The 56,973-nt window shown below is 73.3% G+C and carries 45 protein-coding genes (2 of these 45 running past the window's edge); 20 read left to right on the top strand and 25 right to left on the bottom strand.

What is annotated here, in order from left to right; all coding sequences use genetic code 11:
* Together ACH4FH_RS10145 and ACH4FH_RS10140 are read right to left on the bottom strand one after the other, a co-directional pair.
* A protein-coding gene (locus tag ACH4FH_RS10145; protein ID WP_398555314.1) for a hypothetical protein crosses the window boundary here: on the bottom strand, positions 1-1,904 show its 5' portion. It extends 22 nt beyond the left edge of the window; only the first 1,904 of its 1,926 coding nucleotides appear in the window; the start codon lies at positions 1,902-1,904; its stop codon lies off the left edge, out of view.
* Between the two features lie 198 nt (positions 1,905-2,102).
* Positions 2,103-3,497 carry a transcriptional regulator gene (locus ACH4FH_RS10140; RefSeq protein WP_398555313.1) on the bottom strand — a complete coding sequence of 465 codons (1,395 nt, stop codon included), beginning with the start codon at positions 3,495-3,497 and terminating at the stop codon, positions 2,103-2,105.
* Between the two features lie 471 nt (positions 3,498-3,968).
* On the opposite strand from ACH4FH_RS10140, the gene ACH4FH_RS10135 reads away from it, so the two are divergent.
* The 3 genes from ACH4FH_RS10135 (at position 3,969) to ACH4FH_RS10125 (ending at position 7,305) form a co-directional block, all read left to right on the top strand.
* Positions 3,969-4,640 carry a bifunctional DNA primase/polymerase gene (locus ACH4FH_RS10135; RefSeq protein WP_398555312.1) on the top strand — a complete coding sequence of 224 codons (672 nt, stop codon included), beginning with the start codon at positions 3,969-3,971 and terminating at the stop codon, positions 4,638-4,640.
* Positions 4,641-4,798: 158 nt separating this feature from the next.
* Complete coding sequence (locus ACH4FH_RS10130) at positions 4,799-5,674, top strand: ABC transporter ATP-binding protein (RefSeq protein WP_398555311.1); 876 nt, start codon at positions 4,799-4,801, stop codon at positions 5,672-5,674.
* A complete protein-coding gene (locus tag ACH4FH_RS10125; RefSeq protein ID WP_398555310.1) occupies positions 5,671-7,305 on the top strand; it encodes a transporter in 1,635 nt (544 codons plus the stop codon). The genes ACH4FH_RS10130 and ACH4FH_RS10125 overlap by 4 nt, the downstream gene beginning before the upstream one ends.
* A 127-nt stretch (positions 7,306-7,432) precedes the next feature.
* Here the strand turns inward: ACH4FH_RS10125 and ACH4FH_RS10120 are convergent, their stop codons facing one another.
* On the bottom strand, positions 7,433-8,305 hold the full coding sequence (locus ACH4FH_RS10120) for an alpha/beta fold hydrolase (RefSeq protein ID WP_398555309.1): 873 nt from the start codon (positions 8,303-8,305) through the stop codon (positions 7,433-7,435).
* A gap of 763 nt (positions 8,306-9,068) precedes the next feature.
* Positions 9,069-9,761 (bottom strand): metal-dependent transcriptional regulator, encoded by a 693-nt coding sequence (locus ACH4FH_RS10115; RefSeq protein ID WP_393894718.1) that lies wholly within the window; start codon positions 9,759-9,761, stop codon positions 9,069-9,071.
* Between the two features lie 265 nt (positions 9,762-10,026).
* Here ACH4FH_RS10115 and ACH4FH_RS10110 point away from each other — a divergent pair, with 265 nt between their 5' ends.
* Positions 10,027-10,794 carry an SIS domain-containing protein gene (locus ACH4FH_RS10110; RefSeq protein WP_398555308.1) on the top strand — a complete coding sequence of 256 codons (768 nt, stop codon included), beginning with the start codon at positions 10,027-10,029 and terminating at the stop codon, positions 10,792-10,794.
* A 72-nt stretch (positions 10,795-10,866) separates the two neighbouring features.
* On the opposite strand, the gene ACH4FH_RS10105 is transcribed toward ACH4FH_RS10110, so the two are convergent.
* Together ACH4FH_RS10105 and pdxH are read right to left on the bottom strand one after the other, a co-directional pair.
* Positions 10,867-12,426, bottom strand: coding sequence for a PAS domain-containing protein (locus ACH4FH_RS10105; RefSeq protein ID WP_398555307.1), 1,560 nt, complete (start codon positions 12,424-12,426; stop codon positions 10,867-10,869).
* A gap of 460 nt (positions 12,427-12,886) precedes the next feature.
* Positions 12,887-13,594 (bottom strand): pyridoxamine 5'-phosphate oxidase, encoded by a 708-nt coding sequence (gene pdxH, locus ACH4FH_RS10100; RefSeq protein ID WP_398555306.1) that lies wholly within the window; start codon positions 13,592-13,594, stop codon positions 12,887-12,889.
* Between the two features lie 499 nt (positions 13,595-14,093).
* On the opposite strand from pdxH, the gene ACH4FH_RS10095 reads away from it, so the two are divergent.
* Positions 14,094-15,194 carry a citrate synthase 2 gene (locus ACH4FH_RS10095; RefSeq protein WP_398555305.1) on the top strand — a complete coding sequence of 367 codons (1,101 nt, stop codon included), beginning with the start codon at positions 14,094-14,096 and terminating at the stop codon, positions 15,192-15,194.
* Between the two features lie 67 nt (positions 15,195-15,261).
* Here the strand turns inward: ACH4FH_RS10095 and ACH4FH_RS10090 are convergent, their stop codons facing one another.
* From ACH4FH_RS10090 to ACH4FH_RS10055, 8 genes are all read right to left on the bottom strand, one after another.
* A complete protein-coding gene (locus tag ACH4FH_RS10090) occupies positions 15,262-15,891 on the bottom strand; it encodes a TetR/AcrR family transcriptional regulator (RefSeq protein ID WP_398555304.1) in 630 nt (209 codons plus the stop codon).
* Positions 15,879-16,682, bottom strand: coding sequence for an enoyl-CoA hydratase family protein (locus tag ACH4FH_RS10085; RefSeq protein ID WP_398555303.1), 804 nt, complete (start codon positions 16,680-16,682; stop codon positions 15,879-15,881). Before ACH4FH_RS10085 ends, ACH4FH_RS10090 begins: the two co-directional genes overlap by 13 nt.
* Complete coding sequence (locus ACH4FH_RS10080; RefSeq protein ID WP_398555302.1) at positions 16,682-18,268, bottom strand: 4-coumarate--CoA ligase family protein; 1,587 nt, start codon at positions 18,266-18,268, stop codon at positions 16,682-16,684. Before ACH4FH_RS10080 ends, ACH4FH_RS10085 begins: the two co-directional genes overlap by 1 nt.
* Before the next feature lie 80 nt (positions 18,269-18,348).
* Positions 18,349-19,512, bottom strand: a complete 1,164-nt coding sequence (locus ACH4FH_RS10075) for an acyl-CoA dehydrogenase family protein (RefSeq protein ID WP_398555301.1) — start codon at positions 19,510-19,512, stop codon at positions 18,349-18,351.
* A 65-nt stretch (positions 19,513-19,577) separates the two neighbouring features.
* A complete protein-coding gene (locus ACH4FH_RS10070) occupies positions 19,578-21,488 on the bottom strand; it encodes an acetyl/propionyl/methylcrotonyl-CoA carboxylase subunit alpha (protein WP_398555300.1) in 1,911 nt (636 codons plus the stop codon).
* Between the two features lie 7 nt (positions 21,489-21,495).
* The gene (locus ACH4FH_RS10065) at positions 21,496-23,094 is read right to left on the bottom strand and encodes an acyl-CoA carboxylase subunit beta (RefSeq protein WP_398555299.1); all 1,599 of its coding nucleotides are present in this window, start codon (positions 23,092-23,094) and stop codon (positions 21,496-21,498) included.
* Positions 23,091-24,854: an acyclic terpene utilization AtuA family protein gene (locus ACH4FH_RS10060; protein ID WP_398555298.1), complete on the bottom strand. Its 1,764-nt coding sequence runs from the start codon at positions 24,852-24,854 to the stop codon at positions 23,091-23,093. Before ACH4FH_RS10060 ends, ACH4FH_RS10065 begins: the two co-directional genes overlap by 4 nt.
* Positions 24,851-25,672, bottom strand: a complete 822-nt coding sequence (locus ACH4FH_RS10055; RefSeq protein WP_398555297.1) for a TIGR03084 family metal-binding protein — start codon at positions 25,670-25,672, stop codon at positions 24,851-24,853. The genes ACH4FH_RS10060 and ACH4FH_RS10055 overlap by 4 nt, the downstream gene beginning before the upstream one ends.
* 384 nt (positions 25,673-26,056) lie before the next feature.
* Between ACH4FH_RS10055 and ACH4FH_RS10050 the strand changes: the two genes are divergently transcribed.
* On the top strand, positions 26,057-26,545 hold the full coding sequence (locus ACH4FH_RS10050; protein WP_398555296.1) for a hypothetical protein: 489 nt from the start codon (positions 26,057-26,059) through the stop codon (positions 26,543-26,545).
* A 206-nt stretch (positions 26,546-26,751) separates the two neighbouring features.
* Positions 26,752-28,113, top strand: coding sequence for a cytochrome P450 (locus ACH4FH_RS10045; protein WP_398555295.1), 1,362 nt, complete (start codon positions 26,752-26,754; stop codon positions 28,111-28,113).
* Between the two features lie 45 nt (positions 28,114-28,158).
* On the opposite strand, the gene ACH4FH_RS10040 is transcribed toward ACH4FH_RS10045, so the two are convergent.
* Positions 28,159-29,049, bottom strand: coding sequence for an EamA family transporter (locus ACH4FH_RS10040; RefSeq protein WP_398555633.1), 891 nt, complete (start codon positions 29,047-29,049; stop codon positions 28,159-28,161).
* Positions 29,050-29,301: 252 nt separating this feature from the next.
* On the opposite strand from ACH4FH_RS10040, the gene ACH4FH_RS10035 reads away from it, so the two are divergent.
* Complete coding sequence (locus ACH4FH_RS10035) at positions 29,302-30,165, top strand: LysR family transcriptional regulator (protein WP_398555294.1); 864 nt, start codon at positions 29,302-29,304, stop codon at positions 30,163-30,165.
* A gap of 35 nt (positions 30,166-30,200) precedes the next feature.
* On the opposite strand, the gene ACH4FH_RS10030 is transcribed toward ACH4FH_RS10035, so the two are convergent.
* Positions 30,201-33,122 (bottom strand): FAD-binding and (Fe-S)-binding domain-containing protein, encoded by a 2,922-nt coding sequence (locus ACH4FH_RS10030; RefSeq protein WP_398555293.1) that lies wholly within the window; start codon positions 33,120-33,122, stop codon positions 30,201-30,203.
* A gap of 27 nt (positions 33,123-33,149) precedes the next feature.
* On the bottom strand, positions 33,150-34,691 hold the full coding sequence (locus ACH4FH_RS10025) for an FAD-binding oxidoreductase (protein WP_398555292.1): 1,542 nt from the start codon (positions 34,689-34,691) through the stop codon (positions 33,150-33,152).
* A gap of 54 nt (positions 34,692-34,745) precedes the next feature.
* Here ACH4FH_RS10025 and ACH4FH_RS10020 point away from each other — a divergent pair, with 54 nt between their 5' ends.
* From ACH4FH_RS10020 to ACH4FH_RS10010, 3 genes are all read left to right on the top strand, one after another.
* Complete coding sequence (locus ACH4FH_RS10020) at positions 34,746-35,795, top strand: helix-turn-helix transcriptional regulator (protein ID WP_398555291.1); 1,050 nt, start codon at positions 34,746-34,748, stop codon at positions 35,793-35,795.
* Between the two features lie 86 nt (positions 35,796-35,881).
* Positions 35,882-37,000, top strand: a complete 1,119-nt coding sequence (serC, locus tag ACH4FH_RS10015) for a phosphoserine transaminase (protein WP_398555290.1) — start codon at positions 35,882-35,884, stop codon at positions 36,998-37,000.
* Positions 37,001-37,148: 148 nt separating this feature from the next.
* Positions 37,149-37,604, top strand: a complete 456-nt coding sequence (locus tag ACH4FH_RS10010; RefSeq protein WP_398555289.1) for a PPOX class F420-dependent oxidoreductase — start codon at positions 37,149-37,151, stop codon at positions 37,602-37,604.
* Between the two features lie 28 nt (positions 37,605-37,632).
* Here ACH4FH_RS10010 and ACH4FH_RS10005 read toward each other — a convergent pair whose 3' ends face one another.
* Entirely contained in the window at positions 37,633-38,631 is a 999-nt protein-coding gene (locus ACH4FH_RS10005) for a hypothetical protein (RefSeq protein ID WP_398555288.1), read from the bottom strand.
* Between the two features lie 89 nt (positions 38,632-38,720).
* On the opposite strand from ACH4FH_RS10005, the gene ACH4FH_RS10000 reads away from it, so the two are divergent.
* Complete coding sequence (locus ACH4FH_RS10000) at positions 38,721-39,455, top strand: GDSL-type esterase/lipase family protein (RefSeq protein ID WP_398555287.1); 735 nt, start codon at positions 38,721-38,723, stop codon at positions 39,453-39,455.
* Between the two features lie 93 nt (positions 39,456-39,548).
* Positions 39,549-40,547, top strand: coding sequence for an aldo/keto reductase (locus tag ACH4FH_RS09995; RefSeq protein WP_398555286.1), 999 nt, complete (start codon positions 39,549-39,551; stop codon positions 40,545-40,547).
* A 211-nt stretch (positions 40,548-40,758) separates the two neighbouring features.
* Here ACH4FH_RS09995 and thpR read toward each other — a convergent pair whose 3' ends face one another.
* The 4 genes from thpR to ACH4FH_RS09975 all read right to left on the bottom strand — a co-directional run bounded on the left by thpR (position 40,759) and on the right by ACH4FH_RS09975 (position 44,091).
* Positions 40,759-41,325 carry an RNA 2',3'-cyclic phosphodiesterase gene (gene thpR, locus ACH4FH_RS09990; RefSeq protein WP_398555285.1) on the bottom strand — a complete coding sequence of 189 codons (567 nt, stop codon included), beginning with the start codon at positions 41,323-41,325 and terminating at the stop codon, positions 40,759-40,761.
* 120 nt (positions 41,326-41,445) lie between these two features.
* Positions 41,446-42,012, bottom strand: a complete 567-nt coding sequence (locus ACH4FH_RS09985) for a GNAT family N-acetyltransferase (RefSeq protein WP_398555284.1) — start codon at positions 42,010-42,012, stop codon at positions 41,446-41,448.
* A 188-nt stretch (positions 42,013-42,200) separates the two neighbouring features.
* Positions 42,201-43,625, bottom strand: coding sequence for an MFS transporter (locus tag ACH4FH_RS09980; protein ID WP_398555283.1), 1,425 nt, complete (start codon positions 43,623-43,625; stop codon positions 42,201-42,203).
* A 28-nt stretch (positions 43,626-43,653) separates the two neighbouring features.
* Positions 43,654-44,091 (bottom strand): MarR family winged helix-turn-helix transcriptional regulator, encoded by a 438-nt coding sequence (locus tag ACH4FH_RS09975; protein ID WP_398555282.1) that lies wholly within the window; start codon positions 44,089-44,091, stop codon positions 43,654-43,656.
* A gap of 130 nt (positions 44,092-44,221) precedes the next feature.
* Here ACH4FH_RS09975 and ACH4FH_RS09970 point away from each other — a divergent pair, with 130 nt between their 5' ends.
* The gene (locus ACH4FH_RS09970) at positions 44,222-44,458 is read left to right on the top strand and encodes a hypothetical protein (RefSeq protein ID WP_398555281.1); all 237 of its coding nucleotides are present in this window, start codon (positions 44,222-44,224) and stop codon (positions 44,456-44,458) included.
* Here the strand turns inward: ACH4FH_RS09970 and ACH4FH_RS09965 are convergent.
* Positions 44,451-45,920, bottom strand: a complete 1,470-nt coding sequence (locus ACH4FH_RS09965; protein WP_398555280.1) for an NCS2 family permease — start codon at positions 45,918-45,920, stop codon at positions 44,451-44,453. The genes ACH4FH_RS09970 and ACH4FH_RS09965 overlap by 8 nt on opposite strands.
* Before the next feature lie 251 nt (positions 45,921-46,171).
* On the opposite strand from ACH4FH_RS09965, the gene ACH4FH_RS09960 reads away from it, so the two are divergent.
* The 3 genes from ACH4FH_RS09960 to ACH4FH_RS09950 all read left to right on the top strand — a co-directional run bounded on the left by ACH4FH_RS09960 (position 46,172) and on the right by ACH4FH_RS09950 (position 49,265).
* Positions 46,172-46,432: a DUF2530 domain-containing protein gene (locus tag ACH4FH_RS09960; protein WP_398555279.1), complete on the top strand. Its 261-nt coding sequence runs from the start codon at positions 46,172-46,174 to the stop codon at positions 46,430-46,432.
* A gap of 100 nt (positions 46,433-46,532) precedes the next feature.
* Positions 46,533-48,995, top strand: a complete 2,463-nt coding sequence (locus ACH4FH_RS09955; RefSeq protein WP_398555278.1) for an HAD-IC family P-type ATPase — start codon at positions 46,533-46,535, stop codon at positions 48,993-48,995.
* 84 nt (positions 48,996-49,079) lie between these two features.
* Positions 49,080-49,265 carry a hypothetical protein gene (locus ACH4FH_RS09950; protein WP_398555277.1) on the top strand — a complete coding sequence of 62 codons (186 nt, stop codon included), beginning with the start codon at positions 49,080-49,082 and terminating at the stop codon, positions 49,263-49,265.
* Between the two features lie 58 nt (positions 49,266-49,323).
* Here ACH4FH_RS09950 and ACH4FH_RS09945 read toward each other — a convergent pair whose 3' ends face one another.
* Together ACH4FH_RS09945 and ACH4FH_RS09940 are read right to left on the bottom strand one after the other, a co-directional pair.
* The gene (locus tag ACH4FH_RS09945; protein ID WP_398555632.1) at positions 49,324-52,590 is read right to left on the bottom strand and encodes a sacsin N-terminal ATP-binding-like domain-containing protein; all 3,267 of its coding nucleotides are present in this window, start codon (positions 52,588-52,590) and stop codon (positions 49,324-49,326) included.
* 402 nt (positions 52,591-52,992) lie between these two features.
* Complete coding sequence (locus tag ACH4FH_RS09940; RefSeq protein WP_398555276.1) at positions 52,993-53,910, bottom strand: DUF3027 domain-containing protein; 918 nt, start codon at positions 53,908-53,910, stop codon at positions 52,993-52,995.
* Positions 53,911-54,301: 391 nt separating this feature from the next.
* Between ACH4FH_RS09940 and ACH4FH_RS09935 the strand changes: the two genes are divergently transcribed.
* The 3 genes in view from ACH4FH_RS09935 to ACH4FH_RS09925 are tightly spaced (at most 58 nt apart) and all read left to right on the top strand, a layout consistent with a single transcriptional unit that may run on beyond the window.
* Positions 54,302-55,705: an MFS transporter gene (locus ACH4FH_RS09935; protein ID WP_398555275.1), complete on the top strand. Its 1,404-nt coding sequence runs from the start codon at positions 54,302-54,304 to the stop codon at positions 55,703-55,705.
* 58 nt (positions 55,706-55,763) lie between these two features.
* On the top strand, positions 55,764-56,267 hold the full coding sequence (locus ACH4FH_RS09930; RefSeq protein ID WP_398555274.1) for a hypothetical protein: 504 nt from the start codon (positions 55,764-55,766) through the stop codon (positions 56,265-56,267).
* Positions 56,268-56,310: 43 nt separating this feature from the next.
* Positions 56,311-56,973, top strand: the 5' portion of a protein-coding gene (locus ACH4FH_RS09925; RefSeq protein WP_398555273.1) for a futalosine hydrolase. It continues 99 nt past the right edge of the window; 663 of the gene's 762 nt are visible here — the first part of the coding sequence; it begins with the start codon at positions 56,311-56,313; its stop codon lies beyond the right edge, outside the window.

Genomic DNA, 56,973 nt, shown 5'->3' with positions numbered 1-56,973 from the left:
TCCGTCAGGCTGTACTTCTGAGCGAGCGGGTTCCAGATCTTCGCCGCCTGCTGCTTGGCCCGCGTCGCCTCACCGCTGGCCACATTGCCCTCGGCGGCCTGCCCGGTGCCGCGGGCCTTGCCCTTGTGGCAGCCCTTCTTGCCGGCGACCTGGCCCGCCCAGGCGGCGTAGTGGTTGTCCGCCGAGGCGGAGGACTGCCATGCCTTGGTCAGCGCCGCGGTCAGCACGGCGTTGTCGGGGATCTTGTCGACGGGCAGCTGCCGCAGCCGCTGCACGAGGGCGTTGCGCTGCCCGGCCGCGGCCCGCAGGTCCTTGGCCGCTTTCCCCAGGTTGTCGCAGGACTTGATGCTGTTGACCGCGTTGATCACGGACGAGCGGCTGTTGTTGCTGTCCCCGAGCAGCGAGTCCAGCCCCTTGGCCTGCGCCTCGGCGGGGTCGGTGGAGGGCTCCGCGGAAGACTTCTCCTTCGCCGGCTTCCCCGCACTGCTGCCGGGGGACGGCTTCTTCGCGTCGTCGTCGCTGCCGCCGCTCAGGGCCCAGCCGACGCCGAGGCCGGCGCCCGCAAGCGCGACGACTACGACGCCGACGATGATGGCCGGGGCCAGCCGCCGCCGCTCGCCGTGGCCGTCGTCGTAGGGCCGGCGGTCGGGGCCGCCGCCCTGCGGCGGGAACTGCCCGTGGCCCGGCCCGCCGTAGGGCGGTCGGCCCGGGTCCTCGAAGCGCGGCAGCTGCGCGGTGGCATCCGGCGCGGCGGCCGCTCCCGGCGTGCCGGAGTCGTTACGGAAGAGCCCGTCGAACTCGGCGGGCGTCGGACGGTCGCCGGGCGCACCGGGACGTATCCCGTACGGCGCGCGGGGCGGCGGAGCGGGCACACCGGCGCCCACCGGGGGGATCAGCTGCGTGGCGTCGGAATCCGCGGGTCCGGCGCCGGGCATCGGCTGGGACTGCTGCGGCAGCGGCTGCGACTGGCGGGCCGCGCCCCCGTCCTGCGGCTTCACGCGGCGCAGCATCTGGGTGGACTCACCGGGCGTCTCGGGCCGCGAGGCCGCCTCGGGCGGCAGCGGCGCGACGCCGGGGCCGCCCTGCTGCGCGCCGACCGGCGGGATCAGCGCGGTCGCCTCCGCGTCTCCCGCGGCGGGCGGCAGCGGCGCCGCGGCCTGCGGGGACGCGGGGACGAGCTGCCCGGACGTGGCCTGCGGCTGCTGGTGCTGCTGCTGGGAAGGCTGCTGCGCGCCGTACTGCTCCTGCTGCTGCGGGCCGCCGTACTGCTGGGGCTGCTGAGGTTGCTGGGGCTGCGGGGACTGCTGCTGCCCGTACTGCTGCGGAGGCTGCTGGTCGTACGCCTGTTGCTGGGGCTGCTGAGGGGCGTGCCCGCCGTAGCCCTGCTGCTGACCGTCGCCGTACGCCGACCCCTCGGGCGGCAGCGCGCCACCCTGCGCGCCGTACGGCGGCATGTACGCCGTCGCCTGGGCGTCCGGGGCGGGCGGCAGCTGCGCGGGCTGCTGCTGCGGCATCGACGGGGGCAGGGGCGGCACCGGCGGCTGCCCCTGGGGCGGCGCCGGGTACCCCTCGCCCTGGGGCGGTAGTGCCTGCTGCGGCGCAGGGGCCTGCTGCCCGTACGCCGACTGCTGGGACTGGCCGTAGCCCTGCTGCGGGGCGGGCGGCTGGTCCTGTCCGTACGCCTGCTGCGCGGCGGGGGCCTGCCCCTGGGCGGGTGCCTGCCCGTACGCCTGCTGGCCGGCCTGCTGGTCGGGCCCCCAGGGCTGGCCCCACGGCTGCCCGGCCGGCGGTGCGGCCTGCTGGTCGGGGACCCACGGCTCACCGTTAGCGGGCAGCACAATGCCCTCTCGCGCGGGACCGGCCGCAGAATCCTGCGGGTCGTGACCCTGTCCGCTCTGCGTCACCGGGGGCTCCTACCATCGTGCAGACCTACGGAATCGTCGGCTCACGCTACCGGTTCGCAGCAACGTTCGACCACGTCCCCTGGTCACCCCGCCCGCCGGCCGGCGGGCGGGGTGACCGCGGGCCCCCGACGCACCGGGCGGACCGGAATCCCCGGCCCGCCCGGCGTCCCACGAAGCGCCCGTGCTCGCCGCCGCCCCTTACGCCGCCACGGTCCGCAGCTCCATCCGTGCGCTGAACTCCCGAACGACCGGTTCGTCCCGATACGGCCCCAAACGCAGCTGCAAGTCCTCCAGATACTCGGCGCCGCGGTTCGAGCGCAGCGTGCTCAGCAGTTCCACCGCCTGGGACCCCGTGTGGCACGCCTGCTCGATCTCGCGCTGCTGCACCTGGGCACCGGCCAGCAGCACCAGCCCGATGGCGCGGCGCCGCGCCCGGCTCTCCGGATGCTTGTCCAGCGCCTCCCTCGCCCGCTCCTCGGCCGGCCCCGGCTGCCCCAGGTCACGGTGGCAGTGGGCCAGCTCGTCGGCGAGGTACGCCTCGTCGAAGTGGCCGATCCAGACCGGGTCGTCGCCCGCGTCGGCGGCGGCCTCGGCGCGCTCCATCGCGGCGAGCGCCCGGCCCGCCACGGCCGAGAAGGACCGGCCGTCTCCCATCAGGGCGTGCCCGCGCGCCTCCGCCGCGCAGAACATCGCCTCCGCCCGCGGCGTGACATGCCCCCGGGCCCCCTCCTGCGCGGCCCGGGCCAGCTGGGCGATCTCCCGCGGGTTGCCCAGCGAGGCGGCGAGGTGACTCATGCTGGCGGCCAGTACGTAGCCGCCGTAGCCGCGGTCACCGGCCGCCTGGGCCAGGCGCAGCGCCTGGATGTAGTAGCGCTGCGCGAGCCCCGGCTGACCGGTGTCGACGGCCATGTAGCCGCCCAGCTCCGTCAGCCGGGCGACCGCCGCGAACAGCTCACGCCCGACGGATTCGCGGTAGGAGCCGGCGAGCAGCCCCGAGACGACGCTGTTGAGGTAGTGCACGACGACCGGCCGGACATGGCCGGCGCCGAACCGGTGGTCGAGGTCGCTCAGCGCCGAGGTCATGGCACGGACGGCTTCGACGTCCGCCATGCCGACCCGGGAGCCGGCGCTCCGGGCGACCTGGGTGTCCGCGCCGGTGATCAGCCAGTCCCTGCTGGGCTCCACCAGCGCCGACGCCGCCACCGTCGAGCCGCTGAGGAAATCTCGCCGCCCCACGTCACTGCGCCACAGCTCGCAGACCTGCTCGATCGCCCCGAGGACGGTCGGGGAGAACTGGAGCCCCACCCCTGACGCGAGGTTCTTGCCGTCGGCCATCCCGATCTCGTCGATGGTGACCGTGCGCCCCAGCTTCCGGCCGAGCGCCTCCGCGATGACGGCCGGTGCGCGGCCCCGCGGCTGCTGGCCACGCAGCCATCGGGCCACCGAGGTCTTGTCGTACCGCAGGTCGAGACCGTGTTCCGCGCCGCACATGTTGACGCGGCGGGCCAGCCCCGCGTTGGAGCAGGCGGCTTCCTGGATCAGCGCTTGCAGCCGTTCGTTGGGCTGCCGCGCGACGAGTGGCCTTGCGGCCATGCTGTACCCCCAGTTGCTGCTGCGCGTTCACCGTCGAACGCCGTTCCCCGCGATCAATTCCCCAGGAATATGCCGGATATCCGAGACTTCCGGGATACGAGCGATACACCTCTTCGGCACTTTGCGGCAGATGCGTTGAATACGGGCTTCCGGTCGTTGCCCGTGGCGCCGTCGTGCGAAGCGTGACCGCCGGGCCCTGGTGCGGCCCGGGAGTTGACCTGCGAGAAGAACTGACGCGCGGTGCCCACACTCGGATCACGGCGCCGCTGTGCCCGGGCTCCCCCTCCTGCGCACCACGGCCGCCGCCGGGCGGCCTCTCCGCCCGTCAGGCAGGTGGCTACCCGCTCCCCGGGCCCCGGCCCCACACGCGCCCCCGCCGATGCACCCATGCGCCCCGCGTGCCAGAACGATGCGCCGGGGTGCGCCGCGTGTCGGCCGTAACCCTTGGTGACAAGGGAAGTTGTCCTCTGCGTGGAAGAGACCATCAAAGTCACAGGAGCCTCGCAGATCCCCAAGCAGCGCGGCGAGCAGCTGCTCGACACTGCGGTGCGTTACGCGGAAGAACGGCATTGGGACGTGTTCCCCGGCGCATGGCTGGAGCACGACGGCGAGACACCGCGCTGCTCGTGCGGCGCCGCCGACTGCCCCGCGCCCGGCGCGCACCCCACCGCTCCCGGCTGGGCCGGCCAGGCCAGCGGCAGCGCGACGGCCGTCCGCCGCATGTGGACCAAGCAGCCGCAGGCCTCGATCCTGCTCCCGACGGGCCGGACGTTCGAGGCACTCGACGTGCCCGAGACCGCGGGCTGCCTGGCACTGGCCCGTATGGAGCGGATGGAACTGCCGCTCGGCCCGGTGACCCGCACCCCGGACCGCCGGATGCTCTTCCTCGTCCTCCCCGGAGCCGCGGTGAAGGTCCCGGCCCTCGTACGCAGCCTGGGCTGGCCGCCTGCCGCCCTGGACCTGGTGTGCCGCGGCGAGGGCGAGTACATCGCCGCGCCGCCGACCCGGGTGGGGGCCCACGGCTCGGTGCAGTGGGCGCGCCGGCCCACGGCCAGCAACCGCTGGCTGCCGGACGCGGAGGAGCTGATCAGCCCGCTGGCGTACGCCTGCGGCCGCGACGCGGCGGCGGCCCGGGGCCACTGAGACCCGGCCCCACGCCCCCGTCGGCCCCCGGGCCCGCCCCTCCGCACCGGTTGCCGCTGCGCCCGTCTCTGAACCTCCCGCGGAGCCCACCCGCCCGTATCGTGGGGCGCCGACGGGGGCAGGACCGGCCCCTGCGGGGACGTCGAAGGGCAGGACCGGTGGCCAACGAACCGGAACACACCAAGGAGCGGGCCGCAGCGGCCCCGCAGCAGACCGCACCGGGCGCCGCATCCGGCGGGCCGACCGCGCCGGGTGACGCGGCGGCGCCCGCCGTACGCATCCAGGGCCTGTGGAAGCGCTTCGGAGAGCAAGTCGCCGTCTCCGGCATCGACTTGACGCTGCCGGCGGGCCGCTTCATCGGACTCGTCGGGCCCAACGGCGCGGGCAAGACCACCACGCTGTCCATGGTGACGGGCCTGCTACGGCCGGACTCCGGACAGGTCGAGATCGGCGGCCACGACGTGTGGCAGGACCCGGTGTCCGTGAAGTCCCGGATCGGCGTCCTGCCCGAGGGGCTGCGGCTCTTCGAGCGGCTGTCCGGCCGTGAACTCCTCGGCTACATCGGCCGGTTGCGCGGACTGCCCGGCGACGAGGTCGACAAGCGGGCCGGTCAGCTGCTGGACGTCCTGGACCTCTCCGGCTCCCAGCACAAACTCGTCGTGGACTACTCGACCGGCATGCGCAAGAAGATCGGGCTGGCCGCGGCGCTGCTGCACAACCCCGAGATCCTCTTCCTCGACGAACCCTTCGAGGGCGTCGACCCGGTGTCCGCGCAGACCATCCGCGGCGTCCTGGAGCGCTACACCGCCTCCGGCGCCACCGTGATCTTCTCCAGCCACGTCATGGAACTCGTCGAGTCGCTGTGCGACTGGGTCGCCGTGATCGCCGCCGGGCGGATCCGCGCGGACGGCCCGATCGCGCAGGTGCGCGGCGCGGCACCCTCCCTGCAGGACGCCTTCCTCGAACTCGTCGGCGCAGGTGATCGTGGGGCGGCCCAGAACCTGGACTGGCTGGGCGGTGGCGGCGCCCGATGAGCACCGAATCCGCCGCGGTCGTCCGGCCGGCCGCCGCTCCTTCCCTGACCGCCGTCTTCGTCCGGCTGAAGCTGACGCTGCTGCGCAACGGGCTGCGCCAGTCGACCGGACGCACCCTGGCGTACATCGCCTCGATCGTCGTCGGCCTGCTGTTCGCGGCCGGGGCGGTGCTGGGGCTCGTCGCGCTGCGGGGCAACGCCCACGCCGGCGCGCTGGTCGTGCTGCTCACCGGGATCCTCACCCTCGGCTGGGCGGTGATGCCGCTGTTCTTCCCCACCGGCGACGAGACCCTCGACCCCACCCGGCTGGTCATGCTGCCGCTGCGGCCGCGCCCGCTGATCGTCTCGCTGCTGACCGCGTCGCTCATCGGCATCGGCCCGGTCTTCACCCTCGCCCTGGTGGTCGGCTCGGTGATCGCGGTCGCGGACGGGCCGGTCGCCGCCGCCGTCGGCGTCCTGGCGGTCGTCCTGGTGGTGCTGGTGTGCGTGTCCCTTGCGCGCGCGGTCGCCACCGCCTCGGTGCGGCTGCTGACCAGCCGCCGCGGTCGCGATCTGGCCGTCCTGAGCGGCCTGTTCATCGCCGTCGGCGCCCAGGGCGTCAATATCGCCGCCCAGAAGCTGGGGCGTCCCGACGGCCTGTCCGTACTGGAGCCGCTCGGCGACGTACTGCGCTGGGTGCCGCCGGCCTCCGCGATGAGCGCCGTGGAGGACGCGGGCCACGGGGCGTACGGGCGGGCTGCGGCCGGGCTGGCGCTGACGGCACTCGCCCTGGCCCTGCTGCTGTGGTGGTGGCAGCGGACCCTGACGACACTGATGACGTCCCCGGACTCGTCCACGCTCCAGGCCGTGGAGAAGGACAGCGCACGCCGGACCGGCACCGGCGAGCGCGGTCTCGCCCGTCTGCTGCCTGCCGGGCGCACCGGCACGGTCATGCTGCGGGCGCTGCGCTACGCGTGGCGCGACCCCAAGACGAAGATGTCGTGGGCGACCTCGCTCGCCGTCGGCCTGCTGGTGCCGTTCGTCTCGTCCGTGCAGGGCAGGGGCAGCATCTACACGGCGTTCTCGGCGTCCGCGCTGCTCGGCATGCAGATGTACAACCAGTTCGGGCAGGACACCTCGGCGTTCTGGATGGTCGCCTCGACGATCTGCACACCGCGGGACGCGTACCAGGAACTGCGGGCCCGTGCGCTGACGCTGGCCTTGGTGGCGGTCCCGTACGTGACGCTGGTCGTCATCGGCACCGCCGCCCTCATCGGCCCGTGGTCCTCCTTCATCGAGGTGTACGGGCTGTCCCTGGCCCTCCTGGGCGCGCTGCTGGCCACCGGAGCGCTGTCCTCGGCGCTCTTCCCCTACTCGATCCCCTCGGAGGGCAACAAGAACGTCGCGCCGGGGCAGGGCGCCATCGCCTGGTTCAGCCTCTTCGGCGGCCTGCTGATCGGCGCGGCGCTGAGTGCGCCGCTGCTGGCATTGACGCTCTGGCTGCATATCGCGGGGCTGCACCACCTGTTGTGGGTGCTGCTGCCGATCGGGGCGCTCTACGGGGTGGGCGTCGCGGAACTGGGCCTGCGGCTCGCCGCCCCACGGGTGGCCCGTCGACTGCCGGAAATCTTGACGGCGGTCAGCAAGGGCTGAGGGCCGGCCCTACGGGCGGTCGGCAGGGGTCGGAGGCGGGGCCGACGGGATTCGGCCCCGCCTGCCACCCGGGCGGGCCCGGGCACAGGGCCCCGCCCCACCGCCTGCGCCCGCCTGCGCCCGATGGTCAGACCGAGGGGAGGGCCTCGGCCAGGAACGGGTCGACGACTCGGCGCCAGGCGTCGGGTTGTTCCCAGGGCAGGAGATGGCCGGTGTCTGCTATTTCGGCGTAGACGCCGCCCGGGAGGACACGGACCATCTCCTGGGCCTCGGCACGGCCCAGCTCGCCGTCGAGGCCGCGGACCACGAGCGTCGGGCAGCGCACCTGGGTGAGCTCTTCCCAGTGGGCGTCATGCACCCAGGTCGCCCGGGCCGTGAGCATCTGGCGACGGGAGAAGACGGGGCGCCAGCCGTCCGCGCGCTCGGCCATCACCTCGGCGAAGAACTCGCCGCGGGCCGGCCGGGGCCGCTCCAGCGTCGGGTCGTCCTCGCCGAACCACTTGCGGACATCGGCGAGGGTGGCGAACGGCACCGGCCAGGAGCGGAACCACTCGGTCCAGTCCTGCTGCGACGCCGCCCCGAGCGCCGAGGCACGCATATCGCAGATCACCAGGGCACTGACCAGATCCGGTCGGCGGGCCGCCAACTGCCACGCCGTCAGCGCCCCCATGGAGTGGCCGATCAGGACGACGGGGGCCAGCCCGAGCTGTTCGATGGCGGCGATGGCGTCGTCGACATACGCATCGCGGTCGTACGGACCGTCAGCGGGCTTGTCGCTGCGGCCGTGGCCGCGCTGATCGAGGCCGACGGGGCGGTAACGCGCGCTCAACCACCGCGCGGTATCCGCCCAGTGCGCCGCCCGGCCCATCAGTCCGTGCAGGAGCAGGACGCCGGGTCCGCGCTCGGCCTCCCCCGCGCCGCCGATCTTGGGCGGGTCGGTGAACTCCCAGGCAGCGAGCCGTACGCCACCGGTCCCGGTCACATCGATGCGTCGCACCATGCGCCTTGGCACCCCCAATCGTCCCTCGATCAGCCCCACAGTATCGAACCTATATTCGAACGTACGGCATTCGCGCCCAAGACCCCTCGTTCGGGTGACCACGCTCAAGGATTGGCCGCGAGCGCCACGGGGAGAAATGTGGCGGGAGGCGGGCCCTACCGGGAAGGGGGCCCGTGGGAGAAGACCCTGGGAGCTCGGGGCTCCGGGTCTTGGCGGGGGGACATGGGGAGGCGGGGCCTCGGCTGCTCGCAGCGCCGGGGCCCCGACTGTCTCCCGTCGGAAGTCCTCGGAGGTCCCCACGGGAGCGGCGCACCGCGTGCGCCGGGTACGGCGGACGCGAGCGACCGATCGGACTCCGTGGACGCATCCGAGCCCCCTTCCCCGACCCGAGGGGTCGGCGCGGCGGGCGCCCTGTCCGCGTGGACGTTCAGCCGCTCAGCCGCCCGGTCCCACCCAGGTCTTACGGCGATACGCCTCGTGCCGACGTACGCCTGTGCATCAGCGCCAGCGTGGCACGAGACCGGCCGAATCGCACGGATTCGCACAAGCTCGTTCAACGGAAAAGCAGTTGCCCAGCCTTCCGGATGCCGCGTCCTCGCAGCTCAACGGGCCCCTGCGACCCGGTGGCCGTACGGAGATTTTCCGGGCCCTCGGCCCGGTGACGGAACCGTCCCGCGGACACCAGGGCGAAGGGCACGCCGGCGGAAGCCGCTACCGACGGCCCGGAACCCCTACGACAGGCCCCGACCGGGCTCCTGCCCGGTCAGCGCTTGGCGACGAAGACGTGGGAGGCGATGCCGGCGTCCAGCTCGGCGGCTTCACCGCTGCTGCCCACCAGCACTCCGCCCGGCGACTCCGTCACGCTCACCACCGCGCCCGGCTGCACGCCGGCCCTGCGCAGGGTGTACATGAGCTGGGCGTCGGCCTGGATCGGCTCGCCGATGCGGCGCACCACGACCGTCTTGCCGTCGGTCCCGGCGTCCAGGTCCGTCAGGCTCACCATGCCGGCGTCCAGGAACGGGTCGCCCCCGGCCGTCTCGCCGAGCTCCTCCAGCCCCGGGATCGGGTTGCCGTAGGGCGACTCGGTCGGATGCCGCAGCAGCTCCACGACGCGGCGCTCGACCGCCTCGCTCATCACATGCTCCCAACGACACGCCTCGGCGTGGACCTGCTCCCACTCCAGCCCGATGACGTCGACGAGCAGACACTCGGCGAGGCGGTGCTTGCGCATCACCCGGGTCGCCAGCCGCCGGCCCTCTTCCGTCAGCTCCAGGTGCCGGTCACCCGCGACCGTCAGCAGGCCGTCTCGCTCCATGCGCGCCACCGTCTGGCTGACCGTCGGGCCGCTCTGTTCGAGCCGCTCCGCGATCCGGGCGCGCATGGGGACCACACCTTCCTCTTCGAGTTCGAGGATGGTGCGGAGATACATCTCCGTGGTGTCGATCAGTCCGGACATGCGTGCCCCTCGATGTGTCGTGCGGTGGCCCTGGACTCAATTCTGACGCATCCCGGTGACAACGGTGCCTCCTCGTCCGCGCAGCGGACTTCGCGTCCGTATTGACAGGGCACTGGTCCAGACCGCAACGTGATCCGCGCCACGCTTGCCTCCCGGGCGAAAACGCCGCCCGGGGCGGGCGCGCGCAGTGGTGCGCGGTGGTGTGCGCGAGGCAGGGATGCCGGTGCGACGCTTCGATGAGACTCGACGAGAGGGGCCCGCGGCAATGGCTGAGAGCGATCGGAGCGACCGGCTGGGCGATCAGTTCTTCGATGCCGCGATCGGCCTGCTGCGGCAGGTCCGTGACGAAGAGGGCGACCGGATCGCCGCGGCCGGGCAGCTGATCGCCGACGCCGTCGCAGCGGGCGGCCGGGTCTTCTCCTTCGGCGCCGGGCACTCCTCGCTGCCGGCACAGGACACGGTCTACCGCGCCGGCGGCCTGGCGATCATGAACTTGCTGTCCGTGCCCGGCGTCGTGGGCGTCGACGTACGGCCCGCGACGCTCGGCAGCGCCCTGGAGCGGGTCGACGGTCTGGCGGGCGCGGTGCTGGACACCAGCGCGCTGGAGGCGGGCGATGTGCTGGTAATCATCTCGCTCTCCGGGCGCAACGCGCTGCCCGTGGAGATGGCGATGAACGCGCGGGCCCTCGGCATCAAGGTCATCGGCCTCACGTCGGTGGCGTACACCACGGAGACAAAGCCCCGGCACGCGTCCGGGACCTACCTCAAGGACCACTGCGACATCGTCCTGGACAGCCGCATTCCGGTCGGCGACGCGGAGTTGACGCTGCCGGGCATCGAGGCGCCGTTCGCCCCCGCCTCCACGGTCGTCACCAGCGCGATCATGCAGGCCGTGGTCGCGACGGCCGCGGGCGCGCTGGCCGAACGGGGCATCGACCCGCCGCTGCTGCGCTCGGGGAACGTCGACGGCGGTCACGAGTGGAACGGCCGGGTGATGAGCGAGTACGCGGACCGGATCTTCTACCGGCAGTGACCTCACCCGCGCGGGCCTGAGCGCGGCACGGGCCGAGGATCCCCGGCCCGGCCGAGCCCGGCCCGCCTCTGCTCAGAGCCCCCCGGCGCCCGCGAGGTCCAGTGCGGCGGCGATGCGGGCCGCGACGTCCTCGGCGTAATCCGCGTCCGCCCGGTCGAACGGGCGGCGGGCCGGGGCGCGCAGGAACGTCGCGACGCCGAGCGTGCGCCCGCGGCTGCGCAGCACCACGCACAGGCCGTGCACCGTGCCGTCCGGCCATTTGCGGGCGGCCGCCCAGCCCTCGGACGCGTCGGGGCCCGCGCTGGTACGCACCGAACCGCGCCGCTCGTACGCCTGGGCCGCCGGGTGCCCCGGCGCGTACGCCACCGGAATGCCTGTCGCGGGGACGGCCTCGGAGGGGCCGGGGGAACCCGCTGGGGAGGCCAGGGTCCGCACCAGCCGAGGCGGGTCGCCCCACCGCGGGCGCCCGACGGCGCCGGCCGGCTCGTCGGCGCCGTCCTCGGCCGCGCTCGTGTCGGCGCTCCAGTCCGCCGCGTCCTCGTCGACCGTTCCGTACGGCGCCGGGGCCGGGGGCCCGGCGAGGTCGACCAGGCCGTGGTCGGCGAAGCCCGCCAGGGCGAAGTCGAGGTGGACGGCGGCGGCCTCGGTCGGGTCCGGGCACTCGGCGGCCGCGCGGCCCGCGCGGTGCAGCTGCTGGGCGCGGAAGCGCAGCAGGGAGTTCTCCTGCTCGGCCCGCTTGGCCTCGGTGACGTCCTGGAAGAGCCAGGCCACGCCCAGTGGCACCGGTTCCTCCGCGAGCGGGGAGGCGAGGCGGACGAAGCCGCTGCGCCAGCACCGGCGGGGCAGGTCGGCCTCCTCCGAGCGCAGCGTCACCCACAGCTCGGCGGCGGCCGGCGGCGCGCCCTCGGCGAGGACGTGCTGCAGCGCGCTCTCCAGTTCCTCCACTCCCTGCGCGAGCAGGTCGGCCAGGGGGCGGCCCAGCAGGGCGGTGCGTCCCACGCCCAGGACGCGGGCGGCGTGGGCGTTGACGGCGGCGGGCCGCAGATCGGCGTCCACCAGCACCACGCCCCAGGACGCGTCCTCGAAGAGCGCCTCGCTGAGGGCGATGGACCGCTCCAGGTCGATCTGGGTGTGCACCTCGCTGAAGGCGCAGTACACGCCGGCGACCCGGCCGTCGCCGCCACGGACCGCCGAGGACTGGGTGCGGACGAGGACGCGGTGGCCGTCCTTGGTGAGGAGGGCGAATTCGTGTACCTGGCGGCCCCGGGAGCGCATCGCGGTCGCGAGGACCGCGTCGATCTCGTCGCTGTCCTCCTGGCGGACCGCCCAGCCGGACAGGCCCGGACGTCCGACGGCCTCCTCGGTCGTCCAGCCCAGGATCCGCTCGGCCTCCTGATTCCAGTGGGTGACCGTGCCGTCGGCCGCGAAGGCGACCAGGGCCGCGTCCATGCCGTCCAGGAGGGCCGCGAGCAGTCCGGAGTCGTCGTTGCGCGGTGGCCGGCCGGAGTCGTCGGCGGGGCCGGCGGGCGGCTGGCCCCCGCCCCCGCCTGGAGCCGTCTGCGGCTCGTCCGCGCGACCGGACGACGCGGCGTCGGCGCGGTGATCGGACGACGAAGCTGACGAAGCAGTCACTGGCACCCCTTACGAACGCGGCCGCACGTGCTGCACCTGGACTCATTCAACTGGAACGTGACCCAGCACACACCCCATTCCCGGAAATCGTTGCTTCAGGGAAATTCGGTTGTGCGCGCCGGGACCGGTTCCTAATGTGTTGAGCACACGAGAAGGGAGGTGGTTCGGCCAATGATTTCGCACCGGACGCGTGAGGTGGCTGCGGGCTAGCGGCCCGTCGCTTCACCAATGCAGCGCCGGACCAGCGCATTCTGCAGATGCGCAGCCGGCCAATCCCAAGCAGTCACCCGACCCGCGGGCTGCCGGTTCGTCCGACCGGCCCTTCGCGCCACCGAGCGCGGGGGAAGCAGCCCGCGGGTCGTCTGCGTGTGGCGGCGGTCGCGGGACGCGATCGCCGCGTGCCCTCCGGCGCACCTCCGCCGCGCACGGCCCCCGCGCCGGCGGCCCGAGCGGCAGCGGCTCAGGGCGCCAGCCTCTCCATACGCCACGACCACGCCCCGCCGCCTTCGGACCCCTCGCGTACGTACCGCAGCCGGTCGTGCAGCCGGTTGTGCCGGCCCTGCCAGAATTCCGCCGTTTCCGCGGTGACGCGATAGCCGCCCCAGTGCGGCGGCGCGGGCACCTGCTCGCCTTCCGGATAACGCGCCGCCAATTGTTCGTAGGACCGCTCCAGTTCGGCGCGCGAAGCCACCGTCGAGGACTGGTCGCTGGCCCAGGCGCCCAGCTGGGAGCCGTGCGGGCGGGTACGGAAGTAGGCGGCGGTCTCGTCCCGGCCGATGCGTGCCGCGGTGCCGTTCACGATGACCTGGCGGGCGAGGGCGTGCCAGGGGAACAGCAGCGAGACATGGGGATTTTCGGCCAAGTCGCGGCCTTTGCGGCTGGTGTAGTTCGTGAAGAAGACGAAGCCGCGTTCGTCGAAGGCCTTCAGCAGGACCGTCCGCGAACTCGGGCGGCCCGCGGCATCCGCGGTCGAGACGACCATCGCGTTGGGTTCGTGCAGGCCGGCGGCGGTCGCTTCCTTGAACCAGTACGCGAATTGCTCGTACGGACTGGCGGCGAGATCGGACTCGGCGAGTCCCTCCGCGCGGTAGTGCGCGCGCATGGACGAGGGATCGGGGTTCAGGGGAGAGGGCGTGTCGGCGGAGTGCACGGCCTCATCTTGCAGCATTCGGCCCAGCCCGGTCAGCCGGGAGCGGGGAAGTCTGCCCCTCGTCGACGGGCCGTAACCCTCCCGTCGGCGAATCGCCCAGTGTGCCGGATCTCACGCTCTCCCGCAGGTGACGAACCCGCCAAAATCATCGGTCCGGCCACTGTGGCCTTCGAACATCGGGAGCTATCGTGTCCGGCCTGAAGGGACGTACCGCTGCCCTGAAGAGACCCCGTCGGAAACGCGATGCACCAGACCAGCGCTCCCGGCGCGAAAGATCCACCGCAACGCACCGCACACACCCGTAACGCACCACCTCGCACCTGGCCGCCCGCGGCCCGACCCACCGCCGGCGGAACCGTCGCGTGACCTCTGCCCTGGCGGGGCATCACCGGGGTGACCGGAACGGACCGCGAGCTGCCCGGCGCAGCCGCGTAACCGCCCGGCACCGCATACCAGACTCGACCGCACGGCATTCGGTCACCGGCCGCATGCCGTCCCCATCTTGAGGAGCCGCCTGATGTCCGACTTCGTACCCGGACTCGAGGGAGTCGTCGCGTTCGAGACGGAGATCGCCGAACCGGATAAGGAAGGCGGCGCGCTCCGCTACCGCGGGGTCGACATCGAAGATCTCGTCGGGCACGTGTCCTTCGGGAACGTCTGGGGGCTGCTGGTCGACGGGGCGTTCAACCCCGGCCTGCCGCCCGCCGAGCCGTTCCCGATCCCGGTGCATTCCGGTGACATCCGGGTCGATGTCCAGTCCGCGCTCGCGATGCTCGCGCCCGTGTGGGGCCTGAAACCGCTGCTGGACATCGACGAGCGGACCGCCCGCGACAACCTTGCCCGCGCCGCCGTCATGGCGCTGTCGTACGTCGCCCAGTCTGCGCGCGGGCAGGGCCTGCCGATGGTGCCGCAGCGGGAGATCGACAAGGCCGACACCGTCGTGGAGCGCTTCATGAAGCGCTGGCGCGGGGAGCCCGACCCCAAGCACGTCAAGGCCGTCGACGCCTACTGGACCTCCGCCGCCGAGCACGGCATGAACGCCTCGACATTCACCGCCCGGGTCATCGCCTCCACCGGCGCCGACGTGTCGGCCGCGCTGTCCGGGGCGGTGGGCGCGATGTCCGGCCCGCTGCACGGCGGCGCCCCCTCCCGGGTCCTCGGCATGATCGAGGAGATCGAGCGGACCGGCGACGCGGACGCGTACGTCCGGCAGGCGCTGGACAAGGGCGAGCGTCTGATGGGCTTCGGGCACCGCGTCTACCGCGCCGAGGACCCGCGGGCGCGCGTGCTGCGGCGGACCGCCAAGGAACTGGACGCGCCGCGCTTCGAGGTCGCCGCGGCGCTGGAGAAGGCCGCGCTGGACGAGCTGCACAGCCGCCGCCCCGACCGGGTGCTCGCCACCAACGTCGAGTTCTGGGCGGCCATCGTGCTGGACTTCGCGGAGGTCCCGGCGCACATGTTCACGTCGATGTTCACCTGCGCCCGTACGGCCGGCTGGAGCGCGCACATCCTGGAGCAGAAGCGGACCGGCCGGCTGGTGCGGCCGTCGGCCCGCTATGTGGGGCCCGCCGCGCGCAGCCCGCGGGAGATCGTCGGCTTCGACGACATCGCTCGCTGAGCCGACCGGTTCCCGCCCCGCGGCGGTGATCGACGCGGTCCCGGCTCCGGCCGGGGCCGCCTGCCCGCTACCCGGCGGGGTTCAGCGCCTCGTCGATGATCTTCGCCCACTGCTCCACGACGCGGTCGCGGCGGCCCGCGTCGTCCGTCAGGAGGTTGGCGAGGCCCAGGCCGCGCGCCATGTCCAGCAGTCCCTGCACGGTCTCGCGGACGCCCGGGACGCTCTCGTCGGCCTCCAGCAGCGCCACCGCGGTGCGGTGCGCCTCGCGGCCCACCCGGGCCTCCAGCGCCGTGACCCGCTCGCGCAGCTGGTCCTCGTCGGAGGCCGCGACCCACAGGTGGAGCGCGGCGCGGAACAGCGGGCCGGTGTAGAGGCCGACGATTTCCTCGACGATGATCCAGGTGCGGGCGACCGAACCGGCGGGCGGCAGATTGTGCGCCACGGCCTTCAGAGCACCCTGGCGCTTCTCGGCGACATGTTCGACGGCCGCCGTGAAGAGGTCCTCGCGGGTGCGGAAGTGGTGCTGCGCGGCGCCCCGGGAGACGCCCGCCCGCTCGGCGACGACGGAGACCGTGCTGCCGCTCCAGCCGCGCTCCGCCAGGCAGGAGATGGCGGCCTCCAGCAGCTTGAGGCGGGTGGCGCGGCTGCGCTCCTGCTGGGGCTGCTTGGCGCCGCGGGCCGGCGTCACGGCGCCCATACCGGCGCCCTGCGCTCCAGGAAGGCCGTCATGCCCTCGCGGGCCTCGGCGGAGCCGAACAGCCGCGCGGAGGTCTCGGCGAGGGCGTCGGTGTCCCGGTCGAAGGCGCGCAGCACCTCCGCGGTGACCAGCTTCTTGGACTCGGCGAGCCCTTGCGGGGAGCCCTTGCGCAGCCCGTCGAGGACGGGCGCGAGGCCGGCGTCCGCGTCGTCCGCCGCCAGCGTGACCAGTCCGATCCGGGCCGCCTCCGCCGCGCCGAACTTCTCGCCGGTCAGGTAGTAGCGGCCGGCCGCGCGCGCGTCCAGGCGGCTCAGCAGGGGCAGGGAGATGACGGCGGGGGCGAGGCCGAGCCGTGCCTCGGTGAAGGCGAAGGTGGCGTCCGGTCCCGCCACCGAGATGTCGCAGGCACCGAGCAGACCGAGGCCGCCCGCCCGGACGTGGCCGGTGACGCGGGCGACGACTGGCTTGGGCAGCTCCACGAGGGTGCGCAGCAGCCCGGCGAGGCCGAGCGGGGCGGCCGTCGGGGCATCGGTTGCGGTGGCTTCGGTGAGGTCGGCGCCCGCGCAGAACGTGGTGCCCGTGTGGCACAGGAGCACCGCGCGGATGGCGCCGGACGCGGCCGCTTCTGCCAGCGCGGTGCGCAGCTCGGCGACCAGCCGGGCGGAGAGCGCGTTGCGGTTGTGCGGCGAGTCCAGGGTGAGGGTGGCGATGCCGCGCTCGTGCGTGACCCGTACGAGGGGCTCGGGCGGGGCGGCGGCGCCGTGCCCCGCGTCCGTGGTGGCGTCGGTCATCAGGCCGTCGAGCTCCTTTCCCTGGCGCGCAGTTCGCGCCGCAGGATCTTGCCGGTGGCGGCGCGCGGCACGCTGTCGAGGAACTCCACGCGGCGCACTTTCTTGTACGGGGCGACCTGACCGGCAACGTACGCGATGACGTCGTCCTCGCTCAGTTCGACCCCCTGCTGCCGGACGACGAACGCCTTGGGCACCTCGTTGCCGTCGTCGTCGAGGACTCCGATGACGGCCGCGTCGGCGATGGCGTCATGGGTGAGCAGCAGGGCTTCGAGGTCGGCGGGGGCGACCTGGTAGCCCTTGTATTTGATCAGCTCCTTGACGCGGTCGACGACGTACAGCCAGCCGTCGTCGTCCACCCGCCCGACGTCGCCGGTGCGCAGCCATCCTTCGGCGTCGATCATCGCGTCGGTCTCGGCGGGCCGCCCCAGGTAGCCCTTCATCACCTGCGGGCCGCGGATGAGGATCTCGCCGCTGCCGCCCGCCCGGAGGTCGTCGCCGGTCTCCAGGGAGACGATGCGCATCTCGGTGTTGGGGACGAGCTTGCCGACGGCGCCCGGTGGCGGCCGGTGCGCGTCCAGGGGCACGACGTGGGTGCCGGGCGAGAGTTCCGTCATCCCGTATGCCTGCATGACGGGTGGCAGCCCCAGCCGCCGGGAGCACGCCACCGCGAGTTCGGCGTCCAGGGGCGCCGCGGCACTGACGAGGTACTGGAGGGAGGACAGGTCGTAGCGGGCGACGAGGGGATGCTTGGCGAGCGCGAGCACGATCGGCGGTGCGACGTACACGGCGGTGATGCGGTGGTCGGCGATCGCGGCCAGGAACTGCCGGAGGTCGAAGCGGGGCAGCACGACGACAGTGGAGCCGTTGCGCAGCGGGGCGTTCATCAGGGCGGTGAGACCGTAGATATGAAAGAAGGGCAGCACCGCCAGGACCCGGTCGTCGGGTCCGCTGCTGATCAGCGGGTCGAGCTGGGCGAGGTTGGTGGCGATGCTGCGATGGGTGAGCATCACGCCCTTGGGGGCACCGGTGGTGCCGGAGGAGTACGGGAGCACGGCGAGGTCTTCCGCCGGGTCGAGGGCGACGGACGGCTCCGGGGCGGTGGAGGCCAGCAGGTCCACGACGGAGCGGTGGCCCTCGGCCCGGTCGCAGACGAAGATCTCCGCGATGCCGCCCACCCGGCGTGCGGCGCCGCGTGCGGTGTCCAGCAGCGCCGAGACCGTGACGATCCAGCGGGCCCCGCTGTCGCGCAGCTGGGTGGTGAATTCCCCCTCGGTGGCGAGTGGGTGGACGGTGGTGACGGCCGCCCCGCAGCGCGAGGCGGCGTGGAAGACGGCCGGGAAGACGACGGTGTTCGGGCTGTGCAGGGCCAGTACGTCGCCCTTGCGGACGCCGGCCTCGGCGAGGCCGGCCGCGATCCGGCGGGTGGCGTGGTCGAGCTGCGCGTGGCTGAACGTGGTGCCGTCGACGCCGTCGATCAGCGCGGGGTGGTCACCGTACGCCGCGGCCCGCCCGAGGACGGCCTCGTGGATCGGCAGCTCGACGGGCGCGATGTCGGCGTAGGGGCTGTGGAACACGTGGAACACCATGACCGGTCCTTCCGTGCGACGGTGGGCGGCGGTGCGACGGTGCGGGTGCGGGGCGGCGCTCGAAGGTGCCGCGCCGGACCTCAGTAGGACTTGGGCAGGCCCAGCGACTGGTGCGAGACGAAGTTGAGGATCATCTCGCGGCTGACCGGCGCGATCCTGGCCACCCGCGCGGCGGTGATCATCGAGGCGAGGCCGTACTCGTGGGTGAGTCCGTTGCCGCCGAGGGTGTGCACGGCCTGGTCGACGGCGCGCACCGCGGCCTCGGCTGCCGCGTACTTGGCCATGTTGGCGGCCTCGCCCGCGCCCATGTCGTCGCCCGCGTCGTAGAGGTGCGCGGCCTTCTGCATCATCAGCCGGGCCAGTTCCAGTTCGATATGGGCCTGGGCGAGCGGGTGCGCCACGGCCTGGTGGGCGCCGATGGGCTCCTTCCAGACCTGGCGGGTGCGGGCGTAGTCGACGGCCCGGTCGAGGGCGTAGCGGCCCATGCCGACGGCGAACGCGGCGGTCATGATGCGCTCGGGGTTGAGGCCGGCGAACAGTTGCAGCAGCCCCGCGTCCTCGTCGCCGACCAGGGCGTCGGCCGGCAGCCGCACCTCGTCCAGCGTCAGCTCGAACTGCTTCTCCGGGGCGGCCAGTTCCATCCGGATGGGGCTGCGGCCGAAGCCGGGGGTGTCGCGCGGGACGATGAACAGGCACGGTTTGAGGCGGCCGGTCCTGGAGTCCTCGGTGCGGCCGACGATCAGGGTCGCGTCGGCGATGTCCACCCCGGAGATGAAGACCTTGCGCCCGTTGAGGACCCACTCGTCACCGTCGCGGCGGGCGGTGGTGGTGATGCGATGCGAGTTGGAGCCGGCGTCCGGCTCGGTGATGCCGAAGGCCATCTTGCGGGTGCCGTCGGCCAGGCCGGGCAGCCAGGTCCGCTTCTGCTCCTCGGTGCCGAAGCGGGCGATGACCGTGCCGCAGATGGCGGGTGACACGACGAGCATCAGCAGCGGGCAGCCGGCGGCGCCCAACTCCTCCAACACGAGGGAGAGTTCGACTATGCCGCCACCTCCCCCGCCGTGCTTCTCGGGGAGGTTGACGCCGAGGTAGCCGAGCTTGGCGGCCTCCGCCCACAATTCGTCGGTGTGCTTTCCCTCGGCGACGACCTGCGCGAAGTACGCCCGGCCGTAGCGCTTGCCGAGCGCGGCGACGGCGTCCCGCAGGGCGCGTTGTTCCTCGGTCTCGATCACAGGGTTGCTCATGACGGCTCCTTGTGCGGTGGGTGAGGGTCGTGCGGGCGGGGCGCGCGGACGCGCGCTCGCGGCGTTCAGTCCGTGACGACGGCGAGCAGGGCGCCCACCTCGACCTGCTGGCCGGTGCGGACCGGCAGCGTCGTGAGGGTGCCGGCGGCCGGCGCGGTGATCTTGTGCTCCATCTTCATCGCCTCCAGCCACAGCAAGGGCTGGCCGGCGGTGACCCGGTCGCCCTCGGCGAGGCCCGGCGCGAGGCGCACGACCGTGCCCGGCATCGGGGCGAGCAGCGAGCCGGGTTCCGTGCGCGCGGTGGGGTCGGGGAAGCGGGGCAGGACGGTGAAGGCGTACGCGCCGAGCGGGGAGTCGACATGGATCCGGTCGCCGTAGCGGGCGATGCCGAACTCCCTTCGCAGGCCGTCGACTTCGAGGACGACGCGGTCCGGGCCGAGGGTGTGCAGCCGTACGCCGGGGTAGTCCTCGGCCCGCAGCCCGTCGCGGCCGAGCCGGTAGCGGACCTCGTGGGCGACGCTGTCGCCGCCCTCACCCCGGTAGGTCTTCGTCTGCGGCGGCGAGGCGAGGTTGCGGAAACCGCCGAAGCGGGAGCGGCCGTGCGTGTCGGCGAGCGCGGCGGCCAGCGCCGAGAGCCCCTCCCGGGAGAGCCGGGTGGCGTCGCGCGCGGTCAGTTCGCCGAGGTGACGGTCGTAGAAGCCGGTGTCGAGGCGGGCGGCCACGAAGTCCGGGTGGCGCAGCGAGCCGACGAGCAGGTCGCGGTTGGTGACCGGGCCGTGGATGCGCGCCCGCTCCAGAGCGTGCGCGAGGCGGCGTACGGCCTCGGCGCGGGTGGGCGCCCAGGCGATGACCTTGGCCAGCATCGGGTCGTAGTGGACGCCGATGGTGTCGCCGTCGGTGACCCCGGAGTCGAGCCGGACGTCGCCGGGGACACGGAAGTGGTGCAGCGTGCCGGTCTGCGGCTGCCAGTCGTGTGCCGGGTCCTCCGCGTACAGCCGGGCCTCGACCGCGTGGCCGGTGGGCGCCGGGGGCTGCGGCTCCAGCGCCTGCCCTTCGGCGACACGGAGTTGGAGGGCGACCAGGTCGACCCCGTGGACCGCCTCGGTGACGGGGTGTTCGACCTGGAGGCGGGTGTTCATCTCCAGGAAGTACGGCTGCCCGTCGCCGGCGAGCAGGAACTCGACGGTGCCGGCGCCCCGGTAGCCGATCGCGCGGGCCGCTTCGGTGGCGGAGGCGTGCAGGGCGCCGCGCAGCGCGTCGTCCAGGCCGGGGGCCGGGGCCTCCTCGATGACCTTCTGGTGGCGGCGCTGGAGAGAGCAGTCACGCGTGCCCAGCGCCCAGACCGTGCCGTGCGCGTCGGCGAGGATCTGGACCTCGACGTGCCGGCCCTCGACGACGTACGGCTCCAGGAAGACCTCGCCGTCGCCGAAGGCGGAGGCCGCCTCGGCGGCTGCCGCGGCCAGGGCGTCCGGCAGCTCCTCCGGCGTGCGCACGATCCGCATGCCGCGGCCGCCGCCGCCCGCGGCCGCCTTGATCAACAGCGGCAGGTCGGCCGCGGTGACCTCGTCGGGGGCGAGGGGGGCGAGCAGCGGCACCCCTGCCCCGGCCATCAGCTCCTTGGCCCGGGTCTTGGAGGCCATGGCCTCGATGGCGGCGGGTGGCGGTCCGATCCACCGCAGCCCGGCGTCGGTGACCGCCGCGGCGAACCCGGCGTTCTCGGAGAGGAAGCCGTAGCCGGGGTGGACGGCGTCCGCGCCGGCCGCGAGCGCGGCCTTCACGATGAGGTCGCCGCGCAGGTAGGTGTCGGCGGGCGCGTCGCCGGGCAGGCGCACGGCCGCGTCGGCCTCGCGGACGTGCGGGGCGTCGGCATCCGCGTCTGAGTGCACGGCGACCGTCGCCATGCCCAGTTCGCGGCAGGTCCGAAAGACCCGGCGGGCGATTTCGCCGCGGTTGGCGACAAGTACCGAAGAGATCATTCCTGCCTCACATCCGGAAGATGCCGAAGCCGCCGCGCGCGCCCTCGACCGGGGCGGTGTGCAGGGCGGACAGGCACAGGCCGAGGACGGTGCGGGTGTCGCGGGGGTCGATGACGCCGTCGTCGTAGAGCCGCCCGGACAGGAACATCGGCAGCGACTCGGACTCGATCTGCTGCTCGACCATGGCCCGCAGCCCGGCGTCCGCCTCGTCGTCGTAGGGCTGCCCCTTGGCGGCGGCAGAGGCGCGGGCGACGATCGACAGCACACCGGCGAGCTGCTGCGGTCCCATGACGGCGGATTTGGCGCTCGGCCAGGAGAAGAGGAAGCGCGGGTCGTAGGCCCTGCCGCACATGCCGTAGTGGCCCGCGCCGTAGGAGGCGCCCATCAGGACGCTCAGGTGCGGCACCTTCGAGTTCGACACCGCGTTGATCATCATCGCGCCGTGCTTGATGATGCCGCCCTGCTCGTACTCCTTGCCGACCATGTAGCCGGTGGTGTTGTGCAGGAACAACAGCGGGATGTCCCGCTGGTTCGCCAACTGGATGAACTGGGCGGCTTTCTGGGATTCCTCGCTGAACAGCACGCCCTGCGCGTTGGCGAGGATGCCGACCGGGTAGCCGTGCAGCTCGGCCCAGCCGGTGGCCAGGCTCGGCCCGTACAGCGGCTTGAACTCGTCGAAGTCCGAGCCGTCGACGATCCGGGCGATGACCTCGCGCGGGTCGAACGGCGCCTTGAGGTCACCGGGCACGATGCCCAGCAGCTCCTCCTCGTCGTACTTCGGCGGTGCCGCGAGCGCCGGATCGGCGTGCGCCTTGCGCCAGTTGAGGCGGGCGATGACGCGGCGGGCCTGCCGCAGCGCGTCCGGTTCGTCGGTCGCGAAGTAGTCCGCGAGACCGGAGGTGCGGGCGTGCATCTCGGCGCCGCCCAGCGACTCGTCGTCGCTCTCCTCACCCGTCGCCATCTTCACCAGCGGCGGCCCGCCGAGGAAGACCTTGGCGCGCTCCTTCACCATGATGACGTGGTCGGACATCCCGGGGACGTACGCGCCGCCCGCGGTGGAGTTGCCGAAGACCACCGCGACGGTCGGGATGCCGGCCGCCGACAGCCGGGTGAGGTCCTTGAACAGCGCCCCGCCCGGAATGAAGATCTCCTTCTGGCTGGGCAGATCGGCGCCGCCGGACTCGACGAGGGAGACGACCGGGAGCCGGTTGGCGTACGCGATCTCGTTGGCCCGCAGCGCCTTCCTCAGCGTCCAGGGGTTGCTGGCCCCGCCCCGTACCGTCGGGTCGTTGGCGGTGATCAGGCACTCCACGCCTTCGATGACGCCGATGCCGGTGACCAGCGACGCGCCCACGGTGTACTCGCTGCCCCAGCCCGCGAGCGGCGACAGCTCCAGGAACGGGGTGTCGGGATCGAGCAGCAGCTCCACCCGCTCACGGGCCGGCAGCTTGCCGCGCCCCCGGTGGCGGGCGAGGTACTTCTCGCCGCCGCCCGCGAGTGCCTTGCCGTGTTCGGCCTCGACCTCCGTCAGCTTCGCGAGCATCGCCGTACGACGCTCCGCGTACTCGGCACTCGCCGGGTCGATCCCGGTCGCGAGCACGGTCACAGCAACACCTCCGGTATCTCCATGTGCCGCGCGCGCAGCCACTCCCCCACGGCCTTGGCCTGCGGATCGAAGCGGGCCCGCGACGCGACGCCCTCGCCCAGCAGGCCCCCGACGACGAAGTTCAGCGCCCGCAGCCGGGGCAGCAGATGCCGGTCGACCGGCAATTCGGCGGTCTCCGGCAGGAGTTGACGGAAGCGGTCGACGGTCAGCTCGTGTGCCAGCCAGCGCCACGCCTCTTCGGTCCGGGCCCACACCCCGACGTTCGCCGCACCGCCCTTGTCCCCGCTGCGCGCGCCGACGACCAGGCCGAGCGGTGCCCGACGGGTCGGCAGCGTCGCATCGAGCGGTTCGGGCAGCGGCGGGTCCGCGAGGCGTTCGCACTCCCTCGTGCGTTCCGCGGGCGGGACGGCGACCCGGGTGCCGTCCGGCAGCACCGCGGTGTGCGGCACGTCGGCCGCGTTCACCGCCACCGCCTCGAAGACGCCGTACGGTTCGCCCTTGCCGGGCGGCGCGGTGACATGGAAGCCCGGGTAGCTCGCCAGCGCCAGTTCGATCGCGGCGCCGCTGACGACCCGGCCCACCGCGTCCTGGTCGGGGTCGCGCACCACCATCCGCAGCAGCGCGCTCGCCTCCTCCTGCACGTCGGCGTCCGCGTGGTCGGTCCGGGCCAGCGTCCAGCGCACCTCGGCCGGGCGCCGGTCATGGGCGTCTAGGGCGGCGTCCATCTGGTCGCGGACGAGTTGGGCCTTGGCCGCCACGTCCAGGCCGGTCAGCACGAACGTCACCTCGTTGCGCCAGCCGCCCAGGCGGGTCAGTCCGGTCTTCAGCGTCGGCGGCGGCGCCTCGCCCCGCACGCCTTCGATACGCACCCGGTCCTGCCCCTCGTCCACCAGGCGCACGGTGTCCAGCCGCGCGGTGACATCGGGCCCCGCGTAGCGCGCGCCCTGGGTCTCGTACAGCAGTTGGGCGGTGACCGTGCCCGCCGTGACCGCGCCGCCGGTGCCCGGGTGCTTGGTGATCACCGAGCTGCCGTCGGCGGCGATCTCGGCGAGCGGGAAGCCGGGCCGCAGCAGGTCGTGCGCGCCGAAGAAAGAGTAGTTGCCGCCGGTGGCCTGGGTGCCGCACTCCAGGACGTGCCCGGCGACGACGGCCCCGGCAAGCCGGTCCAGGTCCTGTGCGTGCCAGCCGAAGTGTGCCGCGGCGGCGCCGCTGACCAGGGCGGCGTCGGTGACCCTGCCGGTCACCACCACCTCGGCGCCGGCCCGCAGGCACGCCGCGATCCCGCCTCCGCCGAGGTAGGCGTTGGCGGTCAGCACGCCGTCGCCCCAGCCTCCGACGAGGGCCTCCGACGCGCTCCGGTCCAGGGAGGAGCCTCGCGCCAGCAGATCGTCCCCCTCGACATGCGCGACCCGTACGGGCACGCCGACCTTGTGCGCCAACTCCCTTACCGCGTCGGCGAGTCCGGCCGGGTTCAGACCGCCCGCGTTGGTGACGATCCGCACCCCGCGTGCCACGGCCAGGGCCAGGGTCTCCTCCAGCTGCCGCAGAAAGGTCCTGGCATAGCCGCGCGCGGGGTCCTTCAGCCGCTCCCGGCCGAGGATCAGCATGGTCAGTTCGGCGAGATAGTCGCCGGTCAGGACGTCCAGCGGGCCTCCTGTGAGCATCTCGCGGACGGCGTCGAACCGGTCGCCGTAGAAGCCGGAGGCATTGCCGATCCGCAGCACGCCCGCGTCGGCACCGGGCGGCGCCGCGGGGCTCACGCGCCGCCCCCGCCGGCGCCCGTGGCCGCGGGACCGGACGGCGCGCGGCCCTTCCCGGGCGGTCCGGCGAACGCCTGGGCAATGCCCAACCAGCGTTCCGCTTCGGCCCCTTGGGCGCGCACGCTCGGTACGTCGGCACGGTGCGCCCGCTGCGTCACCAGCAGGCAGAACTCCAGCGCGTCCCCGGTCACCCGCTGGGTGGCGTCCGGCGGCCCGTAGGCCCAGACCGTCCCGTCCGGCGCCCGCAGTTCGACCCGGAAGTCGTCCTCGGGCGGCGTGAGGCCGTGGGCGGCGTAGGAGAAGTTGCGGGCCCGCACGCCGATTCGGGCGACGTGCCGCAGCCGGACGGTGGGAGCGCGCCGCACGCCGAGCGCGTCGGCGATGTCCTGGCCGTGCGCCCAGGTCTCCATCAGCCGACCCGTGGCCATCGACGCGACGCTCATCGGCGGGCCGTACCAGGGCAGTTTCTCGCCGTCCGGGCGCTCGGCGAGTGCCGTCGCCAGCGCCTCGCGGCCCGCCCGCCAGTCCGCGAGCAGCTCCGCGGGCGGCGCCTGCGCCCCGGCCTCCGCGGCCTCGTCGACGAAGGTCAGCGGCGCGGCGAGGGCCTCCTGCGCGGCCCGCAGAAAGCCGTCGGGGTCGGTGGCCGAGCGCAAAGCCTGCCGGTCGGTCCAGGCCAGATGGGCGATCTGGTGGGCGAGGGTCCAGCCGTCCGCGGGGGTGGGGGTGGCCCACTGCCCCGCGGGGAGCGCGCCGACGATGGCGTCCAGCTCCTCGCTCTCGGCCCTGAGATCCGCCAGTACGGCGCCGGGATCGGACACGCGGCACTCCCCTCCTCGGCCCGACTGCCGTGACGGCGGGGCACGTTGGCATGCGTCGCAGGCCGCTGCGGAGTGCCGCGGCCGTACGGGTGCGGTGTGGTGCGGTGCGCTCCGAGCGTGGCAGCGTCGACAGAAACAATCAAGCACGCCTGCATGATTTTCTCCTCGGCACCACCGCCAAGTCGGTGAAGCGACCACCACCGCCAAGTCGGTGAATAAGGCGCGCCGACCGGTGAGCGGGGGCGCAGCCGGACAGATCTATAGGGGACCGCTCTCGTACCTCTCGGCCCTCTCGACCCGTCTCGCTCTCTCGCCCTCTCTGCCCCTCTCTCGACCCCCTCGTTCCACGTCGTGCGTGTTCCACGGAAGGACACCCGAGCCGCGATGCGCGCCACCGCACTGACCCTCTCCGCAGCCACCGTCGCCGCCCTGCTCGCCTGCGGCGCGACCCCGGCCGCCGGCGCCACGGCGCACCCCGCCCCCTCCCTCGCCACGCGGCTGCTCGACCGGCCGCGGATCGTCACGGTGCAGGGCGAGCTGAACGGCCTGACCGCGAGGTGCCCGGCCGGCTCCTATGTGACCAGCGGCGGCTTCGAGATCTCCGGCTACGAGATCGAGCAGACCGTCACCGCCTCCCACCCCACCGCCGCGGGCGACGGCTGGGTGGTCAGCGCCGACTCGATCAACCCGGAACTGCTCAAACAGCTGGAGGTCATCCAGGCCAAGCAGGACGCCGTGGAGAACGCCACGACCGACGCACAACGCGACGCCGCGCAGAAGGAATTGGAGGAGGCGCAGAAGGTCGCGTACAACATGCCGCAGCGCGCCCCGGTCAGCGGCACGGTCCACGCGCTCTGCTCCACCGGCACCTGAGCCGGCGCGCCGGAACGCCCGGGGCGGGACCGAGTGCGACGGGTCGCGACATCGTGCTCCCGCCGCTTCCCGCTCCGCCCCGTCACCCGGTGCGTTGCCGGTGACCGGCCTGTCCGTCGTGGTAGAGGGAGAGAGGCGGCACCGGGCGGCTGCCCTGGGCCGGTCCCCGGCCGCCGCGGAAAGCTTCACACCCGCCTGGAGGGGCCATGTCTGTGTCGCCGCCCGTTCCGCTGCGCCCCGTGGCCGGGCCGCGGGGGCTGCCGTGGCTCGGGAATCTCCCGGAGTTCGGCAGCGACCCACTGTCCTTCCTGGTCCGTCTGCGGGACGACTTCGGGGACACCGTGACCTGGTCACTGGGCCCGCGGCGCAGCCTGTTCCTCGCCCACCCGCAGCACATCGCCGAGATGCTGGCCGCCCGGGAACAGACCTTCGAAATCCTGGAGATCGGCTGGGCCTTCAAGCAGCTGATCGGCCAGAGCGTCCTCCGCAGCCGGGGCGCCGACTGGCGTCGTAAACGCTCCCTGGTCCAGCCGACCGTCCGCCCCCGGCAGGTCCGCGGGTACGCCACGACCATGGTCGACTGCGCCCGGCTGGCGGCCGGGCGGTGGCGGGACGGCGACCTGCTCGATGTGCACCGGGAGATGGCGCTCATCACCCAGCGGGTCGTGCTGCGGACGCTGTTCGGCAACGACCTCGCCGCCGGGACCCGCGCGATCGGCGACGCGATGGCGACGGCCGAGCAGTTGGTCGGCGACGAGCTACGGGGCATCAACCTCTTCCTGCCCGCCTGGGTGCGCACCCCCTCCCGGCGACGGCTGCTCGCCGCCGTCGCCACCATCGACGCGGAGGTGCACCGGCTGATCTGCGCGCGCCTCGCGGCCGGAGCCGCCGCCGACGACCGGGACGACCTGTTGAGCCGGCTGCTCGCGGCCCGTGACGAGGAGGGCCGGCCGCTCTCGCCCGCGGAGGTCAGGGACGAGGCGGTGACGTTGTGGGCGGCCGGTCACGAGACCACCTCCACCGCGCTGACCTGGGCCTGGTATCTGCTCTCCCACGCGCCGGAGGTCCGGGCGCGGCTGGACGACGAGCTGGCGCGGGTGCTCGGTGGACGGCTGCCCGGTATCGATGACCACGAGCGGCTGGCCTACACCCAGCAGATCGTCAAGGAGACCCTGCGGCTGTACCCCCCGGCCTGGCTGATTCCCGCCGTGGCCGGGGAGGGCGCCACGCTCGGCGGCCGGGGCATCCGCGCCGGGACGACCGTGTGGTGCAGTCAGTGGACCACCCACCGCGACCCCCGGTGGTTCCCCGACCCCACGGCCTTCCGGCCGGAGCGATGGGCGCCCGACGCGCGGGACGCCGTGCCCGACCACGCCTGGTTTCCGTTCGGCGGCGGCCCGCGCGCCTGCCTCGGCGCGCGCTTCGCACAGGTCGAGGCGGTACTGCTGCTGGCGACGCTGGCGCAGCGCTTTCATCTGGACGTCACGCCGCGCGAGGTCCGCCCCGAGGTCGGCATCCTGCTTCAGCCGGCCACGCGGCTGCACGCCACCCTGCGCAGCGCGGGCTGAAGCCGCCGGGGGGCGGCGGCACTCCACCGCCCGGCGTCGTGCGGATCAGCTGTGTGAGGACGACCCCGCGCTGCGGACCGCGCCCACGCTCGCGACGACGACCAGGCCGATCGCCAGCACCTCGACCCAGCCCAGCACCTGGTGCAGGACCAGGAATCCGGCGGTGGCCGCGGCGGCCGGCTCCAGGCTCATCATGACCGCGAAGCCCGAGGCGGGCAGCTTGCGCAGGGCCAGCAGTTCCAGCGTGTAGGGCAGCACCGACGACATCAGGGCGACGGCCGCGCCCAGACCCACGGTGACCGGGTCGAGCAGCGCGGCGCCGGCACTGGCCACGCCGAGCGGGAGGCTGAGCACCGCCGCGACGGTCATGGCCAGCGCGAGCCCGTCCGCCTGGGGGAAGCGTTGACCGGTACGGGCCGAGAGCAGGATGTACGCGGCCCACAGCGCGCCGGCCGCCAGGGCGAAGCCGGCGCCGGCGAGATTGAGGCCGTCGAAGCCCTCGCGGCCCAGCAGCACCACGCCGCCGAGCGCCAGCGCCGCCCACAGCAGGCTCAGCGCCCGCCGTGAGGTGACCACTGAAAGGATCAGCGGACCGAGGAACTCCAGCGTGACCGCGGCGCCCAGCGGGATGCGGTCGATCGCCTGGTAGAAGAGCGAGTTCATGCCGGCCAGGGCGACGCCGAAGGCGACCACCGTGGCCCAGTCACCGCGGCTGTGGCCGCGCACCTTGGGACGGCAGACGACCAGCAGCACCAGCGAGGCGACGACGAGCCGGAGGGTGACGACGCCCAGCGCCCCGGCGCGCGGGAAGAGCAGCACCGCCACGGACGACCCGAACTGAAGCGAGACGATGCCGCCGATGACCAGCGCCACCGACACGAGCCGCCCGCGTGCCCCCGCAGGACCCGCCGCGCCGGCCGCCGCCTCCGCCGTCATGACCTCCGGCGAGGCGGGCACCGGGTGGTGTATCGACCCCTCGGCGGCCGGGTCACCGGAGGCCGGGCCGACCGGCACGGAAGCGGTGGCGGCGGTGGCACCGGTGGACGGCGCGGCGGACGAGTCGGAGGGGGCGGAAGTGGCCGATATGGATCCATCGGAGCCGGCGGGAGAAGAATTCACACCCCCACGCTAAAGGCCGCCCTTCCAGTCCGTGAAATGCCGTTTCCCCTGTTGTTATGCTCCGCACGCATGACCATCGAGCTGCGTCATTTCCGCTGCTTTCTCGCCATCGCCGACACCCTCAGCGTCACCCGCGCCGCCGAGCGGCTGCACCTGACCCAGCCGGCCGTCTCCCGCACCCTGCGCCAGCTGGAAGGGGAACTGGGCGTCCGCCTCGTCGACCGCTCCACCCATCACCTCGCGCTCACCCCCGACGGCATCAGCTTCCGCGACCAGGCCGCCATCGCGGTGACCGCCTTCGACCGGGCGCTGGGGCACCCGCACCGGGGCTGGCCGCTGCGTCTGGGCCACGCCTGGTCGGCGGCCGGCCGCTACACCACCGTGCTGCTCCGGCGCTGGCACGAACTACACCCCGACACCCCGCTGGAACTGCTGCGGGTCGACGACCGCACGGCGGGGCTCGCCCGCGGCGATGTCGACGCGGCCCTGCTGCGCGGCGAGGTCAGCGCCCCCGGTCTGGTCACCGAGCAGCTGACCACCGAGCCGCGGGTGGCCGGGCTGCCGGCCGATGATCCGCTCGCCGGCCGCGCCACCCTCTCGCTCACCGAGCTGGCCGGCCGCACCCTCGCGCTGAACACCGTCTCCGGAACCACCACGCTGAATCTGTGGCCCGCGGGGAGCCGCCCGGCGTCGACCATCACCATCGGCAACACCGACGACTGGCTGGCGGCCATCACCGGCGGCCGGGCGGTCGGCGTCACCACCTCCGCCACCGCGGGGATGCACCCGCACCCCGCGATGGCGTACGTCCCGCTGACCGACGCCCCGCCCGTCCCGGTGGTGCTGGCCTGGCGCGACAGCCCCGGCCACCCCCTCATCCCGGACCTGATCGCGCTGGCGCACGAGGTCATCGGCGAGACGGGCGGCGCCTGAGCCCGGCGCGGTCACCGCCGGTGACGGCGCCGGCTTCACCCGCTCGCCTTCCCCCCTTCCTCCTCCAGCGCCTGGGCGAGCACCTCGGCCAGATGGCGGCCGGGGCGCCCGGCGAGCTGGTCGAGCTGAGTGCGGCAGGAGAAGCCGTCCGCGAGGACCTCAGCGTCGGCGGCGGACTCCCGTACGGCGGGCAGCAGTCGGTCCTCCGCGCAGGCGACGGAGACGTCGTAGTGCCCGGCCTCGAAACCGAAGTTGCCGGCCAGACCGCAACAGCCGCCGCTCAACTCCCCGGTCAGACCGGCACGTTCGCGCAGCCTGCGCTCCGCCGCGTCGCCGAGGACGGCGTGCTGGTGGCAGTGCGTCTGGCCGACCACGGGACGGTCCAGGCGCGGCGGCTCCCAGTCGGGGGCCAGCTCCTCCAGGGCCTGTGCGAAGGTCCGCACGGACGCGGCGATCCGAGCGGCGCGCGGATCGTCCGACAGCAGCTCGGGCAGATCCGTGCGCAGCGCCGCCGCACAGCTCGGTTCGAGGACGACCAGCGGGCGGCCGTCCCGCAGCAACGGATCCAGCACCTCGACGGTCCGCCGCATGACGGCTCGCGCCTGATCGAGCTGGCCGGTGGAGACATAGGTCAGCCCGCAGCACAGCGGGCGGTGCCGACGCGGCCGGGGCGCGCGGCCGGCCGGGTCCTGGGGCAGGGTGGGCGGAAGCAGGGGGTGCAGCCCGGCGGCTTCGAGGACCTGTACGGCGGCCCGGCCGACCTCCGGGGAGAGGAAGTTGGTGAAGGTGTCGGCCCACAGGACGACCGTGCGGGCGGTCCCGGCTGCCGGGACGCCCGACGCCTTCCTCCGGCGCCACCACCACCGGGTGAACGGCTCGGTGGCCAGCTGTGGGATCGGACGTTCGGCCGCGATGCCGGCGAGCCGTTTGCCGACGCCGGCGAGCGGGCTGCGGGCGAGGACGTTGAGGAGCGGCGCGGCCGGCGCCGCGGCGCGCAGCCACTGCGGCAGCCGTCCCATCGCGTAGTGCGCGGCGGGCCGCAGCCGGCCCTCGTAGTGGTGGTGCAGGAACTCCGCCTTGTAGGTGGCCATGTCCACTCCGACCGGGCAGTCGCTGCGGCACCCCTTGCAGGACAGGCAGAGATCGAGGGCGTCGCGCACCTCCTCCGACCGCCAGCCGTCGGTGACCACCTCGCCCGCGAGCATCTCGTGCAGCAGCCGGGCACGGCCGCGGGTGGAGTGCGCCTCTTCCCCGGTGGCCCGGAAGGACGGGCACATCACGTCGGACGAGCCCGCGTTGGCGGTGAGCTGGCGGCACTTGGCGACGCCCACGCAGCGCCGCACCGCCGCGGAGAAGTCCCCGTCGTCATGCGGATAGCCGAACTCCACCGGCACCGGCCGCTTCGGCAGCACCTCGAAGCGGAGGTTGTCGTCGAGGCGGGCGGGGCGTACGAGCATGCCGGGGTTCAGCCCGGCGGCCGGGTCCCACAGGTCCTTGAAGCGGCCGAACAGCCCGACCAGCTCCGGCCCGTACATCTTGGGCAGCAGCTCGGCGCGGGCCTGCCCGTCGCCGTGCTCGCCGGACAGCGAACCGCCGTGCGCCACCACCAGATCGCCCAGGTCGTAGGAGAACTCGCGGAACCTGCGGATGCCGGGGGCGGTCAGCAGATCGAAGTCGATCCGGACGTGGATGCAGCCGTCCCCGAAGTGGCCGTAGGGCGTGCCGCGCAGGCCGTGCTGGGTCAGCAGGGCGCGGAAGTCGCGCAGGTAGGGGCCGAGCTGGGCGGGCGGTACGGCGCAGTCCTCCCAGCCGGGCCATGCCTCGCTGCCGTCCGGCATCCGCGTCGCGGTCCCCGACGCGTCCTCGCGCACCCGCCACAGCGCCCGCTGCCCGGCCGGGTCGGAGACGACGGCGTGGTCGGTGAGGCCGCCGGCCGCCGCCCGGCACAGCGCCTCGGCCGCGGCCGTCGCCTCGGCGCGGCTCGCGCCGCCCATCTCCACGAACAGCCAGGCGCCGCCCTTGGGCAGCCCGGCGGCGCTGCCCACCAGGTCGGCCGCCATTCCCTCGACGGTCAGCGGGCCGTGCGGCAGCAGGGTGTGCGCGGCCTCGGCCGCCGCGCCTTCATCCGGGTAGCCGAGTACCGCCAGTGCCCGCGCCGCCGGGGTGCGTACCAGCCGCACGGTGGCCTCGGTGAGCACACCGAGAGTGCCCTCGCTGCCGGTGAGGGCACGCGCCAGGTCGGTGCCCGCCTCCGGCAGCAGAGCGTCCAGCGCATAGCCCGAAATCCGGCGCGGCAGCTCCGGGTAGCCGGTGCGCAGCAGCGCCAACTCCCCGTCCACCAGGGATTTCACCCCGTCCCGCAGCCGCGCCGGCAGTCCGGTGGGCGCGCCGTCGGAGTCGATGCCCTGCCCGGCCCGCACCCGCTCCCCGCCGTACGTCAGCAGCTCCAGCTCGTGCACGCTGTCGGCGGTGGTGCCCCAGGCCACCGAATGCGAGCCGCAGGAGTTGTTACCGATCATGCCGCCGAGGGTGCAGCGGCTGTGCGTGGACGGGTCCGGGCCGAACGTCAGGCCGTGTGGGGCGGCCGCCGCCCGCAGGTCGTCCAGGATCACGCCGGGCTGGACGACGGCCGTCCCGGCGGCCTCGTCCAGTGACACGATCCGCCGCATGTGCCGCGTGAAGTCCAGGACGACTCCGACACCGGTGGCCTGCCCCGCGATGCTCGTCCCGGCGCCGCGCGGCACCACGGGCACGCCGTGGTCGCGGCACACCCGCAGCGCCGCCGCGACGTCCTCGGCGTCCCGGGGCGCGACGACCCCTCGGGGCACCCGCCGGTAGTTGGACGCGTCCATCGTCATCAGCGCCCGGTCGGCCGTGGTGAAGGAGACCTCCCCTCGTACCGCGGCCGCCAACTCCTTCTCCAGTTCCCGCTTCTCGTTCTCCGTACGATCAGCCATGCCCCCAGCCTGCCCACTCGGCCCGGTTCATGGCGCCTCGGCATGCCCGTCACCGGCGACGGATGTGGACGAGGCGGCGTCGCCGGCGGGCCGGGCGGCCGCGAGCGGGTGGAAGCGGAACAGGTCGGCCGGGTCGTGGGCGGCCTTCAGCGCGGCCAGCCTCCGGTGCAGGTCATCGCCGTGCGCACTGCGGGCCACCGCCGCCGCGTCGGCCCGCTTGCCGTGGTCGCCGAGGAGGAAGTTCACGCTGCGGCCGAGCCGCCACGGCGCGACCTCCGCCAGCGCCGACTCGTGCAGCGCCTGCGCGGTGCGCAGGTCCGATGCCGGGTTCCCTGGGTCCAGCGGCGACAGCACCCGCAGCGCGAACCTGGCGTCGCGGTGCCCGACCGCGTGCGCGGCGGACGGCGCCGCCAGCACGCCCCCGAGGTGGTTGAGCTGGACCACGCACATCACCGGCGCGTCCGGCCCGGTCAGCCGGGCCACCCGGCACAACGCCGCCGTGTCGAGCCCGCTGAGCAGGGCGTTGTCGCCGAGGTAGGCGTGCGGATCGCTCGGGTCCCGGTGGATGGTGTGCGACTCGGAGTACGGCATCTCGCGGAGGTCGTCCGCGGCGAGCGGGCCCACCGCGCGCAGCGGAGCCACCAGCCTCTCCCCCTCCTCCACGCTGCCCGTGTACGCGATGCGGATCTGCGCGAGGCTGCGGCCACGCAGCGACGCGGGCAGCTGCGGGAGGTCCGGGTAGGTGATCAGTGCGACCGAGGACGTCAGGGTGTCCGGGACGGTTTCGGTCCACCGCAGGTAGGCCGCCAGCGCGTCGTCGATCCGTTCCGCGCCGAACACCAGCTGCCCGCCGTAGAGCCGGGCCACCGGCAGCAGCCCGAATTCCATCGCGGTCACCACGCCGAGGCCGTGGCCGCCGCCGAGCAGCGCCCCGAACAGCTCCGGGTCGCTCGCGGCGGTCAGGTGCCGCTGCCGGGCGTCGGCGGTCACGAGGTCGATGGACCGGACCTGGTCGGCGGCGAATCCGAAGGTGCGGGCCAGCACGCCCACCCCGCCGCCGAGGGTGTACGAGATGACGCCGACGCCGGGCGAGGAGCCGTTCAGCGGCGCGAGCCCGTGCCGGGCGGCCTCCTCGACCACCCGGCCCCACACGGCGCCCGCCTCGACCCGCGCGGTGCCCGCGGCGGCGTCCACCCGCACCCCGGCCATCCTGCGCGTGCTGATCAGCAGCCCGCCGTCGGTGGCCGCGGACAACCCGTGGCCGGTGGCCTGCACCGCGACCGGCAGCCCGTGCTCCCGGGCGAAGCCCACGGCGGCGGCCACGTCGCCGGCGCACGCCGCCCCGACGAGGACGGCCGGGCGGTGCCGGTGGGCCACCTGGAAGCCGGACCGCTCGGCGTCGTACCCGTCGTCGCCGGGGGCCAGGACCGGCCCGCGGACCCGCCGGGCGAGGGCGGCCAGGGCTCCCGGGTCCGGCACGGGAATCGCGGTGGTGGCAGCGGTGGCAGGGTTCCCGCTGCGGGAAGCGGCGGCGTCGTATCGGTCGTGCGTGCGGTCGTTGGTCTCCATGCCGCGCACTCTGACTCAATAACCTGACACCTGCCGTCATATATAAAAGCGCGGGTGAAGTCCGACCGACTGCTGTCACTCCTGCTGCTCCTCCAGACCCGCGGCACGGTCCCCGCCGCTGAGCTCGCCGCGCGCCTCGAGGTGTCCACCCGCACCGTCTACCGCGACGTCGAGTCCCTCTCGGCGGCCGGTGTCCCGGTCTACGCCGAGCGCGGCCGGCACGGCGGGATCGCGCTGCTGCCGGGTTTCCGCACCGACGTGACGGGCCTGACCGCCGACGAATCCCGCGCGCTGTTCGTGCTGGCCGCACAAGGCGCGCACACCGCCCTCGGCCTGGACGACGCCCTCGGCTCGGCGTTGCGCAAGGTGATGGCCGCGCTGCCCGCCCCGCACCGCCCGGCCGCGGAACTCACCAGCCGGCGCATCCTCGTGGACCCGGACCGCTGGATGGCCCGGCCCGCCCACCCCACCGTGGACGTCGACGAGCTGAACACCGCGGTCTTCACCGACCGCCGGCTGCGCCTGCGCTATCGCCACAGCGGCACGACGGCGCCGCGGACGTACACCGTCGACCCCTACGGCCTGGTGGCCAAGGCCGGGACCTGGTACCTCGTCGCCGACCGGCGCGGGAGACCACGGCTCTTGCGCACCGACCGGATCCTGGCGGCCACCGTCACCGGCACCCCGGTCCGTCGTCGGCCCGGCGTGGAGCTGGCGGACGTGTGGCAGGTGCTGCGCCGCGAGGTGGAGGAGCGGACGGCGCCGGTGCGGGTGACCGCCCGGATCCGGCGCGACCGTCTGGATCTCGCCGTCCGCATCCTCGGCCCGGCACTGACCGGACCGCCACGAACGGGTGACACCACGGACGGGGCCACAGGCAGCACCGGGACCACCGGGAGCACGGCCGACGGCACCTGGGTCACCGTCGAGCTGGCGTACCCGGTGCTGCGCGCGGTCCGCCAGCTGCTCCAGTTCGGGGACTCCGTCGAGGTGCTCGAACCGCCCGAGGCCCGGCGGATCCTGGCCCGCGCCGCCGCCGAGGTCACCGGTCTGTACGCCACGGACGACGCGGGCGCGGTGCCCGGCGCGCCGCCGGGGGACTGAAGCGCCGTCTCACCAGGAGACCGATCGCCATCTCATCGGGTGGACGCACTGCCAGGGCCCCGGGCACGACCGCTTAGGCTTCCCCTGTGGCTGATATCCAGATCCCCGCTGACATCAAGCCCGCCGACGGACGCTTCGGCGCGGGCCCCTCCAAGGTGCGTACGGAGGCGCTCGGCGCCCTCGCCGCCACCGGAACCTCCCTTCTCGGTACGTCCCACCGCCAGGCCCCGGTCAAGAACCTCGTGGGCCAGGTGCGCGACGGTGTACGCGACCTCTTCCAGCTCCCCGAGGGCTACGAGGTCGTGCTCGGCAACGGCGGCTCGACCGCGTTCTGGGACATCGCGACCCACGGTCTGATCGAGCGCAAGTCCCAGCACCTCTCCTTCGGTGAGTTCTCCTCCAAGTTCGCCAAGGCCGCCAAGCTGGCGCCCTGGCTGAAGGAGCCCAGCGTCATCTCCGCCGACCCGGGCTCGCACCCGACGCCGGCCGCGGAGAAGGGCGTGGACGTCTACGCCTACACCCACAACGAGACCTCCACCGGCGTCGCGGCCCCGATCAAGCGCGTCGAAGGCGCGGACGACGGCGCCCTGGTCCTGGTCGACGCGACCTCCGGCGCCGGCGGCCTCCCGGTGGACATCACCGAGACCGACGTCTACTACTTCGCCCCGCAGAAGTCCTTCGCCTCCGACGGTGGCCTGTGGCTGGCGGCCTTCTCCCCCGCCGCCCTGGAGCGCGCCCGCAGCATCCACACGTCCGGCCGCCACATCCCGGAGTTCTTCTCGCTCCCCACGGCGATCGACAACTCGCTCAAGAACCAGACGTACAACACCCCGGCGCTGTCCACCCTCTTCCTGCTCAACGAGCAGCTGGAATGGATCAACGGCCAGGGCGGCCTGGACTGGGCGGTCGGCCGCACCGCCGCCTCCGCGCAGAACCTCTACGGGTGGGCCGAGGACTCCAAGCACGCCACCCCGTTCGTCACCGACCCGGCCAAGCGCTCGCAGGTCATCGGCACGATCGACTTCAGCGACGAGATCGACGCGGCGGCCGTCGCCAAGGCCCTGCGGGCCAACGGCATCGTCGACACCGAGCCCTACCGCAAGCTCGGCCGCAACCAGCTGCGCGTCGCGATGTTCCCGGCGATCGACCCGGCGGACGTCCAGGCCCTGACGGCCTGCATCGACTACGTCATCGAGAAGCTGTAACCCGCAGCCACGACAGCGCGTTCCCAGGCCCCCGGCGTTCCTCGCCGGGGGCCTGGCCCGTTCCCGCGGTCCGCATCACCGCGGGCGTCCGCCCGAACGGCCGCGTCGCGACAGGACGAACCGGCATGTCTGTGCCTGTATGGAGGGCATGACGACTCCTGCTGAGCCCGGCCTCTCGCCCTTCGTACGCCAGGCGGTGGTGCTGCTGACCACCTACAAGCGGGACGGCACGGGCGTCGGCACCCCCGTCAATATCGCTGTCGACCGTGACCACGCCTATGTCCGCACCTACAGCAGCTCGGGCAAGGCCAAGCGGCTGCGCAACTTCCCCGAGGTGGAGTTCTGCGCCGCCACCTGGCGCGGCCGGCCCACCGGGCCCGCCCGTCCCGCCCGCCTGCGGCTGATCGACCCGGCCTCCCGGGAGTACCGCCGCGCCGAGCGTGCGCTGACCCGCAAGTACCCGCTGCTGCACGGTCTGGTGGTGCCGCTGACCCACCGTCTGAAGAAGGATCGGACGCTGCACTACGAACTGCGGCTGATCGAGAACGGGCGGGACGCCGGCCCGGCGGCGAGCCGGGACGACACCACGGAGGTCACCCCCTGACGGATGTCATCCCGTGACGGCCGGCGCCCTACCGGCGTCGCCGCAGCAGCCTGCGGAGCGCGACCACCAGCACCGTCGCCGCCCCAAGGACCAGGGCGCCCTTGGTGAAGCTCGGATTCAGCTGCGAACCGTCCGCGCCCTGCCCGGCGTTGGCATCCGACCCGGCGGCGCCCCCCTCATCCTTCTTCGCCGACTCCGGCAGCTGGTCGCCGGTCAGGCCGACCGGCCGGACCTCGCTGCCGCCGCCCTCAGAGCCGTACATCAGCGTCCGGCCGTCCGCGGTGAAGGTGACCGACTCGCCCTGCTGCTGGATCGGCACACCGACACTGCCGATGTCCTTGGGGCGGCCGTCCTGCCAGCGGTAGATCCGGGCCCCGAAGTAGCTGCGCATCACCAGCCGGGTGCCGTCGGGCGAGAAGGCCCCGTCGGTCACCCACAGATCGATCGGCGCGACCTTGCGGAAGGTGTTGGTGCCGGACGTGGTGAGGCGCGCGGGACCCTCGTAGAGCGCGCCGCCGCCCCCCTCCTTCTTGCTCGCGAGGTAGACGCGGCCGGTCTTCGGATGCACCATCAGCGCCTCGGCGTCCCGGGGCCCGTCCGCGTACTTCACGGTGAACTGGGCCGCGGTGACCGTGGCGCTGCGCAGCTGCTTCGGCTCGGGGAAGCGGTAGATCCAGACGTGGTTCCAGGAGCCGCCGAGGTTGTCGCCCACGTCCCCGACGTAGACATTGCCGTCCGCGCCGACGGAGATCGCCTCCACGTCCCGCGGGTCGCCGACCCCGCGCAGCGTGATGGTGGCGAGCGTCTTGCCGGACGCGGCGTCGACGGCGTAGACGAACGGACCGTCGTCACTGTCGTTGTGGGTCCAGTAGACGCCGGGGTGCGCGCGGCTGGCGGCCAGCCCGCTGGACTCGGTGATCCTGGGATCGGTGAGGGTGAAGCCGTCGGACTCGTCGGCCGCGGCCGGCGCTATCGCCGTACACAGCACAATCCCCGCGGCACCGGCCGCGCACAGAAGCGAACGCATGGGCACAGACTGCCATCCGCGGCGGTGGCGCGTACGGCGTGTCCAGCGTCACGTACCAGGCAGTAGGGGTTGTCGGCCATCATGGCCGGATGAGGATCATGTTCGTCGGTGACTCGATGACGGTTGGGCACACCGGCGATTTCACCTGGCGCTACCGCATGTGGCAGCACCTGAACGCGAGTTTCGGCGGCCCCTACCGCATCGTCGGGCCGCGCCGCGCGCTCCATGACACCCTCCGTGACAGCCCCACCTCGCACGAATACGGCGATCCGGGCTTCCCCGAGGCCGCCCGCCGTCATCTCGCCGGCTGGGGCGAGGGCTGGCTGCACATGGCGCCGCTGATCGGCGACGCGGTCCGCCATCACGACGCCGACACCCTGCTGGTCTCGCTCGGCCTGATAGACCTCGGCTTCTACACGAACGCCGAGCAGACAGCGGAGAACGTGCGGCAGTTCGTCGCGCGGGCCCGCGAGGCCGCGCCGCACATCCGGGCGGTGCTGATGCCCGTGATACCCAACGTGCGGGCGGTCACCGACGGCCCGTTCGGCGCGGAGTGCGAGCGCTTCAACGAGCTGCTGGGCAAGGCCGTCGCCGACCTTTCGACGCCGGCCTCGCCGCTGTTGCTGGCCTCCGAGCCGGCCGGGTGGGAGATCCCGCGCGCCACGTACGACGGGACGCACCCCTCACCCGAGGGCGAGCACCTGCTGGCGGGCGCGTTCGCCGACGCGATGCACCAGGCGTGGGGCGTGGGAGCACCGTACGAGACTCACGAGGTACACAGGGCACACAGGGCACACGAGGTACACGAGGTGTCCGCCGGCTGAGCGGGGCGACCGGCGGCCGACGCCGCTTTCCGCTCACGACGCGCCCCTGCGGCCCTTGATTCGAGCGCACTCGAAGGCGTTGGCTGAGCAGCTATGGAGTACACGCAGCTCGGACGCACCGGACTTCAGGTCAGCCGACTCGTCCTCGGGACGATGAACTTCGGACCCCAGACCGACGAGCCCGCAAGCCACACCATCATGGACGCCGCGCTCGGCGCCGGCGTCAACTTCTTCGACACCGCCAACGTCTACGGATGGGGCGCGAACAAGGGCCGTACGGAGGAGATCGTCGGCTCGTGGTTCGCCAAGGGCGGCGGCCGGCGCGACAAGACCGTGCTGGCCACCAAGGTCTACGGCAACATGGCGACCGACGGCGAGCCGGTCTGGCCCAACCACCACAAGCTCTCCGCCCTCAACATCCGGCGCGCGGTCGACGCCAGCCTCAAGCGCCTGGGCACCGACCACATCGACCTCTACCAGTTCCACCACGTCGACCGGGACACGCCCTGGGACGAGATCTGGCAGGCCATCGACATCCTGGTCCAGCAGGGCAAGATCCTTTACGCCGGCTCGTCCAACCACGCCGGCTGGCACATCGCCCGCGCCAACGAGACGGCCGCGCGCCGCGGTTCGCTGGGCCTGGTCAGCGAGCAGTGCCTCTACAACCTCGCCGAGCGGCGCGCCGAGATGGAGGTCATCCCGGCCGCCGAGGGCTACGGCCTGGGCGTCATCCCGTGGTCGCCGCTGCACGGCGGACTGCTCGGCGGGGCCATCCGCAAGGAGCGCGCGGGCGGCTCGGCCCGGTCGGCCTCCGGACGCTCCGCCGACGCTCTCGCCAACTCCGCGATCCGCGCGCAGATCCAGTCCTACGAGGACCTGCTCGACAAGCACGGCCTGGAGCCCGGAGAGGTCGCGCTGGCCTGGCTGCTGACCCGTCCCGGGGTGACGGGCCCGATCGTCGGCCCGCGCACCACCGACCAGCTCGCCTCCGCGCTGCGCGCCGTCGAGCTGACCCTGCCGGACGAGCTCCTCGCCTCCCTGGACGAGATCTTCCCCGGCCCCGGCGCCTCGCCGGAGGCCTTCGCCTGGTGAGTCGCGCACGGTGAGTGACGCGCGCCCGGCGGCCCGGCGGTGACCGGCCGCCGGGTGCCGGCGCGGCTCGGTGGTCGGCGGAAGGCGGTGGTCAGCGGAAGGCGGCCGCCACGATCACGACGACGAGCAGCACGGCGAAAAGACCGGACATGATCCGGTTACGGGTTTTGGGGTCCACCCCTTGAGCGTAACCGGGCGGGATCCGAACGCTTCAGCGCCCCAGGGGCCAGGAGGCCACCGTCTCGTACCGCGGCTGCTTGCCCGCGACGCCGTCGACGGGCGGATGGCTGCGCACCAGGGCCAGCTCCCCGACGGTCCACGGCGTGCCCACGAAGCCGTCCAGGCCGGCCACGAACGGGGCGATGTCCAGGTCGTCGGTGCGGTTCCTGGCGAGGGTGAGGTGCGGGTGATACGCGCGGTGCTCCTCCATCGGCACTCCGGCCCGCCGCGCCCCGGCCGCCGCCGAGTCCGCCAGCTTCTGCATGACCGCGCGGTCCCCCTCGGCCCCCGCCCACAGCACCCGGTCGGAGAACCGTCCCCCGCCGGAGATCCGCAGCCCGTACGGCGCGTTGCGTCGCGCGGCCCGCGCCAGCCGCTCGTGCAGCTCGGGCAGCAGCGCCTCCGCCACCTCCCCGTAGAACGCGAGGGTGAAGTGCCACCCTTCCCGTCCGGTCCAGCGCAGTCGGCCCGCTCCCGGGAGGGACTTCAACTTCTGTACCTCGTCGGCCAGTTCGTCGGCGGCGGAGGTGGGCGGCAGGACGGCGGCGAAGAGTCTCATGCGGCACAGTCTCACCCGTCGGCCGACCGCCGCGCCCGGATTTCCGATCACCCGGCGGCGCCCGCCAGTCGCCGGCCCGGCCCGGCACCCGCACCCGCACCCGCACCCGCACCCGCACGGTCAGCGCGAGAGCGGGATCTCGTAGTGCACGGTTGCGAAGCCCTCGCCGTGCTCGCCGGTTTCCCGGGCGTCGCAGACCTCCTTGGCGAGGCTGTCCCAGAAGGCGCGGGCTCCGGGGATGTCGACGTTGGTGTGCAGGTAGACGGCGCGGTAGCCGCCCTCGGCGGCCGCGAAGTCGCAGGCCCGCTCCACCATGGCGCGGGCGAGCCCGTGCCGCCGGTGCCCGGGGCTGACATAGACACGTACGAGCTGAGCGGTGGCCCCGGAGGGATAGCGCTCGGCGATCCACCGGGGGTGCGGCGGATGCGCGGGGCCGCGCGACAGCAGCCCGGTGGTGCCCACCACCTCGCCGTCCGCGACGGCGACGATCAGGCGGTGTCGCGGGTGGTCGAGATAGGTCCCTTGGATATCGATGACATCGGCGTGCCAGGCAGGCACGTATCCGTAGGTGAACTCGCGGTAGAAGGTTTCCAGCATGACCCGGCGCGCGCCGTCGCAGTCCTGCGGCAGGGCGGGCCGGATGATGTACGGGCCGGCGCTTCGCGGCTCGTGTCGTCGGTCGTGCACAGCGGTCCCCGGGGGTGTGGCGGCTCGGACCGTCACACTAGCGGTTAATGGCAATGACTTCCATTTCCATGACGCTCCCTAGGCGCTCGCCTTCGTCCATCTCACCGCTCCGCCGGGCCAGGGCAGCACCGCGCCCCGCCGGCAACGCCGACGGGGCGGAAAGCGGTGGCCGCGACCGGCGGTGAAACTCAGGCCGCCGCCGCGAGGTGCTGCTCCGAGGACGGCGAGCCCGCCCGGGGTACGAACGCCACGTGCTGGTGCCCGCGGCGCAGGTCTATCTTCAGCCGCAGCCCGCCCAGCCGGGCGAGGATCAGGCCGATCAGCGCCGCGGCCAGCGCGGAGATCACACCGCCCGCAAGGAAGCCGATCCGGGCGCCCCAGGCGTCCGTGATCCAGCCGACCAGCGGCGCGCCGAGCGGTGTGCCGCCCATGAAGACCATCATGAACAGGCTCATCACCCGGCCCCGCATCAGCGGGTCGGTGGCCATCTGCACGCTGGAGTTGGCGGTGACGTTGATCGTCAGGCCGACCATGCCGATCGGGGCGAGCAGCGCGGCGAACATCCAGAACGACGGCGCGAGCGCGGCGGTCATCTCCAGGGCGCCGAAGATCAGCGCGGCGCCGACCAGCAGCCGCAGCCGGGAGGACGCGCGGCGTGCCGCGAGCAGCGCGCCGATCAGGGATCCGGCCGCCATGAGGCCGTTGAACAGCGCGTAGGTGCCGGCGCCCTCGTGGAAGACCTTGTAGGTGAAGGCCGTCAGCCAGATCGGGAAGTTGAAGCCGAAGGTGCCGATGAAGCCGACCAGCACGATCGGCCAGACCAGCTCGGGACGCCCCGACACATAGCGCAGGCCCTCCCGCAGCTGCCCCTTGCTGCGCGGGACCCGCTCGACCTTGTGGAGTTCCGCGGTACGCATCATCAGCAGTCCGGCGAGCGGAGCGATGAACGACAGACCGTTGAACAGGAAGGCCCAGCCACTGCCGAAGGCCGTGATCAGCACACCGGCGACCGCGGGCCCGATGAGCCGGGCGGACTGGAAGTTGGCGGAGTTGAGGCTGACGGCGTTGCGCAGATCGTCCGGCCCGACCATCTCGACGACGAACGCCTGCCGGGAGGGGTTGTCGAGGACCGTGACCAGGCCGAGGACGAAGGCCACCAGATAGACGTGCCAGACCTGCACCTGCCCGCTGAGGGTGAGCACGGCGAGGGCGAGGCCGGTGAGCCCCATCGCGGACTGGGTGATCAGCAGCAGCGTGCGCTTGGCGAAGCGGTCCGCGATGACGCCGCCGTAGAGCCCGAAGAGCAGCATCGGCAGGAACTGCAGCGCGGTGGTGATGCCGACGGCGGCGGAGGAGCCGGTCAGGCTGAGCACCAGCCAGTCCTGGGCGATGCGCTGCATCCACGTACCGGTGTTGGACACCACCTGGCCGGTGGCGAAAAGACGGTAGTTCCGGATGCGGAGTGAACTGAACATGCCCCTGCGCGGCGGGGCGGCGGGGCCGGCGGCGGCACCCGGGGCGGTGCCCGCAGTGGTCGCGGTCGCGTCGCCGGAAACCGTGTCGTGGTGGGAGTTCGGTGCGGGGGCGGAGTCTGCTCCGGATCCCGTACTCAAAGTGGGTTCGCCTCCTCGGCGTAGGGGTCTACAACTGGGCGAGTTTCTCCAGCACGGGCGCGGCGGCCCGGATCTTGGCCCACTCGTCATCGTCCAGCCCGGAGGCCAGCTCGGCGAGCCAGGCATTGCGCTTGCGGCGGCTCTCCTCGAGCATCGCCTCGGCCTGTTCGGTCTGGGTGACGACCTTCTGTCGGCGGTCGTCGGGGTGAGGCTCCAGCCGGACCAGTCCCTTGGCCTCCAGCATGGCCACGATGCGCGTCATCGACGGCGGCTGCACATGCTCCTTGCGGGCCAGCTCGCCGGGCGTGGCGTGGCCGCACCGGGCGAGGGTGCCGAGCACCGACATCTCGGTGGGGCTCAGCGACTCGTCGACCCGCTGGTGCTTGAGTCGGCGGGACAGGCGCATCACGGCGGACCGCAGAGCGTTCACGGCGGCTGTGTCGTCGCCGCGGGACAGTTCCGGCATGTTCGTTAGCATAACTCATTACCTTTTCTAAGGAAAGTCGCGGGACGAGACCTCCCCTGGATCACCCATTCGGGTGAGGGTGCAGCCGAAAGCGACACGCCCGACCGGATCGCGCGGGGACGGTGTTCATATGGGATCGAGAGTGCTCAGCCTGCGCGTCGACGGGGAGCTGCTGGAGCGCATCAAGCAGCACGCCGCAAAACGCGGAATGAGCGTCCAGGACTATGTGGTCCGGACGCTCATTCGCGATGATTTCGACGAACGCTTTCAGACGTCGGTCGACGAGACGGAGCGGCTGGGCGGCTGGGGGACCGCCCCCGGCCCGGCGCCGCACCCGGCGCCGCCGCTCGGGACACGGGTCACTTGACCCCCAGCACCTGCTCGATCGGGTCCAGCAGGAAGTAGACGAGGAAGCACAGCCCGACGGCGTTCAGCAGCCACGGGATCTGCTTGAAGCGACCGGCCGCCGTCCGCAGCAGGATGAAGGCGAGCACGCCCATGCCGATGCCGTTGGTGATGCTGTAGGTGAACGGCATCGAGATCATCGTCAGGAATGCCGGGATGCCGACGGTGAAGTCGCCCCAGTCGATCTGCTTGACGTTCGAGGCCATGATCAGGAAACCGACGACGATCAGCGCGGGCGTGGCGGCCTGCGAGGGCACGACGGTCGCCAGTGGCGTGAAGATCAGCGCCAGCAGGAAGAGACCGCCGGTCATCACGTTCGCCAGGCCCGTGCGGGCGCCCTCGCCGACGCCCGCCGTGGACTCCACGAAGCAGGTGTTGGCGGAGGCCGAGCAGGCGCCGCCGGCCGCGACCGCGATGCCGTCGACCATCAGGATCCGGCCCATGCCCGGCAGGTTGCCGTTGTCGTCGGTCAGCCCGGCCTCCTCGCCGACGCCGATGATCGTGCCCATCGCGTCGAAGAAGCCGGAGAGCAGCACCGTGAAGACGAAGAGGCAGCCGGTGAGGAGCCCGACGTCCTTGAAGCCGCCGAAGAGGCTGATCTCGCCGATCAGACCGAAGTCCGGTGCGCCGATGACGCTGTCCGGGACGTTCGGGACCGCCAGACCCCACTCCGCGTCCGGGATGGTGGCGATGGAGTTGATGATGATCGCCACGACGGCCATGGTGACCATGCCGATGAGGATCGCGCCCTTGGTCTTCCGCACGACCAGCATGAACATCAGCACCAGGCCGACGACGAAGACCAGCACCGGCCAGCCCGTGAGCTGACCGCCCTGCCCCAGGCCCATCGGCACGGTGGTGTGCGCGGTGTCCGGATTGCGGGTCACGAAGCCCGCGTCGACCAGGCCGATCAGCGAGATGAACAGGCCGATACCGATCGCGATGGCCCGGCGGAGCCCGTTCGGGATCGCGTCCATCACCCGCTGCCGCAGACCCGAGGCGACCAGGATCATCAGCACCAGACCGGCGAGCACGACCATGCCCATCGCGTCCGGCCAGCTCATCTTGGGGGCGAGCTGCAGCGAGACGACGGCGTTGATGCCGAGGCCGGCGGCGATGGCGATCGGGACATTGCCGATGACACCCATCAGCACCGTGCTCAGACCGGCCATCAGCGCGGTCGCGGTGACCAACTGGGCGTTGTCGAGCTGGTGGCCGAACTTATCGACTCCGGCGCCGAGAATGATCGGGTTCAGCACGATGATGTAGGCCATCGCGAAGAACGTCGCCAGACCGCCGCGCAGCTCGCGGCCGACCGTCGACCCCCGCTCGGAGATCTTGAAGAAGCGGTCGAAGCCGTTCTTCGGGGGCTTGGGGCCGGGGTCGTGGAGGGCATCGACCGGCGTGGTGGCCGAGGGGGGCATGCGGGGACCTCAGTCGGACAGGGCCTGGAGGCGGCACGGGGGCCCGAGGGCCCAGAACATGAACAACCGGATCAGATTGGATGAATCAACGAGCCAAACCAGTCAGATCCAGAAAGGTTCAGTATGAATAAACAATTCGGTGATCGCTATCTCCGCGCGTAGACCCTTGTGCCATATGGCCTCACCCCGGCCTGCCGTCTTCCGGACCGCCGCCCGGAATCGCCGCCCGGCCGCCCCGTAAGCTGGGCACCATGTGGAAGAAGTCCGAACTGCGCGAGGCCCCGGCGCCTCTTGAGGGGCCGGTCGTCGGCACGATCACCGGCGGCACCGTCATCTGGTTCGTGCTCTTCCTCGGCCAGCTCCCCTTCTACGGCTGGTACGCCGACCGCGGACTCACCTGGTGGGTGTGGACGTGCCTGGCCGGCGGCGCGCTGGGCCTGCTCGGCATCTGGTACGTCCGCCGGCGCGACGCCGCGATCAAGCGCGCGTCGGCCACTCCGGACGCCTCCTGACCCACCCGCCCGCCCGCCCGCGGGATCCAGCGCGACGTCTCCCCCCGCCGTACGCCCACCCAGCAGGTGATATGCCCCTTGCGCCCGTAACGTCGGGGGCATGACGCAGCGGGCGAGGACCGACGTCGAGGAACCGGAGCCGGGCGGCAGGCCCGCTCCCGATCCGGCCCACCGCGGACTGACCGCGGCCGAGGTCGCCGAACGGGTGGCCAGGGGCGAGGTCAACGACGTCCCCGTACGGTCCTCCCGCTCGACCACCGAGATCATCCGGTCCAACGTCTTCACCCGGTTCAACGCCATCATCGGCGTGCTCTTCGTGATCATCCTGATCGTCGGGCCGATCCAGGACGGGCTGTTCGGCTTCGTGATCGTCGCCAACACCGGCATCGGCATCGTTCAGGAGCTGCGCGCCAAGAGGACCCTGGACCACCTCGCCGTCATCGGCGAGGCCAGACCGACGGTCCGGCGCGACGGGGTGGCCGCCGACATCCCCACCTCCGAGGTCGTCCTCGGCGAGGTGATCGAGCTGGGACCCGGCGACAAGATCATCGTCGATGGCGAGGTGCTGGAGAGCGACGGCCTGGAGGTCGACGAGTCGCTGCTGACCGGCGAGGCCGATCCCGTCCTGAAGAAGCCAGGCGAGCCGGTGATGTCCGGCAGCTTCGTCGTCGCGGGCGGCGGCGCGTTCACCGCGACGAAGGTCGGCCGGCAGGCGTACGCCGCGCAACTCGCGGAGGAGGCCAGCCGGTTCACGCTGGTCCACTCCGAGCTGCGCACCGGCATCAGCCAGATCCTGAAATACGTCACCTGGATGATGATCCCGACAGCGATCGGCCTCATCCTCAGCCACCTCTACACCCTCAACCTGACAGGCGACGAGGCCGTGCGGCGGATGGTCGCCGGGATCGTGCCGATGATCCCCGAGGGCCTGGTGCTGCTCACCTCCGTCGCCTTCGCCATCGGCGTCGTCCGGCTCGGCCGCAAGCAGTGCCTGGTCCAGGAGCTGCCCGCCATCGAGGGCCTGGCGCGGGTGGACGTGGTCTGCCTGGACAAGACCGGCACGCTCACCGAAGGCGGAATGGATGTCAGCTCGCTGCGCCTGCTCGCGCCCGCCACCGAGGAGACGGCGAGCGGCGGGGCGAGCGGCACGGACACCGCGCCGCACGAGCCGGACGAGTCCTACGTCCGGCAGGTGCTCGGCGCCCTCGGCGAGTCCGATCCGCGGCCCAACGCCTCCCTCCAGGCGATCATCAACTCCTACCCCGCGGCCCAGGGATGGCGCTGCACGGAGTCGCTGCCCTTCTCCTCCGCCCGGAAGTACAGCGGAGCCTCCTTCAACGACCCGGACGGCGAGAGCAGCACCTGGCTGCTGGGCGCGCCCGACGTACTGCTGCCCGCCGCCGACCCCGCCCTCCGCGAGATCGACGGCCTCAACGCCCAGGGCCTCCGGGTCCTGCTACTGGCCCGCAGCGAGCGGGAGCTGGACGACGCAGCCGTCGCGCGGGACGTCACGCCCACGGCGCTGGTCGTCCTGGAGCAGCGGCTGCGCCCTGATGCCACGGACACCCTGCGCTACTTCGCGGACCAGGACGTCCAAGCGAAGGTCATCTCGGGCGACAACGCGGTTTCGGTGGGCGCGGTGGCCGCCAAGCTCGCGCTGCCCGGCGCCCAGGAACCGGTGGATTCCCGGAAGCTGCCCGCCGAGACGGACGCGATGGCGTCGGCGCTGGAGGAGGGGGCGGTGTTCGGCCGCGTCAGCCCGCGGCAGAAGCGGGACATGGTCGGCGCCCTGCAGTCGCGCGGCCACCATGTCGCGATGACCGGCGACGGCGTCAACGACGTACTGGCGCTGAAGGACGCGGACATCGGCGTCGCGATGGGGTCGGGCTCCGAGGCCACCCGCGCGGTCGCGCAGATCGTGCTGCTCAACAACAGCTTCGCGACGCTGCCGTCGGTGGTCGCCGAGGGCCGCCGGGTGATCGGCAACATCACCCGCGTCGCCACCCTCTTCCTCACCAAGACCGTCTACTCGGTCCTGCTGGCGATCCTGGTGGCCTGCTGGCAGATTCCCTACCCGTATCTCCCGCGGCATCTGACGCTCCTGTCTACCCTGACCATCGGCGTCCCGGCCTTCTTCCTGGCGCTCGCGCCCAACACGGAGCGGGCGCGGCCGCATTTCGTACGGCGGGTGATGCGGTACTCCGTCCCGTCCGGCGTCATCGCGGGTGGCGCGGCCTTCGCCACCTATCTGCTGGCCCGCGCCCATTACCGCGGCCCGGACGCGCTGGCCGCCGAGACCAGTACGGCGACCCTGACTCTTTTCCTCACCGCGATGTGGGTGCTCGCGATCATCGCCCGGCCCTACACCTGGTGGCGCATCGGACTGGTCCTGACGATGGGTGCGTGCTTCCTGGTCGTCCTGATCACACCGTGGCTCCAGCACTTCTTCGATCTGAAGCTGGTGGGGACGACCATGCCGTGGACGGCGGTGGCCGTCGCGGTCGTGGCGGCGGTGCTGCTGGAGGTCGCCTGGTGGTGGGTGGGGCGCCGGGCTCCGGCCTGAGGGCGCCGGTGTCGGTGTCGGCACGGTCACAGAAGCGGCCCGGCAATGGCGGTGAGCGGCGGCCACCCCCTAGGGTCCGTGCCCATGGCATTCCACAGGGGGAACCTCATGCACGAGCTGCTGGCGGGCTCGCATCGCCACTACCACCACTACAACTCGGGCGGCAGCTCCGGAGGTGGCGGCAGCACCGAGTGGTGGGTGTGGCTGGTCCTCGCCCTCTCCGCGATCGTGCTCATCTGGGGCATCGCCAAGAAGTTCAGCTCGGACTGAGCCCGGTCGGCGCGGGTGCGCCTCCCGCAATGAGCGGCAGTCGCACCCGCGCCGTCGCTCAGTCGAACCAGCGCGCCCGCGCCAGCTCGTCGCCCCGCTCGGGGTCCTCCAGCAGCGCCGCGACCTCGAACCGGCGCGGCCACTGCCCCGCCGCCCAGGCCAGCCCGGCCGCGACACCCTCCAGCGTCGCCGCGTGCAGGGTCCCGTCCGTCGCCCACCGCCAGTCCAGCTCGGCCGTCGTGTCGCCGTCCTCGACCAGCAGCTCCTCGTGCTCCCAGTACGCCTCCGGGGTGCCGGTACCGAGCAGCACCCGCACCGCCTCCGGCACCTCGTGCCTGGTGCCCTCGGAGCGCACCTCGGCACCGACCGCCTCGCTCAGCCGCCGCACCTGGAGCAGCTCCGCCAGCTCGGCTGCCCGCGCGGGTCGCACGGGCAGCAGCGCCTGGCCCGCGGCCAGTGGCATCAGATCCGGCGCGTCGGCGACCAGGGCGTCCGCCGCGTCCGCCACACGGACCTCGCCGTCCACCACCACCCGCAGCTCGTCCGGCAGCGTCACCTGTTCGGGGTCGAGATCCGCCAACGCGCTGTAGAGGGAGTGCAGTTGGGTGGGGCCCACCGGCAGCTCCGGGTCGGCGAGCCGGCCCAGCAGCTCCGCCGCGCCGCCCGGCTCCTCCAGGAGCGCGACCACCGAGGTCCGTACCCCGAGCGCGCGGAGCACCTGCGCGTCGACCTCACCGGCGTCCGCCGACTCGTACAGCCCGGCCAGCAGCGGATCGCCGCCGGCCGACCGCAGCCCCGCGGGCCGCCGTCCGTCCAGTACCGGGTGTCCCCGCAGCCACCACGCGGTGTACGGCCGCACGGACTCCGTGGTGCCGTCCGGCAGCAGCACCCGCACCGGCGCGGTGAGCGCGTCGCGCAGCGGCGGGCGGGAGAGCATCGCGAGGACCTGCGGCCAGGCGGCGTCGTCGACCAGGTCCAGATCGCGCACGGCGACCAGCTCGGTCACCACCGGTGGCACGGGTGTCTCCGGCAGCGCGTCGAGAATGTCCTCGCACCAGACATCCACCGCGTCCAGCAGCCCCGCGTCGTCCGGCTCGGCGAAATCGCTGTCCCTGGGCTCCAGTTCGTCCGGGTCGAGCACCACATCGGCGGCCCGGACGAGCGCGAAGCCGGCCAGCACGCCCACCGCGGTCAGCGGCTGCTCACCCCAGCGCTCCGCCAACTCCGCGTCACAGGCGGCGAGTTCACCCTCCCGGATGACCTGATCGAAGGCGCTCCCCGGGAAGACCAGCTCCCCGGCGGGCGCCGGCTCGCCGTCCTCGTCGGGGAGGGCGAGGGCGCCCAGCCACGGCTCGTCGCCCGGCGACAGATTCGCGTCCCGGACCAGCCCGAGCACCGTCTCGGCCAGCGCCTCGGAGCCCAGCGGAGCCCCGGGGCCGTCCTCCATGTCGTCCGCGAAGACGTCGTAGGCGTCCTCGTCCGCGTCCAGCGAGTTCGCCACGGCCGCCCTGACCTGCGGGGTCGTCAGCACGGCACGCGGTGAGGCGGGAGTGGCGCCCAGCTTCTCCAGGAGCGGATGCACCGCGTCCGGATGTGCGACCTTCAGCCCGAGCCTGGCGAGCGTCCGGTGCCGCGCCGCGGCCTCCTCGTCCGCCTCGCCGGCCGGCGGCAGCAGGACCTGGCGCGGCCCGATCGTCGTCCGTACGCCGCCCGCGCCGCCTGGCCGCTGCCCGGACGGGCCCGCCAGCGGTACTGGCAGCCCGCTCAGCCGGTCCGGGTCGGTGCCGGCCAGCGCGTCGTAGAGCCGCCACCACCAGCCCGGCGCCCGCTCGACGCCCGCGAGCCGGTCCACCATCTCCCCGAGCGGCACCCGGGCGACGCCCAATGCCCGCAGCTCGGGACGGCGTTCGAGGCCGGCGGGCAGCAGGCTCGGGAAGAGCTCGGCCAGCACCCCGACCGTCGCCGCGCCGGCGCCCTCCACCAGCTCCGCCTCCACCGGACGCAGCACGAAGCGCTCCGCGCTCTCCTCGTCCCACTCCTCCGCGGCCGCCTCCGGCTCGCGCTTTTCCGGCTCCATGCCGCTCGGCGCGCCGGCGCTCGGCAGGAAACGCACCCGCGGCAGCAGCGCGAGCACCTGCCGGCGCAGCTCACCGTCCAGGCCGCCCTTGCCCAGCGGCCCCGGGACCAGGTCGAGGGTGCCGACCGAGACCGGCTGCCAGTCCCGCAGCAGCGTCGAGTACGTCTCGGCGGCGCGCTCCACGAGGAAGTCGGCCAGCGGGCCCGGCGCGACGTGCCGCCGGGTCGGCTCCAGCGGGAAGGACGCGATCAGCAGCGCGGGAAGCCCGAGCGGCTCGTCGGTCGGAGTCGGCGCGTGCACCACCGGCGCGGTACCGGGCCGTGCCGGGGCTCCCTCGGCGTCCACCGGAACCGCCCAGGTCACCGACCACACCGGCCGCAGCCGCTCCTCGACCGGCCGGTCGGCGAGCAGCGCGGGATCCAGTGGCCCGCCGTCGCTCGCCACCCGCCAGCGGGTGGCGCCCCGCTCGCTGTCCTCGATGACGACGAGGTCGCCGTCCCGGCGCCTGCGCAGCTCCCGGACGCCTTCCGGGGTCTCGACCACGACGTCGGACAGCCCCGGCAGCGTCAGCAGCAGCGCCGCGTCGATCCCGTCGAGCAGCCGCTCGGCGAGATCCCGTGCGGCGACGTCCCGCAGCGGCAGCACCACCGCGGTGTCGTAGCCCTCGGGCGCGCCGCCCTCGGCGGGCAGCGGGAGGCGCAACAGCGGCACATGACCGTCCCGGCGGCGCAGCTCGCCGCCGAGCCCGGGGCTGTGCGCGGCCACCTCCTGCGCCAGCTCGCGGGCCTCGGCCAGCGACCAGCGGACACCGCCGGTGCGGCCCACCAGCGCCGGCTCGTCGCTGACGGACAGGACGGCGGCGAACCCGACACCGAACCGGCCGACCGCACCTGCCGCGGCGCCGGCCTCCCGCTTCGCGGAGGCCCGCAGGGTCGACAGCGACTCGACGCCGGTGGCATCCAGCGGAGCGCCGGTGTTGGACGCGACGAGCACGGCGGGCCCGATGCCGTCGGACGGGTGCAGGGTCAGCCGCAGCCGGCCAGGAACCTCGGCCCGTGCCGCGGCGTCCGCGGCGTTCTGCGCCAGCTCCACCACGAGACGGTCGCGGTAGCCGCCCAGCGCGAGGTCCTCCTCCGCGTTGGCGTCCTCACGGAACCGGGCCGGCGAGGCGGCCCAGGCGTCCAGCACGCCGCGCCGCAGTCGTGCGGTCCCGAACGGGTCCGCCCCTTCGGCCGCGCCGCGCACCATCGCCGTACCGGTCACTGTCCGTCTCCCTCGACTTGGTCGGTGGCCCGACGGTATCGCCCCACGTTGCCGTGTGCCGCGCCGTGCCGCGCCTGGTGTTCTTTTGCCCGCCGTTGCCGCGGGCGGGCGTCCGGGTGGGGCGGCCGCCGTCGGTTCCGGGCGCATCCGGTGACGGGGCTTCGGGAAGCGCCCGCGCCACCTGCTGACGACCACCCTCGGCCGCGGCCGTGGAAAACAGCAAGTGATCCGGGGCGCGGCGGCAATGCTGCCGTGCGCGTGCCCCTCGCCGCACCGAGCGAGGGGATCGGATCAAGGCATGCGTCACGGCACCCACGCTCCGCTGAAGGCGGCAACCGCGGGGGCCGTGCGGGGGCGTTCCGACTCTCCGGGGCAGCGCCCCGGGGGTCAGCTGTGGCCCAGCTCCTCGGCGGGCCCGCCGTCCTCGACCGATCCGCCGTCCCGCTCCGGGCGCAGCGACAGCGCGTCGACGATGGTCTCGTCGATCACCGGCTCGGCCGGCCGGGGCGGCTTCGGCATGACGGCGGCCTCGGAGTGCCCGCCGCAGCCGTAGGCGAGCGAGACGACCCGGCCGTCCGCCGGGGAGAACTCGTTGGCGCAGACGCCGAACGCCTGCCGCAGGGAGCCGGCGAGCGGGGTGAGGAAGCCGCAGGACACGCAGGAGGCGGGGGCGGCCTGCGCCATGGGGGTCTTCGCGCCGTACGCCTCCTCCCAGCGGTCGGCCGCGACATGCAGGCCGTAGCGGGAGAGCACCCGGGCGCGGCCCATGCCCAGCTCCTGGGCGATGGCCGCGGCGCTGCCCCGCGCGGGGGCCGGCTGGACCGCCGGGGAGCCGGCGGTGACATCGGCGTCCTCGACCTCGGCGAGGTCCTCGGCCAGCCCGACGGGCGCCTTGTCGGCGACCACGGAGTTCGGCGGCGGGGCGTCCTCGCCGGAGTAGCCGGGCTCCAGACGCAGGTCCTCGGCCTCGGTGGGGAGCAGATCGCCGGGGCCCATGTCACCCGGGCGAAGCCGCTCGCTCCACGGCACCCACTCGGGTGCGAGCAGCGCGTCGGGGCCGGGCAGCAGCACCGACTCGTCGAGCGTGACGACCTTGGCGCGGGAGGCCCTGGCGACCGTCACCGCCCAGCGCCAGCCCCGGTAGCCGGGCTCCTTGCAGGCGAAGAGATGGGTGACGACGCGGTCTCCGTCGGCGACGGCGTCGATGTGCTCGCCGACCATGCCCGGCAGCGCGGCTTCCTCCGCCGCCGCCCGCGCAAGATCGACCGCCTCGGCGCACAGGCGGTCAGGGGTACGGCTTCGCATCGCAGCACTCACAAGAATCGATTCTCTCTTCCACGCCGTCTCACGAGTGCGCCAGCCGGAGCTGTCCTGTCCTGTCCGGACGACCGGCGGGGCCGGGGCGGGCGGAGCGGACCTGGGGACCGCGTCGACGTCCGCGCCCGATCGTTTCGGTCGAGCGCACCTATTACGAACCATTCTGCGGGATCGCGGTAAGGCGCGCGGCCAAAAACGACCGCCGGTGGCGCGCTACACACGCTACCCCTTCAATCGTGGACGACCCCTCGGCGGGAGCGCCAATTGTTCCCGACGGCCGCCGGGGGCCTTCGCGCCCCGCGCGGCAGACCGGAGAAAGTGCCATCTCCTGGGCGAGTTGGGGCAGTATGGCGTGGTGGCTGCCGCAAAGGCGTCGAAGGTGTCGAAGTCATCACGGGTGTCGCGCGCATCGACCAGGGGCGGAGAAGGCAACCGGGCTCGCCGGGCGGGCCGGGTCGTCGGCCGCGCGCTGCACCGACCGTTCACAGGCGCCGCCCGCGGCATACGGCGCGCCACCCACGCGCACGGCGCGGGCGAGTCGGGTCTGGGCAAGCTGATCGAGTTGCACGCGGTGAACGCCGCGGGCGACATGATGATCACCGTTGCGCTGGCCTCGACGGTGTTCTTCTCGGTGCCGACAGACCAGGCGCGGGGCCGGGTGGCACTCTATCTCGCGGTCACCATGGCGCCGTTCGCGCTGCTCGCCCCGGTCATCGGCCCGCTGCTCGACCGGGTGCCGCACGGCCGCCGGGCGGCGATGGCCGGCTCCATGCTGGCCCGCGCCCTGCTGGCGCTGACGATGGCGGGCGCGGTGGCCGGCGGCGGTCTCGAGCTGTATCCGGCGGCGCTGGGCGTGCTGGTGTCGTCCAAGGCGTACGGCGTGGTCAGGAGCGCGGTCGTGCCACGGCTGCTGCCTCCGCGGATCGCGCTGGTCAAGGCCAATTCCCGGGTGACTCTCGCCGGGCTGCTGGCCACCGGGCTGGCGGCGCCGATCGGCGGCGGGCTGCATCTGATCGGGCCGAGCTGGCCGCTGTACGGCGCCTTCGTGGTGTTCGTGACCGGCACCTTCCTGTCCTTCTCGCTGCCGCACAAGGTCGACTCGGCCAAAGGTGAGGCCCGGGCCCGGATGGCGTCCCGCGACGAGACGGCGGGGTCGGTGCTCTCCAAGCGGCGGCCGGGGCTGCGGACGGTCGGCCCCTCGGTGCTGCACGGTCTGCAGGCCAACGCCTGTCTGCGCTCGCTCTCCGGCTTTCTGACGTTCTTCCTGGCCTTCCTGCTGCGCGAGCACCCACTGGGCGGGCTGGGTCCGGCGACCTCGCTGGGCCTGGTCGCGGTCGCCGCCGGCACCGGCAACGCCCTGGGCACCGCGATCGGCGCGTGGCTGAAGGCGCGCGGCCCGGAGCGGCTGATCGCCTCGATGCTGGCTCTCGCCCTGTCCGTGACGATCCTCGCGGCGGTCTTCTACAACGTGGTGGCGATCGTCGTGGTCACCGCGGCGGCGGCCACCGCGGGTCTGTGCCAGGCCCTGTCGAAGCTGTCGCTGGACGCGATGATCCAGCGCGATGTGCCCGAGGGGGTCCGTACGTCCGCGTTCGCCCGCTCCGAGACGGCGCTGCAGATGTCGTGGGTGGTCGGCGGCGCCATCGGGATCTCCCTGCCGCTGATCGGCGTCGTGGGCATGTCGGTGGCCGCGGCGTTGGTGGCGACGGGACTGATCGCGGCGGGCCGCGGACTGCTGGGGGCCGCCCGGCGGGGCGGCGCTCCCGGCGCACGCGTGGCCTGAGTCGCGGCACGCCGCACCCGCGCGTGGCCAGAGCTGGGGCGCCCGATAGCCTGCGCGTATGACCGCTGCGTTGATCTCCTGGGGCAAGGGCCGCCGTGCCGCTGCCGCCATCGGTGCCGTGTCCCTGGGTCTCATCACCCTCTCCGCCTGCGAGAAGCCGACCGCCTTGGCGACGGTGACCGTCGGATCCACGACGGTGACGTCCGAGGCCACCGCCGGCTGCGACGGTGACGGCAAGGTTCTCGACAAGAAGACGATCGAGTCCTGCATCACCAAGAAGGGCGGCAAGTCGATCACGGTGCACCCGGGCGAGAAGGTGCGCGTGGGTGTCGAGCCGGACGTCGCCAAGTCCGGCTGGATCGTCATCGGCGGCGGCCCCGTCATGCGTGAGCCCAGCAAGGAGACGTACCGCAGCTTCGACTCGGACGAGCTCTTCGCGCAGCAGAACCCGCAGACCGGCCAGACCACGTACACCAAGTCCGTCACGCTCCAGGTCGCCGAGCTCGGCGCGGGCCAGGGCCCCAAGACCATGTGGCACTTCACGCTGAAGCAGAAGGACTGAGTCCTCTGAGGGAGCACCGGCCGGGCGCCCCGAGGGCCGTCTGATGCGGGTACTCGCCGTCACCGCGGTGGCCGCCGAGCGCGACGCCGTGTGCGCCGCGGCGGGGCCCCACGACACCTCGGCGCTGCCCGGCGGTTACGCCCTGCGGCGCGCGGTCCGGCCCGCCGGCCCGCATCCCGCCGCGACGCTCGACGCGCTGGCCGTCGGCGTCGGCCCGGCCGCCGCGGCCGCCGGCACCGCCACCGCACTCACCGCCGCCGCGCTCGCCGGTGAGCCGTACGACCTGGTCGTCTCGGCCGGTATCGGCGGCGGCTTCGCACCGGGCGCGCCGTTGGGCAGCGTCGTCGTCGCGGACGCGATCGTCGCCGCCGACCTGGGCGCGGAGACGCCCGAAGGGTTCGTGCCGGTCACCGAACTCGGCTTCGGGACGGTGGCCCACCGCCCCGACCCCGCCCTGGTAAAGGCCGTCGCGTCGGCGTGCGGCGCCGCGACCGGCGCGGTGCTGACCGTCTCGACGGTCACCGGCAGCGCCGCGCGCGCCGCCGAGCTGGCGGCCCGTCACCCCGGTGCGCTGGCCGAGGCGATGGAGGGTTTCGGTGTCGCCGAGGCCGCCGCCGCGCACGGCGTGGCGGTGCTGGAGATCCGTGCGGTCTCCAACGGCGTCGGCCCCCGCGACCGCGCCTCCTGGCGGATCGGCGAGGCGCTC

Source organism: Streptomyces sp. NPDC017993 (genome assembly GCF_044328065.1).
Taxonomy (GTDB): Bacteria; Actinomycetota; Actinomycetes; order Streptomycetales; family Streptomycetaceae; genus Streptomyces.
The sequence above is the reverse complement of the archived record's forward strand: the minus strand, read 5'-3'. Positions and strand labels throughout refer to the sequence as shown.

Bases quoted from the DNA above. Each gene is read 5' to 3' on its own strand.
- ACH4FH_RS10140 (WP_398555313.1), bottom strand. From the start codon at position 3,497: ATGGCCGCAAGGCCACTCGTCGCGCGGCAGCCCAACGAACGGCTGCAA.
- ACH4FH_RS10125 (WP_398555310.1), top strand. From the start codon at position 5,671: ATGAGCACCGAATCCGCCGCGGTCGTCCGGCCGGCCGCCGCTCCTTCC.
- ACH4FH_RS10120 (WP_398555309.1), bottom strand. From the start codon at position 8,305: ATGGTGCGACGCATCGATGTGACCGGGACCGGTGGCGTACGGCTCGCT.
- ACH4FH_RS10115 (WP_393894718.1), bottom strand. From the start codon at position 9,761: ATGTCCGGACTGATCGACACCACGGAGATGTATCTCCGCACCATCCTC.
- ACH4FH_RS10110 (WP_398555308.1), top strand. From the start codon at position 10,027: ATGGCTGAGAGCGATCGGAGCGACCGGCTGGGCGATCAGTTCTTCGAT.
- pdxH (WP_398555306.1), bottom strand. From the start codon at position 13,594: ATGCTGCAAGATGAGGCCGTGCACTCCGCCGACACGCCCTCTCCCCTG.
- ACH4FH_RS10095 (WP_398555305.1), top strand. From the start codon at position 14,094: ATGTCCGACTTCGTACCCGGACTCGAGGGAGTCGTCGCGTTCGAGACG.
- ACH4FH_RS10090 (WP_398555304.1), bottom strand. From the start codon at position 15,891: ATGGGCGCCGTGACGCCGGCCCGCGGCGCCAAGCAGCCCCAGCAGGAG.
- ACH4FH_RS10085 (WP_398555303.1), bottom strand. From the start codon at position 16,682: ATGACCGACGCCACCACGGACGCGGGGCACGGCGCCGCCGCCCCGCCC.
- ACH4FH_RS10080 (WP_398555302.1), bottom strand. From the start codon at position 18,268: ATGGTGTTCCACGTGTTCCACAGCCCCTACGCCGACATCGCGCCCGTC.
- ACH4FH_RS10075 (WP_398555301.1), bottom strand. From the start codon at position 19,512: ATGAGCAACCCTGTGATCGAGACCGAGGAACAACGCGCCCTGCGGGAC.
- ACH4FH_RS10070 (WP_398555300.1), bottom strand. From the start codon at position 21,488: ATGATCTCTTCGGTACTTGTCGCCAACCGCGGCGAAATCGCCCGCCGG.
- ACH4FH_RS10050 (WP_398555296.1), top strand. From the start codon at position 26,057: ATGCGCGCCACCGCACTGACCCTCTCCGCAGCCACCGTCGCCGCCCTG.
- ACH4FH_RS10045 (WP_398555295.1), top strand. From the start codon at position 26,752: ATGTCTGTGTCGCCGCCCGTTCCGCTGCGCCCCGTGGCCGGGCCGCGG.
- ACH4FH_RS10040 (WP_398555633.1), bottom strand. From the start codon at position 29,049: ATGACGGCGGAGGCGGCGGCCGGCGCGGCGGGTCCTGCGGGGGCACGC.
- ACH4FH_RS10035 (WP_398555294.1), top strand. From the start codon at position 29,302: ATGACCATCGAGCTGCGTCATTTCCGCTGCTTTCTCGCCATCGCCGAC.
- ACH4FH_RS10030 (WP_398555293.1), bottom strand. From the start codon at position 33,122: ATGGCTGATCGTACGGAGAACGAGAAGCGGGAACTGGAGAAGGAGTTG.
- ACH4FH_RS10025 (WP_398555292.1), bottom strand. From the start codon at position 34,691: ATGGAGACCAACGACCGCACGCACGACCGATACGACGCCGCCGCTTCC.
- ACH4FH_RS10010 (WP_398555289.1), top strand. From the start codon at position 37,149: ATGACGACTCCTGCTGAGCCCGGCCTCTCGCCCTTCGTACGCCAGGCG.
- ACH4FH_RS10005 (WP_398555288.1), bottom strand. From the start codon at position 38,631: ATGCGTTCGCTTCTGTGCGCGGCCGGTGCCGCGGGGATTGTGCTGTGT.
- ACH4FH_RS10000 (WP_398555287.1), top strand. From the start codon at position 38,721: ATGAGGATCATGTTCGTCGGTGACTCGATGACGGTTGGGCACACCGGC.
- ACH4FH_RS09995 (WP_398555286.1), top strand. From the start codon at position 39,549: ATGGAGTACACGCAGCTCGGACGCACCGGACTTCAGGTCAGCCGACTC.
- thpR (WP_398555285.1), bottom strand. From the start codon at position 41,325: ATGAGACTCTTCGCCGCCGTCCTGCCGCCCACCTCCGCCGCCGACGAA.
- ACH4FH_RS09975 (WP_398555282.1), bottom strand. From the start codon at position 44,091: ATGCCGGAACTGTCCCGCGGCGACGACACAGCCGCCGTGAACGCTCTG.
- ACH4FH_RS09970 (WP_398555281.1), top strand. From the start codon at position 44,222: ATGGGATCGAGAGTGCTCAGCCTGCGCGTCGACGGGGAGCTGCTGGAG.
- ACH4FH_RS09965 (WP_398555280.1), bottom strand. From the start codon at position 45,920: ATGCCCCCCTCGGCCACCACGCCGGTCGATGCCCTCCACGACCCCGGC.
- ACH4FH_RS09960 (WP_398555279.1), top strand. From the start codon at position 46,172: ATGTGGAAGAAGTCCGAACTGCGCGAGGCCCCGGCGCCTCTTGAGGGG.
- ACH4FH_RS09955 (WP_398555278.1), top strand. From the start codon at position 46,533: ATGACGCAGCGGGCGAGGACCGACGTCGAGGAACCGGAGCCGGGCGGC.
- ACH4FH_RS09950 (WP_398555277.1), top strand. From the start codon at position 49,080: ATGGCATTCCACAGGGGGAACCTCATGCACGAGCTGCTGGCGGGCTCG.
- ACH4FH_RS09945 (WP_398555632.1), bottom strand. From the start codon at position 52,590: ATGGTGCGCGGCGCGGCCGAAGGGGCGGACCCGTTCGGGACCGCACGA.
- ACH4FH_RS09940 (WP_398555276.1), bottom strand. From the start codon at position 53,910: ATGCGAAGCCGTACCCCTGACCGCCTGTGCGCCGAGGCGGTCGATCTT.
- ACH4FH_RS09930 (WP_398555274.1), top strand. From the start codon at position 55,764: ATGACCGCTGCGTTGATCTCCTGGGGCAAGGGCCGCCGTGCCGCTGCC.